We start from the raw sequence: 56,099 nt of genomic DNA, 5'->3' as shown, positions 1-56,099 counted from the left end.
TGAATAATAGCGCACGCCGATGCTGGTGGTTTCTTGTAGGATGATTGCCGCGAGTTCGTCGCGCTTCGCCGGTTCACAAATCACCGAGAGCAGTGTTGCCGGGCGGTTTTTTTTCATTTGCACCGGCGCGAGGAAAACATCGCGGGCGCCGGCGGCGAACAGGCGATCCATAATGTGATCGTAATACTGCGGGTTCATGTCGTCGATGTTGGTTTCCATGACCAACATCTCTTCGTGTTGCAACCTCGCATTGCTTGCGCCGACGCTGAGGCGAAACAGATTGGGCCGGTTGGAAAATTCTTTCTGGCCGGTGCCGTAGCCGATCTTCTCAATCGTCATGCTCGGCTGTGAGCCAAATTTTTCGCCCAGCGCGCAGATGATCGCCGCGCCTGTCGGCGTGACGGTTTCGCCTTCGATGTCGACGCCAAATGTAGGCAGTCCTTTGAGCAATTCCAGAGTCGCCGGGCCGGGAACGGGCAATGGGCCATGCTGTGAGCGCGTGACGCCGTGGCCCAGCGGAATGGGCGAGAAGTGGAGAGCATCGATGGTTAATTCCTTGATGCCAATCGCCACGGCCATGATGTCGACGATGGAATCGGTGGCGCCGACTTCGTGGAAGTGAACTTTATCGACGGCGACGCCGTGGATCTTCGCTTCGGCTTGGGCGAGTTTGGTAAAGATCGCGAGGCCGATGTCTTTGACTTCGCTGTTCAGCTTGCTGCGCAGGATCAATGCGCGAATCTGTTGCCAAGAACGGGGCGCTTCATGTTTCGGACAGATGACCTGGAACTGGGTTGCGCGTATGGAGTGAACGAGTTTCTTGGAAGCTTTGAGCTCGAACTTTAGGGTCGGGATTTTTTTCAGCTCTGCCCTGAGCTTGGCAAGGGGCAAGCCGAGATCGAGCAGCGCCGCGACAAACATGTCGCCGCTGACGCCGCCGATCAATTCTCCGTAGGCTATTCGCATGTCTTGCTCGTTGCTCATGCTCGTTGCTCATGCTCGTGGCCGGATTCTGGACGATCACGATTCACGAACGCGATCACGAAATTCACCAATCCCGATGGACTTCCTTGCCGCTGGTTTCGATGCGGATGATTTCCGGCTTGAACGGTTTGCCGAGCAGCGTGTCGATCAACCAGTTGATGACCAGCGGGCGCGCTTTGGGATTTCGGATCGAGTGGCGTTCGCCCTCGAAGACGTAGAGCAATTTCGGCGCGGGCGCCTCGCCCATCAACTTGTAAACGAACTTCATCTCGCAGTGCTCGTCGTCTTCGCCGGCGACGATCATATAAGGACAGGTAATTTTCGCCGTCACTCCTTCGAGGGAGAGGGTTTTGCAGAATTCGTCGAAGGCCGCTTCGTCGTCGTAACCGGCCATGTACATGTAGTTCAACTTAAACGTCGGCGACGACATATTAAAAATCGCGAACTGCCCCGGTTCCATGCAGACGCCGCTGACGGCGCAGGCTTTGAAACGTTTTTCCGCGGCGACCACGCGCGGCGCCCAGTACGATCCCATGCTCGATGCCATGACGCCGAGACGGTCCGCGTCGATCTCTGATCGCTTCACTAAATAATCAGCGGCAAGTTTGCCGGCAGCCTCGACGTTGGACGCGGTGCAGGTGACGCCACCTTCACGGGTCTCACCTTGGCCCGGACAATCAACCGACAGCAAGGCGAAGCCGCGCTCGATGAACGGATCGCCGGCGGCGGGATGATCTTCTTTGACGCCGTCCATGCCGGGGATGTACATGACGCAGGGAACTTTCTCGTCAGGTTTGCGGTTGGGCGGTAAATGCAAAAGCGCTTGGATTTTTTTTCCTTCGTAGGGCAGTTCGACGCGCTCAATCGGCCGGCCGGCATATTGAATAAATTTGTCGTAGCAAGCGCGTTTGCGCTCCTGCCATTGAATTCGCAGCGTGTTGCCGTCTTCGTAGATCGCCCACATGGCGTTGGTGTAGAAGCATGACGCAATATAATAATGATCCCGCGCTTCGGTCAATTTGCATGCGGCTTCCGCGTCGCGCCCTTGTTCTTCGCGGCGCGCGGCGGCGAGGGAAAATTCCCGCGGGATGTCGACGAACTTTTTTATCCTGCTGCAAAGATCGGTTAAGTTTTTTTCGACGCCGGGGCCACAGTTGCGGATAATCTTTCCCGTTCGGCCTTGATCCCAGTCGATGCCGCGAGTTTGAATCACTTGATCCAAGATCCAGCGCTGCTCGCGCCAGCGTTTCATTTTTCTTTCGGTTTCGCTGCGCATGGTTTGACCTTTCCTTATTCGGTCATTTGAGTTTGCTGTGAAAGAAAATATTCACCACGAAGGACACGAAGAGCACGAAGTTCGGAGTTTAAATTGTCCGAACCCTTCGTGTCCTCCGTGATCTTCGTGGTGAGATAGTATTTCTTCATTGTGCGCCGAAACTTAATTATTTGGCCCGGACGAAACGGTCGTCGATAAATTTTTTCAAGTCGACGTTCTTCAGCTGCGGCGTCGATTCGAGCAAACTGTCGCGCACCGCTTCGAGACCTTTCATGCCCGGATAGGGCGGGCTGGAGATCGCCGCTTCGTATTCTTTGTAGCCGCCTTCGAGGATGCGGTCGTCGGAGCGCAGGTATTTGCGCAGGATTCTCAGCGCCGCACGGCTGTCTTCCTTATATACTTTGGCGCCGTCGGTGAGCGAGGCCATGTAGGCGCGGACGATTTCCGGTTGGCTTTGCACGAACGAACGCTTCGCAGCGATGCCGGAGAACGTAAATTCTTTGCCGAGATCGGGAATATGCAGCAGCGGCCGGTAGCCCAAGTCGCGCGCCGCCGTCGAAGTAGGCGGAGAAAGAATTCCGCCGTGCACTGCGCCGGCGCGCATGGCGGCGAGGATTTCCGGAATGCCGCCCAAGGCGATCATCGTCACGTCCTTCGAGTTCAAACCAAATTGCTCCAGAGCAGTGCGCACGGCGAGATCGCTGGCGGAGCCGATGCGCGTGATGCCGATTTTTTTGCCCTTCAGGTCACCGCCCTTGGTAATGCTTGGTTCAACCAGCAAAGTAAAAACCATTTGATGCGTAGTCGTGCCGACCCAAACAAAGTCAGCGCCTTGCGCCCAAGCGGTCAGCATCGGCGCCGGCGACAAATGGCCAAACTGAATTTCGCCAGCCAAAATCGCCTGCACCGCCGTCGATCCGCCACGAATGTAAATCAGATTCGACTCCAAGCCGTGTTTTCTGAAATGACCGTCTTCGTGGGTGAGCCAGAGCGTGCCGATGCCGGCGGAAAGCGCGCTATAAGCGGTGCGCACCGGTATCGGTCGCGATTGACCATGCACTAGCGCATGGCTGATCGAGAACCAAACGAAGACGAATGACAAGACTACGCGGATTTGTTGCCGCGATGGCATCATTAGACTCTCGCACCGCAATAGCTCGGATTTAAATTATCTCGCATGGTTTATTTTAGGAGGGTCGCCGCCGACTCTAGTCAAAAAATCCCCCGAGCGCAAACTTTTGCCGCGCTTTGGGCGCGTAATACTGGTTGAATCTCTACAACATTTATGGTTATAAGAGACCGTTGCCTTTCTGCAATTGTAACTACGGAAACTTACGATGCTATTTGAATTCGCTAACGTCTTAGTGTTTACCGCATTAGGATTTGGGTTCGTCGGTGTCAATCTGCTGATCGGCAAATTGCTGCGGCCGAACAATCCGCAGGCGCGCAAATTGTCGACTTACGAGTGCGGCGAGCCGTCTACCGGCAGCGCCTGGGTCAATTTTAATATTCGCTTCTATCTAGTCGCGCTGATTTTTATCATATTCGAAGTCGAAATCGCCTTTATCTTTCCCGTCGCCGCGGTGTTTCGCCGCTGGGTTGAAGGCGGCGCCGGTTTGTTCGCGCTGGTCGAGGTGCTGATGTTTGTCGGGATTCTTTTTCTCGGCTTGATCTACGCTTGGACCAAGGGCGATTTAGACTGGGTAAAGAAAGTCAAAGCCTGATCGGAGTTTGGGAGAATTGCGTTGAAACCACTGATCAATTCACTGCCGGAAACGGTTTTTACCACCAAAGTTGACGAGCTGCTCAACTGGGGGCGCGCTTCTTCGCAGTGGTACATGCTGTTCGGCTTGGCTTGCTGCGCCATCGAATTGATGCAGACCGGTGGGCCGCGCGCCGATCTGGACCGCTTCGGCGCGGTGCCGCGGGCGACGCCGCGTCAGTCGGATCTGATGATCGTCGCCGGTACATTGACTTATAAAATGGCGAAACGGACGAAGTTGCTTTACGATCAGATGCCTGACCCAAAATACGTGATCTCGATGGGCAGTTGTTCGAACTGCGGCGGCTTATTTCAGCTCGCCTATTCGGTCTGCAAAGGCGTCGATAAAATTATTCCCGTCGATGTTTACGTTCCCGGCTGTCCGCCGCGCCCCGAGGCGCTAACTGAAGGGCTGTTACGAATCCAAGATAAAATGATGCGCGAACGCTGGTTGGTCAAGGCGCCGGCGGCCGGTTCGACCGAAGCTTAAGCAGTTTTTAGAAGATGGAAACCGCGGAAATTTATAGCTCCCTGGAAAAGTTTTTTCCTGGCAAGGTTAGCAACTTCAAAGGCGAGGCGATGGAGCCTTGCTTGAACGTCGAAGGTGCGGCGATCATCGAGATCTGCCGCTTTCTGCGCAACTCGCCGGGCTACCGTTTCGAAGTCTTGTCCGATCTGACGGCTCTCGATTGGCCCAAGGACGAAAAAATCCAGGTCGTTTACCATTTGTTTTCCTATGTGCAGAACCATCAGATCGTGCTCAAAGTCGATTTGCCCAGGGACAATCCCAAAGTCACCACCGTGGAAGAGGTTTGGAAGGTGGCCAACTGGTTCGAGCGTGAAGTTTACGATCTGTTCGGCGTGATCTTCGAAGGCCACACCGACTTGCGGCGCATCATGCTGCCGGACGATTGGGTCGGCCATCCGCTGCGTAAAGACTACGTCGAGCAAGAAGAATACGACGGCATCAGCACCCAGCGCGCGCCGCTGGTGGAAAAACTGCTGCGATAAGGCAAGCAAGGCAAGTAAATAAATGAGCGAGACCGCATCCACCGATACCGGCTTTTTTGCCGAAGAGATGACCCTGAGCGTCGGGCCGCAACATCCGTCGACCCACGGCGTTTTGCGTTTTGTCGTCAAGACTGACGGCGAAGTGATCAGCGAAGCGATCCCCGATGTCGGTTACCTGCACCGCTCCATCGAAAAAATTGGCGAGAAGGTGACTTATCACGGTTACGTTCCTTACACCGACCGAGCCGATTATCTCGCCGCCATGTTCGCCAACCAGGCGTTCTGCATGGCGGCGGAAAAATTGGCCGGCACGGAAGTGACCCGGCGCGGCGAGTTCTGCCGCACCATCGCCTGCGAGCTCAATAGACTGGCGAGCCATTTAATTTCCGTCGGAACTTTCGGCCAGGACCTCGGCGCCATGACACCCTTCGTCCATGCTTTGCGCGAACGCGAGACCATCAACAATTTGATGGAAGAGATCTGCGGCGCGCGGCTGACTTACAATTACATCCGCATCGGCGGCGTCGGTTACGATATCTTGCCCGAGACTTTGGCCAAGATCGCCGACTTCTTGTATCACTTCGGTCCGATCGTCGAAGAGTTCAATCGTTTGCTCTCGGGCAACAAGATTTTTATCGAGCGGCTGGCCGGCGTCGCCGTGGTCAGTAAAGAAGATGCGCTGTCTTACAATCTAGTCGGTCCCAATCTGCGCGCTTCCGGGGTCGACTGGGATATTCGGCGCGACATTCCTTATTCCATCTATCCTGAGTTGGACTACGAAGTGCCGGTGGGCACGGCGCAAGTCGGCTCGCTGGGCGATAGCTACGATCGTTTTTGGGTGCGCATCCGCGAGATGAAAGAGAGCGTTAAAATTATTTATCAATGTCTCGACAAGTTGCCCAAGGGGCCGGCGATCTCGAAGGTGCCGAAAAAATTTCGCCCGCCGGCGGGGGAAGTTTATGCCCGCGTCGAAGCGCCGCGCGGCGATATGGGTTTTTACGTCGTCAGCGACGGCAGCGAGTATCCCTATCGCGTGCGCATCCGCACCGGCTCGTACACCGCCATGAGCATTATCGATAAACTCGCCAAAGGCATCATGGTCGCGGACTTGGTGGCGTTGATCGGCAGCCTCGATGTCGACGCGCCGGAGATCGACCGCTAAACGGAATCAAATCTAACCATGCAAGCATTACTCGATCAAATGATGAAAGACGGCGCCTTCGCCGGCGTGCCGACGCAAGTGGTTTACGCTATCGGCATGGTGCTCACCGCGGTGGTGGTGCTCTCGGCCTTTGTCGCGCCGCTGGCGGGCATAACCAGTTGGCTCGAGCGGCGGGTGTGGGCGCGCATGCAATCGCGGGTCGGGCCGAACCGGGTTGGGCCGCAAGGCATTCTTCAGTGGCTCGCCGACGGCATCAAGAACATCATGAAGGAAGACATCATTCCCGCGGCGGCGGATCAGAAGCTCTTTCCGCTGGCGCCTTATATCGTCTTCATGGGTTTTCTCTGTTCCTTCGTGGTGATTCCCTTCGGTTCTAAGTTGATCGTCGCCGATCTCAACATCGGTATTCTTTATCTGCTTGCGGTGACATCGTTAGTGGTCGTCGGCATTCTCATGGCCGGTTGGGCGTCGAACAACAAGTGGTCGCTGCTCGGCGGCATGCGCTCGGCGGCGCAAATCGTCAGCTACGAAATCCCTGCGGGGCTGTCGGTGCTCACCATCGTGTTTCTCTCCGGCACTTTGAGCATGCAGGGCATTATCAAAGCCCAAGGCTGGGGACCTTGGGACTGGTTCATGTTCCACAATCCATTTACCTTCTGCACCTTCTTTTTATTTTTCACCGCGGCCTTGGCGGAAGGCAATCGCACACCCTTCGATATTCCCGAAGCCGAGTCCGAGCTGGTCGCCGGATATGTCACCGAGTACAGCGGCATGCGCTTTTTGTTTTTCTTCTTCGCCGAATGGGGCAATCTCTATGTTATCGGCTCGGTGGCGACGACGCTGTTTATGGGCGGCTGGCAAGTGCCGCCGGTGACCGACAACCCGGTGCTGCTGGGAATTCTCCAGTTCGTGACCTTTTTCGGCAAAGCTTACTTCTGGGTCTTCGTCGCCATGTGGATTCGCGCCACGCTGCCGCGCGTGCGCGTCGATCAGTTGATGGGGCTGTGCTGGAAATACATGGTGCCGCTGTCGTTCGTTTGCTTGCTCGGTACCATTGGCTTCATGTTCATGTCGGAGCAGGGACGAAGAATTTTTGGCGCGCTGACGCTTGGTTTCGCCATCGCCACGATCATCAATTTTTTCCGCCGGGTCGGCTTTCAGTTTCGCGCCGCCAAGCCGGAGTTTTACTGGAAGCCGCAGATTTAGTTTTTGAGGATTTATGGGTGTTCTCGCTAACTACGTAAAAGACATTCAAGACGCCGTGACTTCGACTTTCGAAGGGATGTCGATCACCTTTTCCCATTTGATGCGTAAGCCGATGACGATTCAGTATCCGGATAAGATTCCGGTGCCGATTCAAGAGACTCTGCCGCTCCGCTACCGCGGTATTCTCGAAGTCGATCTGGACATTTGCACCGGCTGCTTGGCCTGCGAGCGCGACTGTCCGATCACCTGCATCACGATCGGCATCGACATGAACAAGGAAACCAAGACGCGCTTCTTCACCCATTTCGATATCGATGTTTGTAAGTGCATGTACTGCGGCTTGTGTTCCGAAGCTTGTCCCACCGGTGCCATCCGCCATTCTCAAGAGTTCGAAGGGGCGAGCTACAATCCCGCCGGTCTGGTGCGCCACTTCGCGCCGGATACGCAGAATCTTTATAAGCCAAAGAAGGGCGGCGAAACCGAGCCCAAGCTTATCACCAAAGTCGATATCGGCATGAAGTATCTCGATGAGTTCGCTACGCCGGATGGGGGAGGGGCCGCGGAGGAGGGATAGTCATCTAAGTCGAAGCAGCCAACGGTTATTAAAATTGATGCGTTGCGCCCGCTGCTTGATCTAGAGCGGATCTTCCGATAGTTGACCGAGAAGGTTTTCTTCCCGCGCGATTCCACAAATTAGAGTAAGTTATGGAAGTTTCAACGGCGGTTTTTTATCTAATTTCTTTAGTCACGGTAGTCTCCGCCGGTATGGTGGCGCTGTCGCGCAATATTATTTACTCGGCGTTTTCACTGCTCGGCACCTTCATGGGCGTGGCCGGCATCTATGTTTTTCTCGGCGCCGACTTCGTCGCCGCGGTGCAGTTATTAATTTACGTCGGCGGCATACTCGTGCTGATACTTTTCGCCGTCATGCTGACGCATCGGATCACCGATGTGAAAATCACCAACCGCGCGGCGGGCCGGATTCCCGCCATGCTGGTAGTCACGGTGTTCGCGGTGATGTTGATTCAAACCGTCAAGGAGACCCATTGGGTGGCTGCCAAGCAGGTGATCTTTACCGCCACCACGGCGACCATCGGCGATGCTTTCTTGTACGATTATCTTTTGCCCTTCGAGTTGGCCTCGTTGGTTTTGCTCGGGGCGATGATCGGCGCGGTGGTGCTGTCGCGTAAGGAGATCAAAGAGTAGCCATGTCACCCAACGATCTCTCGTCTTATCTCGTCCTCGGCGCGATTCTGTTTTCCCTCGGCATGTTCACGGTGCTGACCCGGCGTAACGCGATCAGCGTGCTGATGGGCGTCGAGCTGATTCTCAACAGCGCCAATATCAATTACGTGGCGTTTTCCCATTTTAGCAGCGGCAATAGCGCCGGACAGATTTACGCGATCTTCGTCATCATGTTGGCGGCGGCGGAAGCCGCGGTGGGCCTGGCGATCGTTTTGGCGATCTTCCAGCTGTTCCATTCCATCGATGTCGAAGCGGCGCAGTCGTTGAAAGAGTAAGGACGTGCTCGTGGTTCGTGATCGTGTTCGTAATCAGGTCTTGTCCGTGATTTTCACGAGCACGAGTAACGAGCACGAGCGACGATTTTAAATATGGATCATCCGATACAAACAGACTTTATCCGTTGGATCGTGTTTCTGCCGTTACTGGGCGCGATGATCAACGGCTTGCTCGGCGCCAAGATTCAAAAGTCCATGGGCAAGGGCGCCATCGCCGTTATCGCCTGCACGCCGGTCATCATCGCCTTCGGTTTGGCGGTGCACGGCTTTTTGACGCTCAAAGGGCTGGAGCCAGAAAACCGTTTTCTCATCGACAATCTTTATCGCTGGATCGATCTCGGCAGCTTGAAGATCGATATGGCGTTCATGATCGATCCGTTGTCTTCGGTGATGATCTTGGTGGTCACTGGCATCGGCGGGTTGATCCATATCTACGCTACCGGCTACATGCACGACGACAAATCGTTCTGGCGCTTCTTCGCCTATTTAAACTTGTTCATGGCGGCGATGTTGACGCTGGTGCTAGGCGACAGCTTGATGCTCTTGTTCGTCGGTTGGGAAGGCGTCGGTTTATGCTCTTACGCCTTGATCGGTTTCTGGTATCACGATCATGCCAACGCCCGCGCCGGCAACAAAGCTTTCATCGTCAACCGGGTCGGCGATTTCGGTTTCGTTCTCGGCATGTTTTTGTTGTTCTGGTCGCTCGATGCCCAGGGGCATGGCTCTTTAACCGTGCGCGAGATGGTCAAGTGGGCGCCGTCGATCAAGGATTCGCTCATCTGGGGCTGGCCCGTGGCGACCGTCGCGACGATTTTTCTCTTCATCGGCGCCGCCGGTAAGTCGGCGCAGATTCCGTTGTTCGTCTGGCTCCCCGACGCCATGGCCGGACCGACGCCGGTGAGCGCGTTGATCCACGCGGCGACCATGGTTACCGCCGGTGTATATATGACCGCGCGCATGAACGTGTTTTTTTCCATGGCCCCGGCGACGATGCAGCTCATCGCCGGGATCGGCGTCGCCACCGCGTTGGTCGCGGCGACCATCGCGCTGACGCAAAACGATATCAAAAAAGTTCTTGCCTATTCCACCGTCAGCCAGTTGGGCTATATGTTCATCGGCGTCGGCGTCGGCGGCTATGCGGCGGCGGTATTCCATTTAATGACTCACGCTTTTTTCAAGGCTTGTCTGTTCCTCGGCGCCGGCAGCGTGATCCACGCCATGCATCACGAGCAGGACATGCGCAAAATGGGCGGCTTGAAAAAATGGATGCCGTTTACCTTCACCACATTCTTCATTTCCGTGCTCGCCATCGCCGGCTTTCCGCCCTTCGCGGGCTTCTTCTCCAAGGACGAAATTCTTTGGCTGGCGTTCACCAGCGAACATGGCAACAAACTGGTTTGGTTTTTAGCGCTGTGCGGCGCCGGCATGACGGCTTTCTATATGTTCCGCCAATTGTTCATGACTTTTTTCGGCGAGTGTCGCGCCGATCATCACACTCAAGAACATTTGCATGAATCCCCCTCTGTGATGACCTTGCCGCTGGTGCTTCTCGCCATCGGCGCGGTGTTCGCCGGCTTTCTCGGATTGCCCGGCGTGCTCGGCGGCAGTCAGTTCGCCCACTGGCTCGAACCGGTGATTCACGCTCATGAAGAAGGCCACGCTTCCCACGCTCTCGAATGGGGATTGATGGGCGTGTCGGTGGCGGTAGCGTCGTTCGGCGTGTTGATCGCCTATCTGATGTACCGCAAAGAATCCCTGTCGCCGGATACCTTTGTCAATCTCGCCGGCGGTGCGCCCTATCGTTTGTTCAACGGCAAATGGTTTTTCGACGAGATTTACCAAACGATTTTCGTCAACGCGACTTTGTTATTAGCGCGCTTCCTGTCCGCCTTCGACGCCTACATCGTCGACGGCATCGTCAATGGCGTGGCGTCGGTGACCCGCTTTGTTTCCTGGCTCAATGGTTTGTTCGATGCCTATATCATCGACGGCCTGGTCAACGCGGTGGCCAACGTTTCGTACTGGGCCGGCAACAAGTTGCGCCGCCTGCAGACGGGAAATATCAACGGCTATCTGTTTGTCATATTGATCGCGATGGCATTCGCCATCTATGTGAAGGTCCATTACTGGAGCTGATTTTGGGGAGATTGTAGAAGATGGATAACGTCCTTACTTACATGACCTTTATCCCGCTGGCGGGGGCGGTGGTGGTCTTGATCCTGCCGAACAATGCCAAGCTGGTCCGTTGGTTTGCCGCCGCGGTGACCGTGCCGCCATTGATCATGGCGGTGTGGCTGTTCAATCATTTCGATCGCACAACCTCCAGTTTTCAATTCGTCGAAGGCTACGAATGGATTCCCGCTTACAACATTAAATACATCATGGGCGTCGACGGCCTCAGCATCTCCATGGTGCTGTTGACCGCATTGCTAAGTTTTATTTGTATCTTCGCGTCCTTTGGCATCGACAAAGCGGTGAAGGGCTACTTCTCGCTGTTTCTTATGCTCGATGCCGGCATGATGGGCGTGTTTTGCGCCCTCGATTTTTTTCTTTTCTATGTTTTTTGGGAAATGATGCTGTTGCCGATGTATTTTCTCATCGGCATCTGGGGCGGGCCGCGCCGCGAATACGCCGCGATCAAATTTTTTCTCTACACTCTGTTCGGCAGCGTCTTGATGCTACTGGCGATTCTCGCGCTTTACTTCACCGTCGAGCCGCATACTTTCGACATGCGCATACTCATGTCCGAAGCGAGTAAGTACAGCAGTAAGCCGTTGGCGATGTGGCCCTTCAATCTCTGGGGCTGGGGCTTTCAACATGTCATTTGGATGGCGCTGTTTATCGGCTTCGCCATCAAGATTCCGGCCTTTCCGTTTCATACTTGGTTGCCCGACGCCCATGTCGAAGCGCCGACGGCGATCTCGGTCATTCTTGCCGGCGTGCTTTTGAAGATGGGCACCTACGGCATCCTGCGCGTCAACTTTCCGATGTTGCCGGTGGCGACGGCGGATTTGGCCTACTGGTTTCTCGGCGCCTTGGGCGCTTGGAACATCATTTACGGCGCGCTCTGCGCCATGGCGCAGAAGGATTTAAAAAAACTCGTCGCCTATTCCAGCGTCAGCCACATGGGCTACGTCATGCTCGGCATGGCGAGTTTCACCACCCAAGGTTTGAACGGCGCAGTGTTACAGATGTTCAACCACGGCACCATCACCGGCATGTTGTTCTTGCTGGTCGGCGTGGTCTACGACCGCGCGCATCATCGCGAGATCGAAGGCTTTGGCGGCTTGGCGGCGATCATGCCGGTCTACACCGGCGCCACCGCGTTGGCATTCTTCGCGTCTATGGGTTTGCCCGGCCTTTCCGGTTTTATCTCCGAAGTATTGATTCTACTCGGCGTCTGGCAAAAATATCCGGTGCTGACAATTCTCGGCGCCAGCGGCGTCGTGCTCACCGCTGGCTATTTGCTCTGGACGATTCAGCGCGTTTACCTGGGACCGCCCAACGAGAAGTATTTAAAAATGGCCGACATCAACGGCCGGGAGATTTTTACCTTAGTGCCGTTGGGGATCATCGTGATTATCGTCGGTATCTACCCCGGCGTGGTCTTGGATCTGTTGCGCGTATCCCTCGACCATATCAACGCCATTGTCTTGCCGCATTTGCATAGTTAACCATAAGCCATGGATCTGAAAAACGTCGCCAGCCTGACATTTTTTTTGCCCGAGATTATTATTTCGGTCGCGATTCTGCTTTTGATCGTGCTAGATCTGATCGCCCAGAACAAGCGCAGTCTGGCGTTGATCGCGGTGGCCGCCTGCGTCGGCGCGTTAGTCGCGACCTTCGATCTCTACAGCGCCCAGCCGGCTTTGCTGTTTCATCGCATGATGGTGCTCGACAACTTCAGTCTGTTCTTCAAAGTGTTCGCCTTGTCCGCGGCGATTCTGTGCATCTGGATGTCGCTCGGCAGCAACGAGATCAAAACCGTCCATCAAGGCGAGTATTACACTCTGCTGTTGACCTGCACCTTGGGCATGTTCTTCATGGCGTCGTCGAGCAATTTGCTGATGGCCTATCTGTCGTTGGAACTTGTCAGTCTCACATCCTACGTGCTCACCGGCTTCTTGCCCCATAACCGGCGCTCCAGCGAAGCGGCGTTGAAGTATTTGATTTACGGCGGCGTCGCCTCGGGCACGATGATCTACGGCATGAGCTGGATCTTCGGCATGACCGGCAGCTTGGACTACGGCGCGATTCAAACCGCGCTGGGCGAAAATACTTATAACAAAGCCGCGCTGTTCATGGCCTTTGTTTTCATCATGGCCGGCTTCGGTTACAAAATCGTCTTCGTGCCGTTTCATATGTGGTCGCCGGATATCTATCAGGGCGCGCCGACGCCGTTCACCGCCTTTTTGTCGGTGGCTTCCAACGCCGCCGGCATGGCGATCATGATCCGGTTTTTCTTTCCCGGCGTGTCGCGCATGCTGCCGGGCGGCGATTGGACGACGCTCGCCGGCGTCGAATGGCCCCAGGTGTTATTGTTCTTGAGCATGGTCACCATGACTGTGGGCAATTTCTGCGCCCTCAACCAACGCAACGTCAAACGCATGCTCGCCTACTCGGGTATCGCTCACGCCGGCTACATGATGATGGGCTTGGCGATCCTCAACAATGAAGGCTTGCAGGCGGTGTTGTTCTACATCGTGGTTTACATGATCATGAACGTCGGCGCATTTCTGGTCGTCGGCATGGTCGCCAACGTCACCGGCGACGAAGATTTAGAAAACTATCGCGGCCTGGCCTGGCGCGGCGCCGTCGTGCCGGCGGTTTGTTTGGCGATATTTCTCTTCTCGCTGACCGGCCTGCCGCCATTTGCCGGTTTCATCGGCAAGTTTTTTCTCTTCTCCGCCGTGGTGCGCCAGGGCGGCGCCTTCGCCGTGCTCGCCGTGGTCGCGGCGCTCAACAGCGTGGTGTCGCTTTATTACTACGCGAAAATCATCAAGACCATGTTTCTCGATCAGCCCGATCCCGAGGCTAAACCCTTCGCCGTCGCGCTCTATGATTATTCGTTGATGATTCCGCTCACCGTGCTGACGTTAGTCTTGGGTCTTTATTTCGCACCGTTGGCGCAGTACACCAGCCAATCCCTGCGCTTCTTCGTCAAATAGTTTTCCGCTGTTTCGTTTTCACTGTTCAAGTTTCACCCGTCGCCTCCCGGCCGCGGCCATCTCACTATCCCGTGCTGGGAGAATTGAGTAGTTTGGTGCATTCCGCTCTCAATCTGCGGCTATCGACGCTTGGCCCTGAGATTGCGCTTTAACGCGTTGTCTTAGGAGGCCGCCATGGGACATCTTTTAGTTCGCTATTTGCCGGTGTTTTTCTTAGCCATTAGTTTGGCGCCGGCATTTGCCAGCTCGCCCACCGAACAGATTCAGGAAACCATCCAGCAGGTGCTGACCGTGGTCAACGATTCCGGCCAGAGCGACGACACGAGCCGCAAACGGCAACTGCGCGAAACCCTCATGCCGCGCTTCGATTGGAGCGAGATGGCCAAGCAAACCTTGGGCAAACATTGGGACGCGGCTCATTCCCGACAAGGTGAATTCATCGCAGCGCTGGCCGAATTCCTCGGCAACTCCTACATCGGCAAGATCGGCGCCTTCAAGGATGAGAAGATTATTTATCTCAACGAAACGGTGGAGCGCGACGAGGCCCAAGTGAGAACCAGAATTGTCTCGAGCAAAGGCGGACCGACGGCGGTCACCTACCGGCTCCATCGGGTCGACGGCGAGTGGAAAATTTACGACGTGGCGGTGGAAGATATCAGCCTTGTCGCAAACTACCGCTCGCAGTTCAGCCGCATTCTCTCCAGGGGCGGCTTCGACGATCTGCTACGCCAGCTGAAAGAGAAAGAATTGACTAGCAAGTAATAAGCGCATTCTTTTTTCACCATTTTCCATTCGCCGCCGGTCCAACCTCATTGGGTCTAGTTCTCATTGCTTTCGTCAACGTGTTTCACTCACGCTAACCTCGTCGCTAACCTTGACAACTCGCGCCTGGACAAATAACTAGGAGCGAGATTGTTACCCGTTGTTGAATTACCATTCACGCGCATCACGGAGGTTCGATGTTGGATACGGCGAAACGCAAAGCGATGCTCAAGCAGATGATCTTGCTGCGCGCCTTCGAGGAAAAACTCGAAGATCTTTACCAGCGTAAAGCGATGTTCGGCAGTACGCATTCCTATCGCGGCCAGGAAGCGATTGCGGTGGGGGTTTGCTCGGCGGTGCAATCGAGCGATTTGATCGCCAGCTATCATCGCGGCACCGGCCATTTGATCGCCAAGGGCGCCGATTTGTACACGCTCTTGTGCGAATGCATGGGACGCGCCGACGGCTATTCCAAAGGGCGCGGCGGCAAGATGCATATGGGCGACATGGCTTTCGGCTTCATCGGCAACACCGGCACGGTGGGCGGCACGGTGCCGACCGCCACCGGCGCGGCGCTGTCGGCGAAAGTGCGCGGTTCGAAAGAAGTCGTTGTCAGTTTTTTCGGCGACGGCGCGGCCAACCAAGGCGTCGTGCATGAGGCGATGAATATGGCCGGCCTGTGGAAGCTGCCGGTGATTTACGTCTGCGAGAATAACCAGTACGCGATGACGGTGAGTTTTGAGAAAAGCACCGCGGTCAAACAATATTCCGTGCGCGGCGCCGCCTACGGTTTCAAAGGTAAAACCATCGACGGCAACGATGTTGAAGCGGTGTACGCAGCGACCGAGCAGGCGGCGGCGAAAGGGCGCAACGGCGACGCGCAACGTTTTTGGAATGCATGACCTACCGGTGGGACGGCCACTTCGGCGGCGATCCGGGAACCGCTTATCGCACCAAGGAAGAAATTGAATCGTGGAAGCTAAAGTGTCCGATCAAACGGCTCAAAGAAAAGTTGATCGCTGAAGGTCACTTGACCGAAGTTGAGTATCAACAAATGTCTGACGAAGTGTACGCCGATCTTGAGGCCATCGCCAAGCGCGCCGAGGCGGCGCCGCTGCCCAAGAAAGAAGTCGATCTCGCTTCGATCTACGCGCCGCTGGAGGTGAGTCATGGCTAATCCAACCGCGGCACCAGCGACCAAAGAGCTGCGCATGCAGGAAGCGCTGCGCGAGGCGCTTCGTTTCGAGATGGCGCGCGACGAGCGCGTGTTTGTCATGGGCGAAGATGTCGGACTGTTTGGCGGGGCCTACGGCGTGACCAAAGGTTTTGTCCAAGAGTTCGGTGAAAAGCGCGTGCTCGATACGCCGATCTCCGAATCGGCGATTGTCGGCCTCGCCATCGGCTCGGCGATCAACGGCATGCGCCCGGTGGTGGAAATTCAGTTCGCCGATTTGCTGCCGTTGGCGATGGATCAGTTGGCCTCCCACGGCGCGCGCTATCATTACATGACCGGTGGGCGCGTGAATGTCCCGATGGTGATCCGCACCAAGTTCGCTACCTGCGCCGGCGGCGGGCCGAGCCATTCGAGTTGTAATCATGGCGCCTTCATTCATTTCCCCGGTTTGAAAATCGCCATGCCGACCACGCCGGCGGACGCCAAAGGCATGATGCTATCGGCGATCCGCGATCCCAACCCGGTGCTGTTCTTCGAAAGTCATCATCTCTACGGCGTGCGCGGTCCGGTGCCCGAAGGCGACTACACCGTGCCGATCGGCAAAGCGGTGGTGCGGCGCGCCGGTAAAGATTTAACCATCGTCACTTGCGGCGGCATGGTGTTGAAAGCCGATGCGGCCGCTGAACAACTTAAAGCCAAAGGCATCGACATCGAGATCGTCGATCTGCGTTCTTTGGCGCCGTTGGACAAAGACGCGATTCTAACTTCCGTCGCCAAAACTAAACGCGCCTTGGTTCTCGACGAAGGGCCGCTGATCGGCGGCCTGTCCGCCGAGCTCGCCGCGCTGATCCAAGAAAACTTATTTTCCGATCTCAAAGGCCCGGTGGTGCGCATCGCCGCGCAACCGATTCCGCCGCCGCATAGCCCGCCGCTGGTCGACGCGATGATTCCCGATGTCGATCAAGTTGTCGATGCGGTGATGCGTTTGGCCGAGGGCGGAAAGATCGCGTAAAAAATATTCGCTCTTAATTGTTCTTCTAACGCGCAGCCGAGTTTAGCAAAAACTCGCTGCGCGTTGCTGTTTCTGGAGTCTTCGATACGCGCCGCGCTGGCTGATATGCCCGCTTCAATGTTAGAAATTTACTGAACCCCCTTTCCGCCACAAGTTTACGAAGCTGACCAAATCAAGTTTGCTCGCCCAGGAATCAGGTGTTAGCGTGATTGATAAGCCAAAAGTTCAGGACGTGCCCATGAAAATTGGTACATTCAATTTTACCTGGCCGCTTGCCAGCGCCAAGCTAACCACCCGTTTCGCGATCCAGAGCTTTCTTTGCATCGGCATCATGACCGTGGCGTTATGGTATATCGTGTCGAATTACATGATCAGCCAGATGTTGCGGCGGGAATGGGAAACCCTCGCCCAAGTGATCGCGGCGGATGTCAAAGAATATCTGACCGAAGAGGACTTTACGACCAAAGACCGCAAGTCAGTCGGACCAAAATTCGTCACGCTGCTCGATCACGTGAAATTGATTCCCGACATCGTTCGGTTCAAGGTTTTCAATACCAAGAGCGTGGTCATTTGGTCGGACGACAAACGCTTGGTGGGCAAGGCGTTTCCTGAAAACGAAGAACTGCGCAAGGCGTTGCGCGGCGAAGTCGTCGCGGATATGAGTTCGCTGGCAAAGAAGGAAAACCAGTTCGAACAGGGATCGTATGAGCGCCTGGTCGAAGTCTACATTCCGGTTTACAAAGACGATCAGAAAAAAGAATTGTTAGGGATCTTTGAAACCTACAAACGCGCCGACCGGATTTACGCGGACATTGGCAATGCGCGTATGGTGGTGTTGCTCGGTGCGTTGGGTGGCGGTTTGCTCTTGTATATTTCCTTGTTCGCGATCGTGCGCCAGGCCGGGCGTAAGATCGACGAGCAGCAGGAAAATTTGCTCAGGATGCAATCCGAGTTGGTGGCCTCTCAGCGCATGGCGGCGGTGGGCGAGATGGCGGCAGCAGTGGCGCACGGCATCGGCAACCCGCTGTCGTCGATCCGCGCCGCGGCGCAGGTGGCGATGCTGGATGCTACAGCCGAGTCCGATCCCGAACATACGCAAAAAACCAGCGCCAATCTGAAAAATATCATGGAGCAAGTCGATCGGGTGCAAAAGCGCATGCAAGGACTGCTCAACTTCGCCAAACCGATGGAGCCCAGATTGGCGCCGGTGGCGTTGAATGTTTTGCTTCGCGAAGTGGTTGAAACCTTGCGTCCAAGATTCACCGAGTTGACGGTGGAGGCGAAATTGGAATTGGCAACGAACATTCCCAAGGTGAATCTCGACGCCAATCAAGCGGAGCAGATTTTCATGGGACTGATCACCAATGCACTGGAAGCGACGCCGAAAAACGGCAGCGTCACGGTTCGCACTAAAGCGATCCCAGGCAACGGCTCATCGCCCAGCGTGGAAGTTTCAGTCGAAGACACCGGCGAAGGCATTCCGGTGGAGAATCGGCAGAAGGTTTTCGAGCCTTTTTTTACCACCAAATCCCACGGCACCGGCATCGGTTTGCCGCTGGCGAAAAAATTCGTTGAGCGCAATGGCGGCATGATCGTGATCTCCGATGGGCGGTCCGGCGGCGCCAAAATCGACGTGCAGTTTCCCTGGCAGCCGAGTAATTGATCCATGACTCATTCCATCTTGGTGGTTGACGACGAGTAGGTGCGAGCTGGCGCCATGGGCGATTACTTGGGGCACTAGGGCAAAGCCGTCAATGGCAAATCCAGCGGCGCAGAAGCGCCGGCGATTTTGATCACCGGTGAAACCGGCATCGGCAAAGAATTGGTCGCGCGCGCGATTCATGCGCGCAGCGCGCGGGCCAAGAAACCGTTCGTTGAAATCAATTGCGCGGCGATCCCGATCAACTTGCTCGAAGCCGAGCTGTTCGGCTAAGAGAAGGGCGCCTTCACCGACGCCAAGTCGGCGAAGATCGGCTTGTTCGAAGCGGCCGACGGCGGCACGCTGTTTCTCGACGAAATCGGCTCGTTGGATCTCGGCTTGCAAGCCAAATTGCTCAAGGCGATCGAAGAAAAATCGCTGCGCCGGTTGGGCAGCGTGCAAACCCGCCAGTTCGGAATCATGCTGATCGCCGCCGCCAATCAGCCGTTGGAGAAAGCGATTCAAGAAAAAACCTTTCGCGAAGATCTGTACTACCGGCTCAAGGTCCTGGAAATTCATTTGCCGCCGCTACGCGAGCGCGACGATCACTAGTTACAAGTGGCCGGGCAACGTGCGCGAGCTCAGCAACGTGATCGAACGCGCGGTGTTGCTCAAGGCGGGAACGCAAATCGAGCCCAGCGATCTGGCGCTCGGTCCGATGGCTTCGGCGGAAGCGCCGAACGCCGCCAGGGCGGGCGATCCGACGATAGCGATCAATCTCTCCAAAGGGATTGTCCTCGAAGAAATCGAGCGAAGGATTATTGAAACCGTGCTGACGCGCACTGGCTGGAACCGCACCCGCGCCGCGCAGTTGCTCGGTCTATCGCGCGAGACGCTGCGTTATCGCATCGAAAAGCACAAGCTTGCGGCGCCCAGCTATAGCCCAGATTGTTAACCGATATGATTTTGGTAGGCTGCCGATCAAGTGACCGGAATCATGATGTGAGTCTGATAAGGCTTGCGTTGCGTCAAACCCCCGTACCAATTCTCAAGCTTCGGCTGCTTGGGCCGTTCGATCGGCAGATTGAACCAGCGGTAGGCCCAGACGCCGAGCGGAATATCGCCCAAAGTAAACTCCTCAGCGCCGAGAAATCGAGTCTTGGCTAATTGATCTTCGACCATCTGCCAGGCATGGGCGGTTTTATCCGTGGCGCTTTTGATCACTTGGGGATCGCGCTTTTCCGGCGCTGTGCGCACGGTGGCGAAAAATAGCGGCACGATGGTCGGATTGAACACCGACAGTTGCCAATCCATCCAGCGATTGGCTTGCGCCATGCCTTCCGGCGTGCTCGGCAATAACTTGCCCTGGCCATATTTAGCGTTGAGATAGCGCATGATGCTGTTAGATTCCCAGAGCACGAAGTCGCCGTCTTTGATGGTTGGCACGAGCCCGTTGGGATTCATGGCGAGATATTCAGCGTCTTTGTTACCGCCGAATTTGCCACCCCAATCTTGGCGCTCGAATGGGATTCCCAGTTCGCCGCAGCACCATAATACCTTTTGCACGTTGGATGAATCGGTTCTGCCCCAGATCTTGATCATGATGCCTCCCCAAATTATTCGCCTTTGATAGCTGTATTTATCATTGTTTGCGTCTAAGCGGTAGGGTTTGTTGGCGCTCCGGGGCGCGTCTGTCGTTTCACTGTGGAATCTGCTAGGAAAGATCGATTATTACCATTCCGAAGGGTGATTTTAAGAATGCATCACGCGGCGCGCTTAGTCTTTGTAGCGATGTTCACGGCTCTTTTCCAACCCAGCCTGGCGGCGGCGCAGAGCCAAGCCGAAGGTAAGAACCTTTACAGCGCCTACTGCGTGATCTGCCACGGCGATCAAGGTAAGGGCGACGGCGCGGGGGCCAAAGCCTTGCCACAAAAGCCGGCCGATCACACCGACGGCGCGGTGATGAATCAGTTGAGCGATAAGTTTCTCTTCGACGTAATTTCCAAGGGCGGCGGTGCGGTCGGCAAGTCGACCTTCATGCCCTCATGGGGCGCGGCGCTCAACGAAAAACAGATCCGCGACATCGTCGCGTTCCTGCGAACCATCGCTGCGCCTGCCTATAAAGCCGAAATCCCGGTTAAGAAGTGATATATTCCTAATTTTCTTGCGCCAAGGCCTTGACGATTGGCGTTTCGAGAATTAGCTTTCCGCATCCAATAAATTCGTTGGGTTAATAAACTTACGTTCTATTTGAGGAGGGTGTTTTATGGCGACCAAGATTCGTCCCCTACATGATAGGGTGATCGTGAAGCGCATCGCGGAGGAGGAGAAGAGCAAAGGAGGGATCATCATCCCGGATACTGCCAAAGAGAAGCCGCAAGAAGGCAAAGTCGTGGCGGCGGGCCCGGGCCGATTCGATGACGGGAAGCTCATCCCTCTTGGGGTTAAAACGGGAGACAAGATCCTATTTGGCAAATACTCCGGTACGGAGATTAAACTGGACGGCGAGGAACATCTGATCATGCGTGAAGAAGATATCCTCGGCGTAATCGAATAAGGAGGCATAGAAAATCATGGCTGCAAAGGAAATTCGTTTCGGCGAAGATGCGCGCGGCAGGGTGCTGCGCGGGGTAAATTTATTGGCGGACGCGGTAACGGTCACCCTCGGACCTAAAGGACGCAATGTCGTTCTGGAAAAGTCCTGGGGCTCGCCGACGGTGACCAAGGACGGCGTGTCGGTTGCCAAGGAAATCCAGCTCGAAGATAAATTCGAAAACATGGGCGCGCAGATGGTCAAAGAGGTCGCCAGCAAGACCTCCGATTTAGCCGGCGACGGTACCACCACAGCGACGGTTTTGGCGCGGGCGATTTTTAGCGAAGGCTTGAAGCTGGTCGCCGCCGGACATGACCCGATGAGCATCAAGCGCGGCATAGATAAAGCCGTTGCCAAGATCGTCGAAGAGCTAAAATCGCTCTCCAAACCGACCCGCGATCGCGATGAGATCGCTCAAGTCGGAACCATCTCCGCCAACAATGATAAAGCGATCGGCGCGATTCTCGCCGAAGCGATGGACAAGGTCGGCAAAGAAGGCGTGATCACCGTCGAAGAAGCCAAGGGTTTGGAAACCACTCTCGACCTCGTCGAAGGCATGCGTTTCGACCGCGGTTATCTCTCGCCCTACATGGTAACCGATCCCGAGCGCATGGAGTGCGTCTACGAAGATTGCTACCTGCTGATCAACGAGAAGAAGATTTCCAGCATGAAAGACTTGCTGCCGGTGCTCGAGGCGGTGGCCAAGACCGGTAAGCCTTTGTTGATCATCGCCGAAGAAGTCGAAGGCGAAGCGTTGGCGACGTTGGTGGTCAACAAGATTCGCGGCACGATCAAGGTCGTCGCCGTCAAAGCGCCGGGCTTTGGCGATCGGCGCAAGGCGATGCTCGAAGACATCGCGATCCTCACCGAAGGCAAGATGATCGCCGAAGAGTTGGGCATTAAATTAGAAAACATCACCGCCAAGGATCTTGGTCGGGCCAAACGGGTGATTATCGACAAGGATAATACCACGATCGTTGAAGGCGCTGGCAAGAAGTCGGCGATCGAAGGGCGCATCACCCAGATCCGCGCGCAAATCGAAGAGACCACTTCCGATTACGACCGTGAGAAGCTGCAAGAGCGCCTGGCGAAACTCGCCGGCGGCGTTGCCGTGGTCAAGGTCGGCGCGGCCACTGAAATCGAAATGAAAGAGAAAAAGGCCCGCGTCGAAGACGCGCTGCACGCGACTCGCGCGGCGGTCGAAGAGGGCATCGTCCCTGGCGGCGGTGTGGCTCTAGTGCGCGCTTCCGGCGTGCTCGCCAACATGCGCGTTTCCGACGACGAAAAAGTCGGCGTGCGAATCATTCAAAAGGCGGTGCAAGAACCGCTGCGTTGGATCGCCGATAACGCCGGCGCCGACGGCTCGGTGGTGCTCGACAAAGTCAGAAGCGGCAAGAGTGCATTTGGCTTCAACGCGGCCACCGAAGAATACGAAGACCTGGTCAAGGCCGGCATCGTCGACCCGACCAAGGTTGTGCGCGTCGCGCTGCAGAATGCCGCGTCGGTTGCCGGCATGTTGCTGACCACCGAAGCGATGATCGCGGACAAACCGGAGAAGAAAAAAGACGGTCCGGCGATGGGCCACGATCACGAAGATTTCTAAATATCGTTGTGATTAGAGCAAAAAAGGCGCTTGGGAAACCAAGCGCCTTTTTTTATGCCGGCAGAGTCTGGATCGAGAATTCAATCGCAACGAGAAGGGGAAGCGAAGGCTTCCCCTTCTCACGGTTATGCCGCGACGACGGATCAGTGCACGCTGATGGCGATCTGTTTCGGTTTGGCATCCTCGGCTTTCGGCACCTGAATCTCCAGGATGCCGTCCTGGTAGCTCGCCTGGATGCCGTCCTGCTTCACGGTACGCGGCAGATAAAACGACCGCGCAAATTTGCCGTTGACACGTTCGTTGCGGTTGTAGGCAACGCCGTCGCTTCGCGCTTCGGCTTTGCGCTCGCCGCTTAAAGTTAAAGTGCCGTCGTTGACTTCCAGGTTGAAGTCTTCCTTCTTCATGCCGGGAAGCTCGGCGCGAATCAGATAAGCGTCCTTGCTTTCCAAAATATCAACCGGCGGTAACCAGTTTCCTGCAGTCTCCGACGGCAGCGCGCGGGCGCGGCCGAAGTTCACATCGAATAGATCGTTGATCCGACTGTGCAGCCGATTCATACCATCAAACGGTTCCCATCTTACTAGTTCCATAAAATACCCTCCTTTCAAGGGTGCGTGTTAAGATGTCTGAAATCTAAGAACGCGGTTGCCTGCTGTCAATCGGCTTGACAATCGCCGGGCGCATCCCTAACTTTAACCCATTTGCGTGCCGGCGGATGAGAGGAAACGATGACGGACAAAAATTCAGAGCCAAGCTCTCGTCTGAAAAAATATTTCTGGCCGGCGATGACGCTTGCGGTGGTCGCGATGTTTTTCGCTAAGGAGTCGTGGTTGGGCGGCGCTTCGCTCAACGATCCCAAGGCGGCGGCGCGGCCGGTGACGCCGCGCGGCGAACTGATGGCCGAGGAAAAATCGACCATCGCCATCTTCAAACAAGCGTCGCCCGCGGTGGTGAACATCACCGTGCTCGGCGTCGAACGCGACGTGTATTCGCTCAATCAATATCAGATTCCCCAGGGCAGCGGTTCGGGCTTCGTGTGGGACACCACCGGAAATATCATCACCAACTTTCATGTGATTCAAAACGCCGACGCGGCGCAGGTAACTTTAGCCGATCAGAGCAATTGGAAGGCGCGCGTGGTCGGCGCCGCGCCGGATAAAGATTTGGCGGTGCTCAAGATCGCCGCGCCGGCGAATAAACTTCATCCGATTCCCATCGGTACGTCAAAAGATTTACAAGTCGGCCAAAGCGTTTTCGCCATAGGCAATCCCTTCGGTCTCGATCAAACGCTCACCACCGGCGTGATCAGCGCGCTTAACCGCGAGATCGAATCGGTGACCCGCCGGCCGATTCAAGGCGTGATTCAATCCGACGCGGCGATCAATCCGGGCAATTCCGGCGGCCCGTTGCTCGACAGCGCCGGTCGTTTGATCGGCGTCAACACGGCAATTTACAGCCCCACGGGGACTTCCGCGGGAATCGGTTTCGCGATTCCCGTCGATACCGTCAACCGCATCGTGCCCGAGCTGATTCGCAGCGGTAAGCTCGTTCGGCCAGGTCTGGGCATTCAAATCGCCGACGAACAGATCGCCCAGCGCTTGGGCGTGATCGGTGTGTTGGTGGTCGATGTCGTGCGCGGCAGCGCGGCGGCGCGGGCGGGTTTTCAGCCGACCCGGCGCGAAGCCTCGGGCCGAGTGCGCTTGGGCGACGTGATCACCGCTATCGACGGCAAAAAAATCGAATCGCCCAACGAACTCTATCTCGTCTTGGAAAAATACAAAGTCGGCGATGCGGTGAGCGTCACTTCCTCCCGTGACGGACGAACGGTGCAGAGCAAAGTGACGCTGGAAGCAGTGCAGTAGTTGGCCTTGTCTTGTCGCGATTTCATTCTGTCACCACGATGCGTGCGGAGACGTAACCTGGAGATTCGAAATCGGAAGAATTAACCGCAAAAGGCGCAAAGAGCGCAAAACAATTTCGGATGGCAGGCGCGATACGCAAGCCGCAGATGACCGAGGTCGGGGCAAAAAATTTTTTGCCCCGACAATAACTCTACGCGCTGTCTTTAGCGTTAAATATTCTCAATCGTTGTTGCGATTATCGTCCCGTTCGTAGGCCATGATGATTTCTTGCACCAGGTGGTGGCGCGCGACATCTTTTTCGGTGAAAGTGATGAAGCTGATGCCGGGCACGCCTTTTAAAATTCGCGAAGCTTCTTTGAGTCCCGATGGTTTGCCCGCCGGCAAATCGATCTGCGTCGCGTCGCCCGTGATCACCGCTTTGGAGCCGTAGCCCAAGCGGGTCAAAAACATTTTCATCTGCTCTGGCGTGGTGTTTTGCGCTTCGTCGAGAATGACGAAGGAATCATTTAAGGTTCTGCCGCGCATGAACGCTAGGGGCGCGACTTCAATGGTCCCTCGTTCTAGCAGTTTGCGGGCGCGGTCGAAGTCGACCATGTCGTGCAGCGCGTCGTAGAGCGGGCGCAGGTATGGATTGACCTTCTCTGCCAAGTCGCCGGGCAGGAATCCGAGCTTCTCGCCGGCTTCGACGGCAGGCCGCGTCAAAATAATTCTCACATAATTATTCTTCATCAACTCAGCTACCGCCATGGCCATCGCCAAATAAGTCTTGCCAGTGCCCGCCGGGCCGATGCCGAAGACGATATCGTAGCGCCGGATGGCGTCGATGTAAGCTTTTTGGGCGATGCTTTTCGGCGTGATGGTGCGTTTGTGCGCTGAGATATAAATCGTGTCGAGAAAAATATCTTGCAGTTTGGCGCGGCTGTCGGCGCTCAAGATGCGGATCGCGTAATCGACGTCGCTGGCATAAACCGGATAACCTTTTTCCAACAGGCTGTAGAGCTGGCGCAGAATGTGGCTGGCAAGTTCGACTTGCAACGGATCGCCTTCGATTTCCAAAGTGACGCCGCGGGCGCGGACTTTGAGTTGCAACGTGTTTTGCAAAATTTTCAGGTGTTGGTCATGCTGCCCCAACAGATCGCGGAACAGGCGGGGATCGTGAAATTCGATTTGGTTGACGCCGATCTCAGTGACGGCGGCGGCGAGTTCGCTCGATTCGTCTTTCACGCTTTTTCTCCTATCAGTTGGACGATGATTTCGCGTCGGCGCGGCCGGTTGTCGAAGTCGAGCAGGTCGTCATGCTCGATGGTGGTGAGCGCCGCGGTGGAGCCGGAAACGAAAAGCGTCGCCGTGCCCGCGTCGATCTTTGCGTCGCGGATATGTTCTTTGAGCTTGGCGGTGAGGTCGACGATGGCGCAGAAGCCGGCGGTCTCTTCGATGATCTTTGTGGTTTCGATCGTGATCACGCTGGCGCTCGGCCCGCTCCTTCGGCTTAGTAATGTTAACTGGTTTGGCGGACTAAGTCTTCAGCGCGCTGCAACGCCGCGCCGATGTTAGCCGGCTCTTTGCCGCCGGCTTGAGCGAAATCGGGCCGGCCGCCGCCGCCGCCGCCGACCATGCCAGCTAATACTTTGATGATGTTGCCGGCGTGATACTTCTTGGTTAAATCCTTACTCACGGTTACGACCAAGTTCACCGCGCCCTCGCTGGCGCTGGCGAGCACGACCACGCCGGAGCCAAGCTTTTCTTTCAATTGATCTGTGATATCGCGCAGCTGTTTACCGTCGAGGCCGTCGACTTGGCTGATCAGCACGCTAGCGCCGTTGACCGCTTGCTTCTTGGCGAGCAGATCGGGGATTCGGTCTTTGTCGAATTGGCCGCGCAGTTTGTCGATTTCTTTTTCTAGCTCTTTTTGGCGGTCGAGTAGTTTTCTTACTTTCTCGACGCTGTCATCGCTGGTGCCGCGCACCAGCTCGGCGATTTCCTTCAGGCGCAGCTCGTAACCCTGAATCAAATCCAGCGCGCCTTCGCCGGTGAAAGCTTCGATGCGGCGCACACCGGCGGCGACGCCGCCTTCGAAGTTAAGTTTAAATAAACCGATCTCGCCGGAGGCGCGAATATGCGTGCCGCCGCACAGCTCGGTGGAGAAGTCGCCGATTTTCACCACGCGCACGCGGTCGCCGTACTTATCGCCGAAGAAGGCGAGAGCGCCGCGCCGGATGGCGTCGTCGTAACTCAGCTCTTCGATCGACACACCGGCGTCTTCGCGCACATGATGATTGACTTGGGCTTCTATGAAAGCCAGTTTCTCGTCCGCAATCGCGCCGGTATGGTTGAAGTCGAAGCGTAAACGGTCCGGCGTCACCGACGAACCGGCTTGGCGGACATGATCGCCTAGTTCTTTGCGCAGCACGGCGTGGAGAATATGGGTGGCCGAATGGTTTAGCATGGTTTTTTGCCGATGCTTGCGGTCGACATTCAAAGCCACTTTATCTCCCACTTGAACCCGGCCTTTGATGACTTTGCCGCGATGGGAGATTAATTGCGGCGTCGGATGTTGGGTGTCGTGAATTTCAATCAAGTCGCCGCGGCTGGTTTTGATTACGCCGCGGTCGCCGACTTGGCCGCCGGATTCACCGTAGAAAGGGGTCTCGGCGGTGAGTAAATCGATTTCGTCGCCTTGCACCGCTTCGTTTTTGCTTGCACCGCCGGCGAAAATTCCCAGCACCGATGATTCGCCTTCGAGGCGATCGTAGCCGATGAAGCAGACTTGGCCGTCGAGTTGGATTTTCGATTCCATGCTGACGGTTTCGCGCGCTTCGCGGCCGCGGCTGCGTTGCGCCGCCATGAGCTTTTCGAAGCCGGCTTGATCGACGTCGATATTTTCACCGCGCAAAATGTCCTCGGTCAAATCGAGAGGGAAGCCGTAAGTATCGTAGAGACGAAAGGCGATGTCGCCGGCGAGGGTTGGTTTCTTTTCGGCTTTGAGCTTCGCCGTGGCGTCTTCGAGCAAGACCAGACCGCGGTCAAGGGTTTCGCCAAAACGTTCTTCTTCGATGCGGATGACTTCGCGGATGCGCGGCTCTTCATTTCGCAACTGCGGATAGGCTTCACCCATGACCGCCGCGACGCTTTTGGCAACTTCATGTAAGAACGGTTCTTTCAAACCGATCAAGCGGCCATGGCGGGCGGCGCGGCGCAGCAAACGGCGCAGCACGTAGCCGCGTCCTTCGTTGCTCGGTGTGACGCCGTCGGCGATCAAGAAACTCACCGCCCGGGCATGATCGTCGATGACGCGGTACGAAATATCCGCGGTCGGATCGACGCCGTAACTTTTGCCGGTGAGTTTTTCCGTGGTCGCGGTCAGCGCGCGCATGGAATCGATATCGTAGTTGGACAACACTTGCTGCATTACCGCGGTGATGCGCTCCAAGCCCATGCCAGTGTCGACATGTTTCGACGGCAGGTCGGACAAGCTGCGATCGTCAGCACGGTTGAATTGAATAAATACTAAATTCCACAGCTCGATGTAGCGGGCGCAATCGCCGTTGACGCGGCATTCATGACCCGCCACGCCGGGCCGGTCGCAAGCCGCCGGGCCGCGGTCGAGATGGATTTCGCTGCAAGGGCCGCAAGGGCCGGTTTCGCCCATCTCCCAGAAATTTTCTTTTTCGCCGAAGCGGCTCACCCGCTCCCGCGGCAGACCGCTGATCTTGAACCAGAGCTGCTCGGCGTCATCGTCATTTTTGTAAACCGTGGCGTAGAGTTTGTCTTTGGGCAGGCCCCATTCCTTGGTCAACAGTTCCCAGGCCCATTCGATGGCTTCGGCTTTATAATAATCGCCGAAGGACCAGTTGCCAAGCATTTCAAAAAGCGTGTGATGATAAGTATCGCGCCCCACCGCTTCGAGGTCGTTGTGCTTGCCGCTGATGCGCAGACATTTTTGCGAGCTGGCGGCGCGCACGTAAGGCAAACGTTCCTGGCCCAGGAAGACGTTTTTGAACTGCACCATGCCGGCGTTGGTAAACAGCAGCGTCGGGTCCTTGTCGGGCACCAGCGATGAGCTTTTTACTACGGTGTGACCTTGTTTGACGAAGTAGTCTAAAAAGGATTTGCGAATGTCGTTACTCGTGACCATAAGCTCAACAGTTGTCGTCCATGGGGCAGCGCAGAAGCGTAAAGATCACTTTACTGCTGTAGCCGCGGCGTTGGAGAAAGGCGAGCGCCCGGCGCAGCGTGTGCGGTTCTTTGAGATCTTTGCTGCCGAATCTTTTTTTTAAAATAACTCTCGCTCGTTTTTCTTCGTCTTGGCGATCGAACAACTCTCTTATCACCGTGCGGATAATCGAATCGACGACGCCTTTGATTTTCAGTTCCTGTTCGATGCGCCGCGGGCCGTAGCCTTGGCTCTGCGCCCGCGAGAGCGCCCAGTTGCGGGCAAAGGTTTCGTCGTCGATAAAATTGAAGCCGCTGAGCTTGGCGATGGTCGCGTCGATCACCGCATCGGCGGCACCGCGCTGGCGCAAGTAGCGCTCGACTTCGGCGACACTGCGCGCGCGATAACCGAGATAGCGCAGCGCCCGGGCGAAGGCGTCGTCGGCTGATTCGATCGGCCGAGCGCCGGTTCTTTGCTTCAGCGTGGGACCGAGCCTCGCTTACCGGCCTTTGCCTTTTTTCTCCACCGCGACCATTTCCGCCGGCGCTTCGCCGTCGTGATGTTTCAAACCCATTTTATCCATGACCAAGTTCATGATGGTCTGGCCGGTTTCCGGATGATCTTTTAAAAACTGTTTGGCGGCTTCGCGGCCTTGGCCGATGCGTTCGCCGTGGAAAGAATACCAGGCGCCGCTCTTTTCGACCACGCCGATCTCACTGCCGATATCGACGATCTCACCGTCGCGCGAGATGCCGGTGCCGTAGAGAATATCGAACTCGGCTTCCTTAAACGGCGGCGCCATTTTATTCTTGACGACTTTAACCCGGGTGCGCCCGCCGACGATGTTGTCACCATCTTTGAGCGCGCCGATGCGGCGGATGTCCATGCGCACCGAAGCGTAGAATTTTAGCGCGTTGCCGCCGGTGGTGGTTTCCGGATTGCCGAACATGACACCAATCTTCATGCGGATCTGATTGATGAAAATGACCACGGTATGAGAGCGGGCAATTGTCGCTGTGAGCTTACGCAGCGCCTGCGACATAAGACGAGCTTGCAGGCCCATGTGCGAATCGCCCATCTCGCCTTCGATTTCCGCCTTCGGCACCAGCGCCGCCACCGAGTCGATGACCACGACATCGATGGCACCGCTGCGCACCAGCGTCTCGGTAATTTCCAGCGCCTGTTCGCCGTGGTCCGGCTGGGAGACTAGCAGATCGTCGGTTTTGACGCCGAGTTTCTGCGCGTAGGACAAGTCGAGCGCATGCTCAGCGTCAATATAGGCGGCCATGCCGCCGAGCTTCTGGGCTTCGGCGACGATCTGTAGCGCCAAAGTTGTTTTGCCAGAAGATTCCGGTCCATAGATTTCCATCACTCGGCCGCGCGGCACGCCGCCGATGCCCAGCGCGATATCGAGTCCCAGCGATCCGGTCGAGATCACCTGCACGTCCTTGACGATGCCGCCCTCGCCAAGCTTCATGATCGCGCCCTTGCCGAATTGCTTTTCGATCTGGCTGACGGCGAGATCGATGGCTTTCTCTCGATTAGCGTCCATTGCTGTCTCCTTCACGACACCCGGTCGGTTTTGAGCGTGACAACTTTTAGCCGGTGATAAATCGCACCAGCCGGTTGGAGCACACTCTCAAATAAAATTACTTCGTTCACTAAAGTTGCGCCGAATTCATAGTGGCGCCAATTTCTCAGTTCCTGTTCGAACTCGGCATCGAAACGCTCCGTTTGGCGCCAGCGTCCCACCGTCAAGTGCGGCGTGAAAATTTTTTCGTCTCGGGAAAACCCGAGGGGCGCTAACGCGGAGTCCACTGCCGCCGCCAATGTTGTTAGTTCGTTCCCGTCTAATCCGACCCATAGTACGCGTGGCTTTTTTATGCTCGGAAAGACCCCTAATCCTTTAGCATTTATGGTAAAGCGCTGAAAGGGGTGGAGCGTGTCGGCGAGGGCTTCGCCGATGGCACTAATTTTTTTCTCATCGACGTTGCCGAGGAATTTTAGCGTGAGATGAATGTTGCTTGGCGTTACCCAGCGCAGGCCATTGAGCCGAGACTTTAGCGGTTCGAGGGCGGTGGAGATTTTATCGATGGTGGCGGGAGTGATATCGACGGCGATGAAGGCGCGCATCACGGACTTCTACAGTTCCAAAAGCGTTAGTCTGAGCCAATTGAGCGCGGCTTGGGCTGTGCCCTGGACGATCCGCTCGCGATCGGTGAGGACCAAGAGGTTGAGCAACTTCGCTTCATGAAATTTCGCGCTCGAGATACTGACCCAAACCGTGCCTACCGGCTTCTCCGCCGTGCCGCCGCTCGGTCCGGCGATGCCAGTGACGCTGAGGGCGATGCTCGCGCCGGTGCGTTCTCTAATGCCCTGAGACATTTCCAGCGCGGTATCGCGGCTGACCGCGCCGAATTTCTCCAAGGTTGCGGGCTGGACGCCTAGGGCGCGGATTTTTTCTTCGTTCGAGTAAGTCACCGCGCCGCCAAGAAAGTAGGCTGAGCTGCCGGCAACCCGGGTGATGCGGTGCGCTATCAGCCCGCCAGTGCACGACTCCGCCAACGCTAAGCTCTGGTGCTTCTCGACCAACAAGCGGCCGACGATCTCTTCCATCGTCGCATCGCTTTCGGCGTAAACGTAGGCGCCGAGAATCCTGCGCAGCTGCTCACGTAGCGATTCGAAATTTTTCTCTTGCGCCGCGCCGCTGACCGTTAGACGTAATGTCAGCTCGGGAAAGTGCGCGCGAAATGACAGCTTTGCCGAGTCGCCAAGCTCCACTGGCTTGACGAGATCGTCGAGCTTCGATTCGCTGATGCCGTGAATTTTAAAGACGGTTTGGTGGATCGTCGACTGGCTGCCTTGTTGCGCCGCGATCCAGGGTAGGACCGTCGCGTTGAGCATCGCGGTCATCTCGTGCGGCACGCCGGAAAGCCAGAGCAGTTTTTTACCTTGGCCGATGTCGACGTTGAAACCCGGCGCGGTGCCGACTGGGTTGGGAATGATCGTCGCGCCGGCTGGGAAAAGCGCTTGCTTGAGATTGTTCGCCGTCCAGGCCACGCCGCGCCGCTCGAAGCGGGCTTTGAGATTTTTGGCGACCTCGGGGTCTTCGATTGTTTTCACGCCTAAAAAGCGCGCGACCATTTCCGTGGTCAGATCGTCAGCGGTGGGGCCGAGTCCGCCGGTGCCGATGACGATGTCGCCGAGTTCGCGCGCTTGGTGAAACGCCCAGAGCAGTTTTTCCGGGTCGTCGCCGACTTTGAGCACCGCGGCGACTTTGATCCCCAGTGCGAACAGGCGGTCGGCGATGTGGGCGGAGTTAGTGTCGACGACTTTGCCGGTGGTCAGTTCGTCGCCGGTGCTTAAGATGACGGCTTTTTCAATCACGCTATTTCCAATCCTGGTCGCGTACTAAAAAATCATAGCACGCAAAACGCGCCACGGCCAAAGCCGCGAACGCAGATCAATTAGCCCCGGGACGAACTGAATGACTAGGATTGAGGCGTGGAACTAAGCTCGACCAGAAACGTGCGCTTCTGGTTCTCAAAGACACGCTGGAGCGCCGGCTCGATGAATTCATCCGCCGGAACATCGACGCTCAGTGGGTTGATATACTGCTGGTCTTTATAAAACTCGAAATGGAGGTGGGGACCGGTGGAGCGGCCGGTGGAACCGACGTAGCCGATAACCTGGCCCTTGGTGACCGCCACGCCATTTTGAATACCCTCGGCGAAACTATCGAGATGGGCATACCGGCTCATATACGTGGTGTCGTGCTTGAGGTCGATGGCTTTGCCGTAGCCACCGTTCCAACCAGCTTCGGCGATGATGCCGTCGCCCACCGCACGCACCGGCGTGCCCCGCTGGGCGGCGAAATCTACGCCGGTATGTGGCGCATTGATTTTAAGGATCGGGTGGAAGCGCGATTCGGTAAACAGCGACGTGATGCTGGTAAATTCTAGAGGGAAGCGCAGGAACGAGCGGGCCAGGCTGCGGCCTTCACTATTGAAATAGTTGCCATGGCCTTTTTGCTTCTCGAAGTAGATCGCCGTGAACTTTTGCCCAGCGTTCAACAGCTCGGCGGCCAAAATGCGCAGCGAAGGCTTGCCTTCTTGGCCCTTGCGGCTGCGTTGCTCGTAGAGAATCTTAAAGGTGTCGCCGGCGCGGATCTCTTTTTCGAGATCGATGTCCCAAGTGAAGATATCGGCTAGCTGGGAAAGCAGAGCGGGATGCAAACCGGCTTTGCGGCCATCTTCAAAAAAAGATGAGGCGACTGAACCGCTGACGGTTTTGATCTCGACGTCGTAGGGTTTCTCGCGTTTTTGTACGAGAATACCGCGGATGCCCCGTTCCATGGTCAATGTGTAGGCGTCGCTTTGGTCGACTTCCAACGCTTTCAACTGGCCGGAATATTGTCCCCGGCTAGAAAACTTCGCCTTGGCGAAGTACAGCGCCAACTCTCGCCCCGCGGGCAATGTCTCACTGCCAAAATTTCGCTTCATCGTCCGTGACCACAGCAGTCTATCTGCCTGAGGCACATCATAACGGGTGAGAATATCTGAAAGGGTCTCGCCGCTGCGTATCCGGTAAATGGCCTGCTGACGATTTTCAGTACTATCGCTGGTTGGCGGTGACGGTTGTCGGCGCAGGGCGGTGCGCGCCTGATTGTTGGCTAGTCGTTGAATCGGGATTGTAACCGAATTAACCGTTTTGCCTTTAGCCGGTTCCTTGCGTGGGGTCTTCTGTTTGGCAGCCGCGGCCTCCATGGGAGCCAGCGTGAGCATTGCCAACAAACAGGCAACCATCCCAAAGGGTTCGGCAACTCGCAGGATCTTTAGTCCCGCCACTAACCAACGGCAAGGACTCCCCGTCGGTCGTGTTAATGTCAACGCGGCACGCATAGTAAACAAAGATTACAAAAGTTAGCCCGTTTGGGTGCCTCTGTCAACCAGAAAATCGAGACTTTTCGGTTAGCGGTTGGGCTGGATCGGAAGTGGTTTGGGCTCGTCAATCAGGCTCGGCAAAGGCGAACTTTCTTATCGCGACCTCAAATAAAAACAGACAAAAGACCAGCATAATGAGTTCCTGGCGGGTCTCGCGGTAGCTTTTCGACAGCGTGGTTTTAGTTATCTTATCCAGGGACTTAGGGTTGATCTCACCACCTGTTGCCTGGGCCATGCGGGACAACAGCTGGGTGTTAAACTCGGGCCTTGGCAGCTCGCTGGTCTGATCGTAGGAAAGGGTGTAGCCCACCGGCGGAAAGGCGACGCGCCGGCCGGCGCGATCTTCGGTTAGGTCGATGCGATAGTCGCCAAGGGCGGTCAATGGCAGGGTCGCTTGGTAATGGCCCGGCGCTAGCTTGGTGAGTACGCCCTCCGACTTGCCGCCCTTGCCGGTGGCGGTGAAACGATATTGGCTGTTGGCGCCGCTGTCATCGTAGATCGACAGATCGATTACCGAGAGGTTTTCGGTAAAGCTTACGCGCGCTTCGTGGCTCGGCACGAGATTCTCTTCGCTGGGACTCAACCAGTCGAACAGGCGCGCCCAAAAGCCTTGCAAGCCGGCCCACTGAATCCAGTTTCTGCTCCAGCGCCCTTCCAGATCGGTGGTCAGAGCGACGGACTTCCCTTTACCGTAGCTCCACGAAGCCAGCAGCGGCGCGCGCCGGTCGGGTCGCTGGAGCGACAAGTCCATGATCGCTCCCCGTTTCAATTCCGTATCCATATAGCCCAATACCGCTGGAAAGTTTCTGTTCGCCAAGCCGTTAAGCAGTTCGGAGCCCCGCTCGACGATCGGCACCATCGGGCCGTCGTCCTGGGGCTCCTCTTTGGGTTTGTCCTGAAGCTGTTCCAGGACGATTTGCGGTAAGGAGGATGGATCGATGGTGTGATGGAACAAGCCGCCGCCGTATTGGGCTATCCGTTTCATGATTCTGACATCGGCCTCGGCGCTGATGGCGATGGCGGAAACCGTGATCTTGAGTTCGTTGCGCATTAACGTTACCAGATCGATTAAGGTACCGTCGCTACCTCTGGTGACGCCGTCGCTCAGCAGGATGATATGTTTGCGCGAGGCGTTAACCCGCTCGAGTTGGCGTCGGGCTTCGTTGAGTGCCGGAAGAAAGTAAGTCTGGCCACCCGGTTTGAGCCGGTCGATCTGGTTGTCGACCACGCCCCGCAAGCGTGCCATGGTTTCCAGATAGACCACGACAAAGGGGCTATCGTCGAAACCGACCACGCCGAGCAGGTCGATATCTTTCAATTGCCGCGCCACCGCCTTGGCGGCTTCTTTAGCGTAAAGAATCCGGTTGTCGTCGCGCATGCTGCCGGATTTGTCGATCACTAAGACTACGGCGCGGTTTTTTTCTTCGCGCTTGGGCGGTTCCTTGGGTTCCACCGGCAGCAGTTTTTCAATCGCCGTCTGGCGATAACTGGCAGGGGCGAAACTGTTGTCGGCGCCGAGCATGATGAAGTGATTACCTTCGGCGACATGGCGTTCCAGCGTCGCCAAATAGCCAGCGGGGAACTTGTCCCGTTCGGCGTTGTTAAAGATGACGATCTTATGGCCCGCCGGTGGCGGCGCGCTTTCTGGGCTCCGCACGGTCAAATCAAAACCTTGCCGTTTGATGATTTCTTCCAAATAGCGGCCGGCGCCGTTACGGCCGTTGATCAATAATACTTTCGCCTTGGAGCGAATCGTTACCCAAGCGATGGCGTGGTTATCGGCCGGGTTGATGTCGGCCGCTTTATCGCGAGCGCTGAAGGTCGCTTGGAAAGAAGTTAGCACGCCTTCGGTGGGCGTGGTTTGATAGGTGAACGAATGGCTGCCTGGCGGCAATTTCACGTTGTCGGTTTTGAACACTTGGCCATTACGAGAGATCGCCAAGCTGCCGTCAACCGGAAAGTCGTTCTGGTTGTCGAGGACGACTTTGAGATTCAAACTCTCGCCGCTGTTGCCCTGGGTGGGCGCGAGTATTTTCGTCACCGCGACGTTGGCGATGGCTGGCCGCTCCGCCGGCAGCATTGGATAGATTTTAATCCCCGCGGCCGCCGCCGCGGGTAGTAAGCGTTCGACGCTGCCCTGGGTTTCCCAGCCGTCGGTGAATAAAAACAAGCTGCGCGGTGCGCTCGGCAATTCCAATAGTTTGGCTAGGAGACTCTCGATATTGGTCTTTTGTCCGTCGACATCGCCTTGGGCGAAGCCATCGGACTTTTTGACAGTCGCGCCGAAAACGAACTGGCGATCGCGCCGACTGGGGGCCAGTTCCTTGGTCGCCCGGGCCATCCACTGACGCATGGCGGCGGGAATACTCTGCGAGACGTCATAGGCGAAGATTCTCTCTTCGCTCCGTGCCTGCTCGCTGACTCTCTGGGGATCCGCCAGGGCGAGGATCAGCAGGGCGACGATCAACGTCCGGGCAATTACAATCGCAAGACGCCGGTCGCCAAAACGGAGCCAGAGTAGCGGCAACCCCAACAGCAGCCAGAGAAAGTAGCTCTTGGCAAATTCGATATCAGCCAAAAGTGTGGTCATGATCCCAAGCTCACATTGGTCCCGCGGCGGAAATTGAGTTGGCTCATCCGCGGCGTGACGAACCATTCGATCAACAACAATAGGATGACCGCGATCAGTAGATAGGGCCAGAAAGAAAATAGCACCGAAGTGCTGCCAGTGACGACGCTGTTAGCGTTCAGATCGATAGGCGCCGGAGCGCGCAGGTCGGATTCGCTCTGATCTTGGAAATTGCGCGCTGACAACTCTTTCTCGCCGCCACGCCGGCGCTCATAGAGGCCCTGATAGAAGGTGGCGGCGAAATAATCATAGCCCGGCGTCAGCGCAATCGATTCACCCTTGGGGCTGATCAGCAGATCGCCAGGGACGATCTTGCCGAGGGCCAGGGGCTCGCCGGTGGCACGGCTTTTCATGCCGGCGTCAAAAAACCAGTCGAGAAGATTGAGCGTGAAGATCGACATGGGCAAATTTTCGCGTCCTAAGTACGGCAGCGGATCGAAGCCTAGGGTGAGATAGCGCACGCCGTTGCGTTCGTTGGTGAAAGCCAGCGCGCCGTTGGGACTTTCGATCACCACGTCGCCGGCGCTTTCCGGTTTGAGCGGGCGCGCGTAGGCCGGGCGAAACAAACTGAAGTTGACGTAGCGCGTCAGCGTGTGCGGTTCGCGCCAGTTGGAGACGTTGACGTTCGCCACCGGCGCGCCGAGATCGACCAGCGAGTTATTTTGCGGCGGTAAAATGAACAGAGTTGGATTGCGCGGCAGCGCCGCCGGCGTGGCGAAATGAAAAATCTCCAAACCATAGGCGCTGCTGTCGGTCTCGCCATAGGCGCTCGGCGCGATGACATCGATGTCGACGCCGGGAATCGATTTTAGGCTGGCGATCTCTTTGGCCCGCGGGCTGATAGCCAAAATGCGCAAGTTCCGTCCCGCCGGTAATACCGCGAAGCGGCGGTTGTCGAGCATGAGCGCGTCGCGGTTTTCGATCTCGGCTTGATAAAACGGTTGCTCGGCAATGCCGTCGAAAGTCGTCGCCAGGGTCTTGCCCGAGGCGACGGTGAGTTCGCGGTGGGTCAGGGCGCGGTCGCCGCCTTTAACGACAATTCTAATTTTCTCGTCGCGGTTGGAGAAATTAGCGACTTCCACGCTCGCTTCGAGCCGGCCGTTGATGAGCGAAGAACGATGCACGTCGAAAGCGGTGACGGCGAAATTTGCTTGGGGCTGGCCGACGCTGATAATTCGCGCCGTGGCGCTTTGGCCGCGCGCTGGATGATCGGTGATTAAATAAACGCGCTGGTATTTATGCTCGCGGGCGAGCTGTTCGAGGGTTTGATTGTAGTCTGTCGGCGGATCGCCGAGATCGTAGGCTTCAATTGCACCGATGGCGCTGAGCGCTTGCGTGGCGCTTAACGGTGCGCCGTTGAGCTTGGCTATGCGCGGCGTGGTTAGATAGAGATCGATTTTGCCGGCGACGCCGATCGCGTCGATGATCGATATTGCCTTCGCTTTGGCCAAATTCAATCGGGTTTGGCCGGCTTCCATTGTCTGCATGGTTGCTGAGTTATCGAGGAGAATCGCCACGTTGGTCGGATGGATGGAAAAGACCGGCTCGCTCAGGGCGAAAATCAGTAAGGCCAACAACAGCAACTGCAAGAAAAAAATCCACGGCAAATTGATTCTGCCCCAAGCTCGGCTGCTGGCGATTTCGCCGCTTTCCATCAGTAAGAGCAAGCTGGAAAACATCACCCGGCGCGGTTTGCGCCGGATCAAGTAGGGCAAGAGCAGCAGCGGAAGCGCCAACAGGCCGAACAGCGCGGTGGGATTCAAAAACTCCATGGGTTTATTTGAATAGGCCGATGGCCGGCAGAGTGGCGAAAACAAAGTCGCTCAAATCCCGGTCGTTCACATAGAGCGAATAATGAATGCCGCTCTGGTGGCAAAAACTTTTGAGTTCCAAGTTATGATGGGCTAGCCGGCTCTGATATTCGCGCCGCGCCTTGTCGTTCCACTGATATTTTATTTCTTTTTCGCTCTCGCTATCGACCAGGGAGAGACTGCCGTGGGGGAATTGCGGGTCGACTTCCTGGCGCGTTAGCACTTGAATCGCGGCGATGTCGAGATTGAAGGCGCGCAATAAATTTAGCCCTTGCTGATAGGCCGCGCTGGGCATCAAGAAATCGGAAATCAAAATTGCTTTGCCCGGCCGGCGCAGCCGCTGCAAGTGGCCGTTTAGCGAAGCGGCGAGGTCGACGGCGCCGTTGGGCGTTGCCGCGGCGAGAAAATTATAACAGTCGGTCATGCGCCTCCGGCGCCGATAAAATGGTGAGGCAGCGCCTTTTTCCTGCAACAGGTGGAGCTTGACGTGATCGTGGTTGGCCAGAATCACATAGGAAAGCGCCAGAGCGACATGGCTCGCCGGCGCGAATTTTTCTTCGCGGGCGGGAAACCCCATGGACGCGCTGGCGTCGACGAAAACATAGGCGAATAGGTCGACTTCTTCACGGAACAGTTTGACGTAAAGCCGGTCGGTGCGCGCGTAAATGCCCCAGTCGAGATAACGCAAATCATCGCCCGGCGTGTAACGGCGATAGTCGGCGAATTCTAAACTCGTGCCCCGGCGCGGCGACGAGTAGCTGCCCGGATGGCTGCCGAGAAATTCCTTGCGCGTACGGAGCCTGAGCGCTTCCAACTGGGACAGAAATGCCGGCGTAAACGGTTGAGGTAGCATGCTTGATAGTGATTTTAGCGCGCGTAAGCGATCGGGTCGAGCGCGCCGGCATCTTTAAAACCCTTGAGCCGGAGCAGGCAGCTGTCGCAACCGCCGCAGGCGCGGCCATCGCTTTGCGGATCGTAGCAACTCCAGGTCAGGCTGTAGTCGAGATTGAGCGCCATGCCCTGTTTGACGATCTCCGCTTTGGTCATATGCAGGAGCGGCGCATGAATTTTCATCCGACTTTTACCTTCGACGCCGGCCTGGGTCGCCAGGTTGGCCATGGCCTCGAATGCTTGAATATATTCTTCCCGGCAGTCGGGATAGCCGCTGTAGTCGAGTTGGTTGGCGCCAAAGAAAATGTCGGCGCATTCGAGCCGCTCCGCGAGAGCGAGGGCGAAGGATAAAAATATCGTGTTGCGCGCCGGCACGTAGGTGATCGGAATGCCTTGGCCGATGGCCGCTTCGCTTCTTTCTTTGGGAACTTCGATCTGATCGGTGAGCGCCGAACCGCCGATGGCGCGCAAATCGAAGCGAATGACTCGATGCGATTTAACAGCCAAGAATTTCGCTACTTGCGCCGCCGATTCGAGTTCTCTGGCGTGGCGTTGACCGTAGTCAAAGCTCAGGGCGTGCAGTTGGAAGCCCTGCTGTTTGGCGATCGCCGCGGCGGTGGCGGAGTCGATGCCGCCGCTTAGTAAAATGACAGCGTCGGTGCCGATCATTGGGTCCGGCTACTTGAACATCGAGCCTTCCATCGGATAGCGCTTTTCATACCAACCGATGATGCCTTCGTTGAGCACTTTCATATTGCGGTAACCGTTTTCGTAGAGAATGCCATAGGCCAGACTGGCCAGGTGGTGGGGGCAAGCTCAATAGAGCACTATCGGCCGGTCGCGCGGGATGGTTTTGATGAACTCTTTGAACTCCGCCAAGGGAGCCGATACCGAGCCGAGGATATGCGCTTCATTGAATTCGGCCAAGGTACGCACGTCGATGATTAGTGGTTTGGCGCCAGCCTTTACGACTTCGATCAGTTCGTCGACGTTGACAAACGCGGGAACGATGTCGGGTGGCAAATTTTGCTGGGCAAATTCAGGATACTTCGACGGATCGGCCTGGACCGCAGGTGGGGCGATTAAATAACTAGCGCAGAAAATATTGGCGGCGAGAAAAAGTTTGGTTGCAGTTAATCGCATTAGGGTTTGCCTTCCTGGTAGTCGAATTTGGTAATCTGCGCCAGGGTGTCCAGTTCCAGAATTCCGGTGCGCCGCTGGCCGTCGATGATCCAGGTCGGATAACTCTCGATGTTCTTGTCTTTGCACTCTTTCGCTTGGGGCGCTTGGGGCCCGCCGGGGCTGCATTCGATATATGGAATGCGTTTGACCGAGGCGCCAAATTTTTTCTTCTGTTCTTGGCAGTGCGGACACCAAGAGGCGCTGTAGAATTTAGCCCCGGCCTTAGTCAAATGATCGGCCAGCCCTCTGACCCAAGGATCTTCCGGGCCGGGGGCTGAGCCCCAATAGCCGGCAAAATATAAATGCAACGCGACGATCACCGCGGCGGCGACGCTGACGGTTTTGCCGAGCCATGGTCCCCAAGCAAACTTGGGCAAATTCTCCGGCCGTTGAAAATTCGTCAGGAGAAAAATCGCCGTCATCAATCCGAGCGAGGTCAGACAATAAGGGCAGGCGGCTTTGAGTTCGAGAAACGAAATTGAAGTTAAGTAGACGCTGAAGAGTACGCCGAACAGCGATATGAACCAGGCCCATCGCCATTGGCTGTCGGCGTAACGGTTCCAAGCCACGGCGGCGAGCAGCGCGTAGGTAAGCAATCCCCAGAACGAAGTTGGCATGCCGAACAGCGTCGACCAACGGCTGTTGAGCACCAAATCGCAGCCGGCACCGGCGCTGCAGAAGGCGACCAGTCGTCCTTGCCAGGCGGTGAAGGTAAGATACCCGGACAACGCGACACCGAGGACGGCAAGAACAAATAGTGGCCAATTGGGGCCGTCGCGCAGAAACATTTTAGCCGCCGGTTGTTTCCCTTTGGGATTTTTATTGTCGCTCGCCATCGCTTATCCTTTCAAAAGGGTGTCCACATCGTTTTTGAGCCGGACGAAAGCTGTCAGTTCGCGGCTGTCGTAGTAGCCGCGAATTTGCCCATTGCCATCGATCAACACGAAGCGCGGGCTGTGGGCGATCATGCCGCTCTCTTCGCCGCTGCCGGGCAGCGGTGCAACGCTCAGATGAAAGCCGTCATGAATCAAGCTGATAATACGATCGCGCTGGCCGGTCAAAAAGAACCAGCGCTTGGCATCGGCGTTATGCTTCGCCGCGTACGCCGACAGCGCTTGGGGTGTATCGCGCTCGGGTTCGACGGTGACTGAGACCAACTGGAAGTTGGGCTTGCCGGCGTATTCTTCTTGGAGCCGCGCCATCATCGCGGTTTGGAGCGGACAGGTGTCGGTGCAGCTGGTGTAAATAAAATCAGCGATCCAAATTCGCCCGCGCAGGTGAGCGAGCGTGACGGCGTCGCCGTTGCGTTCGGTTAAATGGAAATCCGGCACCGCGCCGTACTGTTTCAACCCGTCATCGCTGGCGCTGCTGTTTTTCATGCCGGCGAGCTGCGGGTAGGGCCCGAGTCTCAGCCACAGCGCCGTGCCCAAGCCGATAGCCAAACAGATGACTACGCCGCCGAGAATTATAAATTGATTTTTTGAGCCGTTCATCGAAAGTTAACGACTCGGATTCTATCGGTTATTCTATCGTTTGTGTAGAGATGGCCGTCGTTTCACGGATGAAACGAGCGAGAGCGCATGCTGACGTTAGAAAAAATCAACGTACGGCCGAACGCGAGCGATGTGCGCCGGGCCGTACGTTTCAATTCACAGCCGGATTTAGGAACTAGAATCGCAAGCTGAAGGAGTGGTCACGCAACTGGTGACTTTGCTCCAGCCGCTGCCGAGTTGGCTACCGATATTGGTCTCTTTGATCGCCACCCAAAACACTAAGGCGACCAACACGACGATCAAGGTGTACTCGACTAAGCCTTGGCCGTCCTCTTCAACTAGCAAACGTTTGATGAGATTCACAGTGTACCCCTTTTTTTTGCGATCCATTTTTTCATTCTAAGTTTAGCAGCCACAAAGCCTTCGGCAAACATTAAACGCAGGATGCATGCCAGTCCCGCAGTCAATAATCAGGTCTAATGCAATGCAGTGCTTTGGGGTAGATTTTGGAGTGCCAGCGAACCAACGCGAACGATTTGTCAGATGAGTTTTTTTAGCTGGCCGGCGCTGGCCATCGCTTCGACGTAGATTGGAGAACAAAATTGGACGAGGGCGGTCGGTTTTGATTTCGCGGGATTTCGCCGCCAGTTCGTAGCGTTTTAGAGCGAATCTATTCAGTGGGTGACCCCACGCGAATTTATATGTCTTCAGATATCTAAGTCTGGTAAAATCCTCAAACGTGAGTGGCGCAGGAAGATTCTACGGACGAGCGTGACCTGCACTTAAAATTCCATGATTTCTATCAGACGAGTCTTGATGGTCGGATATGCCAGCTTGTTGTTAGCGACGACGATTGTCACAGCGATCAGATACCCTTGGAGTGTCGACCCGCAGGGCGATGAATCGTTTCAAGCGGCCAATCGTCGTTTCTATGAACAGGCGTATTCGAGCGCATCCAAGGACAACAAAGCGGCTACGTCTCCGACCGTTGCGGTACCGATATCGGCAAAGGATAAATTTTACATCGACTTCGCGCGAAACGCCGCAGTGAAAGCTAAGATCCCGCAAACCGTTGCCGACTTTGTCAAACAGCAGGGTTTGAGCGATAGAAAAGTACTTGAGGTTGGTGCTGGCAGCGGCATGTTGCAGGACATCGTCGAAGATTACACAGCCTTGGACATTTCCCCGACCACGCGGCAATTTTTTCATAAGCCATTTGTCGAAGCGTCGGCGACCCAGATGCCGTTCCCCGATAATTCATTTGACGGCCTTTGGTCGATTTGGGTGTTGGAGCATATTCCGAATCCGGAAAAAGCGTTGTTGGAGATGCGCCGCGTGGTCAAGCCCGGCGGATATATTTTGCTCAATGTCGCCAATGACGTGGACCGTTACGCGGCGCAAGGACATCGCGTGCGGCCGTACGGCGATTTTGATTTGTTCGGTCGGCTCAAGAAAGCGACGATCCCGTTTGCGGATTCGCTCATATTTCAAAATCTCCAAGCGCGCCAAGTGCGGTTATTGCGCTCATTGGGTTCTCGCATCGGTGCCGGGCCCTCGCGCCTGCACTTTATCAAGTTAGACGCGAACTATGAGGACTACTGGGTGGCTGACAGCGATGCTTGTACGTCGGTTTCGTATCATGAAGTGTTTCGCTGGTTTACTTCCCGGGGGGATGATTGCGTCAATTGCCCGAGTGAGTGGAATTTGATTTTTAACTACGACTACTACAATACCAACATGATTATTCGTGTAGTGAAGAATTAGCGCGGCTTCCATTCGGTCCGCTGCGCTTTAACCCGGCGGGATTCTTGCCGTTAGTTTTCCATTGGTAAAAACTTCATAGCCTTGCAAGCTGAGCTCGTAACCGCGCGGCGGGTGGTCGGTGAAATCGCCTACCGTCAGATCGATGATCAGTAGGGTTTCGCCGTCGGGGCGGACTTCAAAGGGTAGTTTTACGGTGCCGATCCGGTTTTTGATCGCGGCGCGGCGCTGATCTTTATTGAGAATCCCATCTATCCGTTTGATCTTGAGGTGAAAGCCTTCGAAGCTGCCGGCTTCGATGGGGCCGCGATAGACTCGCGCGCGGTTTATTCCGATGTATTGGGTCAGATCGACGGTGTCGGGATTGGCCGGGAGGTCGCGCCAGCCGGTTTGCCAGAACTTGAGCCCGGCTTTTGGACTGAGTGAAAATTTATCGATGACGATGTTTAGTTTAGCGAAGTCGCCGATGGCGTCGCGGTGATCTTTGATGTGGATTTCCAATACGCCGGACTTGTTCTGTGCGGCCAAGCTGCTCGCAATGAAAAGCAAAACGCCGATGGCAAAGGTCAGCGCACCGCTGATTACTTTTGCGCGCTGAGCCACTGAAAATCCTTGAGCACTTCGGGCTCGAGCCATTTGTCGCCGTAGTAGTCGACTCGGCGCAGCCCTTGACGGTCGATGAGCGTGGTCAGCGCAGTGTGAAAAACTTGTCCGGAATCGGGTTTGGTAACGTTGACGCCGAACGCTTTCCAAACCTTTACCAAATCTGCGCGCGCGCCGGTTAGGAACGACCAGTGGTTCAGATCGGCTTTGAAGCGTCCGGCGTAATCTTTCATGACGGCTGCGCTGTCGCGTTCCGGATCGGTGGTGATGCTGAGCAGCCAATAGTTCTTAATTTTCTTCTCATCCAAAGCGCGTTGGATGGCGGCGACTTTGGCGCTCAGCAGCGGACAAACATCGGGGCAGGTGGTGAAGATGAAATTGACTAAAACGACCTTGCCGCGGCTCGTTGCCATCTGAAACGGATTGCCATTCTGATCGATCAATTTGAAATCGGCGACGACGCTCTTGACCAGACGGCGGCCGATTTCACTCGGTTGTTTCGGCGGAATCGGGATATGCGCCTGGGCGTAGGAGGTGATCAGACCGATGCCAAAACAAGCTATGAGCCAGAAGTTAATTTTCGATCTTGAATTCATAGGTGACGTTGAGCAGTTTAGTGCCATCGGGTAAATCGCCGCGGACCGAGTAGGTACTGCGATAAATCTGCTCCTCGCCGGGCTGAATCCGCACCGGCAGCAAAAGCGCGCACTCGACGAGATCCAAATATTGCGCGAACTCTTGCGGCTCGACCCGGTGCGCGATGCGTGTGACGATCTCCTTGGCTGACCGGTTGACCACTTTGAAACCGACGGTAAATAGATCGCCGGAGCGCGCTACTGTGCTTTTGCTGAGCGCCGTGGCGCTGATTGCGTTGCCCGGCACGGTGGCGCTGAACTGTACTTGGACGCCGGCGGCCCAGTCGAGAAAGACTTTCCACTTGGAGCCTTCTTTGCTCAGGACGAATTTTTCTTCGCCTTCGATCATCGGTAGTTTGCCGGCGCCGATCATTTTATCGATGGTCGACAGCAGGTTTCTGCGTGCCGGCGCGGATAGAGCATTCAATTTTTTGTCATCCCAGTCGTGCAATAGCGGCGCGATGCTGTTGGCGTCCGGCAGTTTCATGGCGACGGTGACGCGCTGGCGCGGTCCCTCGGCGACGCTGGCGAGCTGATTGACTTCGATCAAACCGGCGAGCCTGGCCGCCAGCGCCAACGTGAAGCCGCTGAACGATCCCCGTTCGCGGACATAGTCGTTGACATTTTTTAATCCTTGGTCGTCGGCGGAAATGAAACGGTAGGCTTGGCGAAAATCCCGGGCGTAGAGAAATCGCAGATATTGGCTCAGCGCTTGTACCGGTTCTTGGCGCGGGCTCGCATCGCTGTTGACTAACCAAGCGAGCGCCGGCAACGCCAGCAGTAAACCGGCGCAGAGCGGGAGAAGAAATTTTTTCATCATAGATAATAGAATTCGTCACGTGGCAAGATTACTTCGCCCGGATGGTCCAAACATAAATGTTACGGCCGAGAACTTGTTCGTGCTTGTCGGGCGGCCAATCGCCCATGTCGAAAGCATGGGAAACGACTCGTGCGCCGGGTTTGAGTTGGGCGAGCAGCTTGGGCCTGAGTTGCAGATTGACCTCCGGGAACAAATACATCGTCACCACGGTGGCGGCCGAGAAGTCCACGGTGAGTAGATCCTGGTTGCGAATTTCAGCGCGCGCTTGAACCCCGGCTTTTTGAATATTCGCCCGGGAGTCTTTGATCAGATCGCCGTCGATTTCAAACCCGATGGCTTGAGCGCCTCTTTGCGCGGCGGCGATGACGATGCGGCCGTCACCCGAGCCGAGGTCGTACACCAGGTCGCCGGATTTAATTCCACCCATGTCGAGCATTTTCTCGACCACTTGCGGCGGCGAGGGCACGAAGGGAACGATTTTTTTGTGCTCAAAAGGCGAGTCCTGCGCCAGCGCCGTGGCGGCCGCAATTAAATAAACCAGCGCGCCAAGTAGGAATATCAGCGGTGAGATTTTTCGATTCATTGAGTGAGCCATTCGATGGCAGCAAATTAAACACAAATTGCCACGCACTGCTAGATTCCCCACGTCGGCCGCGCCGATTACTTTAGTAGGCGAAAGTCGTAAGTGAGCTTGAGTTGGCGCACACCTTCGGGCAGCGTGCCGCGCAATAGGTAGGTACCGGAAAATTCCTGTTGCTTGGCCGGCGCAATCGTCACCGGCAAAAGAAAGCCACACTGGACGAAGTCCAAGAAATCGGCGCTGGCGTCGGGCTCGACCACGTGGACGATGCGCGCGGTGACAGGTTGGTTAGTCCGGTTGGTGATTTTCGGAACGACTTCAAAGATCTCCCCCGGCTGCGCGACGATGTCGGTCTTTGACAAGCTGACATCGAGATCGGTTGCCTGCGATAGATCGACGCGCAACGGGATTTTGACTCCAGCGGCCCAATTCAAAAAAATCCGCCAACCGTCGGCTTCTTTGACCAACTCGAAGTTTTCTTCGCCTTCGCTCATGTCGAGCGAGCCGCCGTGTTTTTTCTTGTCGATGGCGTCGAGAATTTGTTTGCGCTCCGCTGGCGCTAAAGAGTTCAACCGGTAGGCGTCCCAATTGAGCAGCAGGGCTGAAATCTTATTCGGGTCGGGAACTTTGTAGTTGATAACCGTCTGGATGCGCGTCGGCGTGTCTCTGCGCTGTTTGAAATAGATTTCCATTGACTCGCTGAGCTTTTTCGCCACCTCCAAAGTAAAGCCGGCGAAGGGGCCGCGCTGTTGGAGATAACGGTTGAGATCGCGCGCTTTGCGGTCGGCGCTCGAAATAAAGAGGTAGGCTTCGATGAAATCGCGCGCGTAGGTGGCGCGCAGGTAAGTTTGCAAAACTTGCTCAGGATCGCTGGGAGATTGCTTCAGTTCCGCCGCGCTGAGCTTGACGCTAGTTAATAGCAGCGCCAATAAAAGTAGCGCGATGGATCTCCAGGGTTTTAACGACGACGCGATCATTGTTTGCCGACCAAGCCAGTTTTCTTTAACGCCTTGCGCGCCCGTTCCGTTGTCGCCGGGCCGAGGACGATGTCGCGAACGATGCCTTGCCCGTCGATGAAAAAAGTCGCTGGTGGACCGAAGATACGATAGGCTCGTTTGACGGTGCTGTTCAGGTCCAGGGCGATCGGAAAAATTAGTTTCGCTTCCTTAGCGAATTCGCTCACCGCGGCGCGGGTATCTTCGACGGCGACGCCGAGCACGCTGAAACCTTCTTTGCTTCCTTGTGATGCCAGCTCGTTGATGAGCGGCATTTCATCGCGGTAGGGATCGCACCAACTGGCGAAAAAAATTAACACCAGCGGTTTGCCATGAAAAGTTTCTAACGTGAGCGTTTTTCCTTCCATCGATTTCAGTTCGAAAGGGACTGCCGCGGCGCCGACGGTTGGCGCTGTGCCCGGATTCGCTGGATGAACATGCTGTGCGCTGGCGGTCGATGTGGTTAACGCAGTCGCCAGCAGCCAGAGCAAGGCTACGGTTAAGCTCATTCTTACGTTTACCGATTTCATCGCTGCACCGTCGCGCTTTTCATCACCACCCGGGAATCTTCGCCGTCGATTTCAGTTCAGGCGATGTGGAGTTGGTTATGGCGCAGGGCCAAGCTTGGCCGGCTGGCGTTACCTTTGGCGTTGCTCACTTGTTGGATCGGACTCCAGCTTTGCTCGTCGGCGTTGAGCAGGCGCAGATATATTTGCGCGCGGTTGTTGCTATCGAGATTGCTCCAAGCCGAGTAGACCGTATCGTCGTCACCGACCACCAGATTGTTGTAGAGAATCTCGGGCGCGCTGTTGGCCTGCACCAACTGACGCAGCGCAAAACTTTTGCCGCTGTCTTTCGACTTGCTGTAATAAATACCGGCTTCCTGTTCGGTGCGGCCAAGGGTGAACCAACTGACGTGCAGTCGGCCGCGACTGTCGCGGCCGATGCTCGGACCGGAGTGCGGGCATGACGGAACCTGCCAGCCGTCGTCGCTGATTTGCACCGGCGCGGCGAAGGTCGCGCCGCCGTTGGACGACTTGCGCAGCACGTGATTACGAATTTGTTTGTCATTGACCTCGCGGTCGACCATGTAAATCGTTTTCCCGCCATCGGCAAATGCGATGCCGAGCTTGCAGCATTCGCAGAGACCCTGGCCCACCTGATAATTTTTCGTCGCCGCCTGGCCGTTTGAATTCATGCGCATGAGATAGAGCTGGCGCAGCTGGGGTCCGTCGACGCGCCGGTCGATCCAGGCAATTAGAAAGTTGCCATCGGGCGCGAGCTCGATGATCGGAAAGCGCGCAGCATCTTTGACTTCGTTCAAAGTCCGCGCCGATGTGAAGCCGCCTTTGCCGTCATCCATGGCGAAGCGAATGTTGGCGCGGGTTTTGTCGCCTATCGCGCTGGGGATTGACCAAGCTACGTAAGCTCGGTTGTCGGCGCCGAAGGCAACCTTGGGACCATTTTCCTCGCCCTGAATTTCTTCCGAATCGCTATTCACTTGGGCGGACGCCGCGAGCAGCGCTACGCGCAGCGGCGAGGGTGCCATCTTGCCGGCGACATGTTCGTGCGCTTGAGTCGGTTTCGTCGTGGCGCTCATGCCGGCGTTGTCTTCGGTCCAGATCGCGAATAGCCGGCCATCGGCACGGTAACGGAGAAACGGCGTCGAGGGATTGCGCGTGCCATCGCCGAGATGGATTTCTGCGCCGAATTCTATTCTCGCCGAGCGAGCTCCCATGCCGCGTTCGATCAGTTCCGCGCTGCAACCGAAAACCAGCAGCGATAATAGGAACGGAAGTAATCCGCTAAGTCTATCAGTCATCGTCTTCCCTCTATCTGACTTCGCATCGCAGCCGATGCGTTGGAAGAACTTCTTCTCAGGCAATTCCCAATCGGTTGGAAGATGCACTCGATGGGTTTGCCACTAGAAGTAAATAAAATGCCAATGAAAATTTAGATCAGAGGCGGCGCGCGCTGTGAGCAGGGTGAGGGATTGAACGATCTCGGGGAATGGCTCGACTCTACTGTCTGGAGTCGCACCGCGACGGTGACAGTAGGCAATTCGAATGACGCTGCGGTCAATGCTTGGGCGTTTTGGATCGCCGTTAGAGTGACGCAATCGCTCTGCTGCGAAACCGGCGGCGGTGCGGGTGAATGCTCGTGTTGGTGCGCGTCGTGATTGTCGAACTGTACGCTCGCCTGCGGCGCTTTGAAGCGATCGAAGAAATGGTGCACTCGATGAGGCGCCGAGAGTACGGCAAACAGCAGCAAGGACAGGGCAGCGCTGAGACAGAGGCCGCGCTTTGCGTTCGCTATTTGTCTATCGGTGTTCATCGCGTGGTGGGTGCAATGTTAGTCGGTCGCGCCAGGCGCTGCAAGCTCGACGGCGTGGGCCAAATGTTTACTTGACGGTGAACTCGACTTTGTCGCGGGCATCCAGTTCGGTTGTGTGATCGTTGGCGACGACACGCAGCTCCAAGACATGTTTTCCGGGTTTGACGCCGTTGAGCGTGCCTTTGGCGCTTTCGAACATGCCCATCATTTCGCCGTCGATGTAAGCGTGGGCGTGGTGGCCGCGTTTGCCTTTGACGAGTTTGTAGTGAATTTCCACCTTGTCGCCCTTGATGCTTTGCCCCTTAGTTGGGACGAGGATTTTTATGCTGGCGCCCTCGGCGGGTTTGAGCGCTGGTGGGGTTGTCTTATCCGTGGTGGTTTTTGCGGCGGGTGCCGCGTGATCGCTATGTTCGTGCTGAGCCGCGGCGCCAAACGGTAGCGCGATCGTCAAGACGGCGGCGAAAATAAATGCTCCAAGCTTCATGCGTCAATCTCCCTGACGGTTATTTGAACATAAATTCATCGCGGTCGAAAGCGTCGACCCTTGCGGCAAATCTTAGCTGGTGAAAAATCGCTTGGGCCGCGACTCAACGCTGCAAACGGAAACGGTAGACGAAAGTAAATTCGGCGGCAACGTTTTGGCCGTCTTTCTGCGCCGGCTCGAAGCGCGATTGCTTGACGGCTTTGAGCGCTTCGTCATCGAAGCCGGCGCCGCCGCTCTTGAGGATTTCGGCTTTCGTGACATTGCCTTGAGTATCGACTTCGATTCTCAAAGTGACGTCGCTTTCGACGCCGTTACGTAGCGCCATCGCCGGATAGCTTGCCCGGGCGGTTTGCAGCGCTTTGGCTTCGCGATTGGTTCTAAAAATTGGTTGTTGGGCCGGCAGTCCAGGCGCGCCGGCGCCGCGGCCGAGCCCCGCTACGGATGTGCCGCCACCGGCACTTCCCGTTCCCGGCAACACACCATTTTCGCTTTTGCCGAAAAGATTACTCGCGCTGGCTTCGCTGCCGCCGTCTTCGACGCGAGGAGCGCTGGCGATCACGGTCGCGTCAGTTTTTGTAGGTAGGATAGGTTTTATCTCCGTCGGTTTGTTTTCTGGCGGTTTCGCGAGTGGCGCGGGCTTTTTTTCTTCGCTAACCGCTGGCAGTTCGATCAAACTGACCCGTAGAAAATCTGGAAGCGGTCGATTGCTATGAACGATCGACGAGGCAACCAACAGCACTAGGCCGTGAATCGTCAGCGACGTGAACAAAGGAATGCCGAAGGATTCCTCCTTCATGGAAGAATCTCCTGGGACATTTTCGCGGCGAAGATCGATCGGCTCTTGATCATCATTTCAATTCGCTGAAACATTTTTCGGCATCTTTAACTATTACGACCGTGGCGCCCAAAAGGATTGCCTTACCGCGCGCTCGCTTCAGCCTTCGCCGGCATGCGCAGCAGCAGGAGCAGGCTCATCGCCACCAGATAGGAAATCGAAATCACACTAAACGCCAGACCGAAGCCGTACTTGCTCATGACGCCGCCGGTGATTAACGTCCAAAAGGGAATCGAAATGAAACCGATAAAATAGTAGAGACTGAAAGCGGCATCGAAGAGTTCCTCGCCGACGAGATCGGCGAGCAACGCCTGAGTGAGCGTCTGGCGCGAGGTCACCGCCGCGCCGTAGACAATCAGATTGATAAACAGCCCGGCGGAAACCGTTTGCTGCCATGCGAGCCAGATCGTGCAGACTCCCGACATTAACAGCGACGCCTGAATCACCAGCTTGCGATTGTAGCGATCGGAGATCCAACCCCAAACGAACGGGCCGACCAGGCTGCCGACTTGGATCAAACTAAAAAGCAGCGCGGCGCGGGTGAGATCGAGATTAAAGTCGTGGACAAAATGGGGAATGATGTAAACCTCATTGATGTCTTGGCCGCGGCCGGCGGCGCCGGCCATAAACACCAGCGAGACCAGCAAGATGTTTTTATTTTTTAGACAAGCCTTGTATGCCTGCCAACCGCCGGGGGCGAGACGGGATTTTGGTTTGTCCTCGGCGTTGTGCAGACGGTCTTGGAAAACTAGGCAAAGCAGGCCGATGACAATCGTCAGAGCGCCGATAACCCAAAATACGCCGCGCCAACCGAGCCAACTTACCAACAGCGCCGCCGAGATCGGTGCCAGCAATCCGCCGATCTGTCCAGCCGTCGAGTGAAACGCTAAGATGCGGCCGCGCCCTTCGGTAAAATGGCTGGCGAGCATGCTCGACCCCACCGGATGTTGCGGGCTGGAGCCGATGCCGCCGATTAAGCGGGCGATGAAAAAATGATTGAAGGTCGACGCGAAGCCGTTGGCAAAGACCGAAACTCCCAGCAGGCAGTTGCCGATGGCTAAGATCACGCCGCGGCGTAGATAGGGCACGACGAAACCATAGGAGGCCTGCAAGATGCTGCCGAGCGTATTGTAGACCGAAGCGAGCGACGCGATGGCGAGATAGCTCATGCCGAGCTCTTTCATCATCAATGGATAGATCACGCCCAGCATGGCCGACTGAAAATGGTTGATGAAATGGGCGCTGCAGACGATCGAAAAAATTGTCCTGCGGCTCACTGAAGCCTGGGCGCTTTGTTGCTGTATGTTTTCTGCCATCGTTTGTTCTTCTGCCTCAGGCATATAAAAAAATCGTCACCATAGATGCACCGTGATGCCGGCTTTGACAGTCAGCGGCTCGCCGGGGGAAAAGTGAATGTCGTTGACCGGCGTGCTTTCCGATTTCAATTGCGAGCTATGAAAAAATTGCGCCGAGCGCCATTTTTTATTGGCGAGGTTGACGATCGAAAACAAAAATTCGCAGCGCTCCCATTTATATTTGGCGAGCAGATCGAAAATCGTATAACCGTGAATCGTCGCCGTGCGCTCTTTGTCGCCCCAACGGGCACCGATGGAGCGCATTTGCAGGCGACCTTCCAGTCCGGTCAAATGGCGCGCAGTCAAACCGCCGGCGGCGAGAAATCGCGGCGCCAACGGAACCGCGTCGCCGGTTTTGACAAATTTCGCCCAGGTGTACGACGTGTCGAGATCGGCGCTCAGCCAGTCGACGAGCTGAAATCGCAACTCGCCTTCGATACCCTGTCGTTGGGTTTTGCCCTTGGCTTCGGTACTACCAGCGTCGCCGGCCCAAACCAATTCACTATCGAGATGCAGGCGCCAATAATCGATACCAACATCGAAACGATCGAAGAGCTTGGTTTTGTATCCGAGCTCGCCGCCGAGGGCGCGCGGCAGCACCGCTTTGCTGCTTGAGCTGGTCACCACGTCGCGGGCGTCGTTGCTGTGATAGCCGCCGCCGAAATTGACGTAGAGCTCCGAGCGTTTGGCGACGGCGTTGTCGACAAACGGTGAGACAATCAAATTGACTTTGGGATTGGCGATGACAGCTTCTTTGGTACCGTTGATGGAATTGGCCGCGCTGCCGTCGGCGCGCACGTCGTAGAAGAATTTATCCAAGCGGACGCCGAGCTGGGCTCGCAGCCATTCGGTGGGGCGCAGCTCTTGTTGGGCATACCAGGCCAGATTGTGCTGCTGGATCAACGAATCGCTGGTGTTCGCCAGTCGTTGGCGGCGGGTGTCACGAAATTGGCCGACGTTGGCGCGATCGCTGCGGCTGGAAAAACCGACGAGCGTCTCGTTAGGAATATTCAGCAACGAATAATTGCGCCGGTAGTTGAGATACGTGCCGCCGAGGATGCGCTTGTCGGTTTGCTCGATCTCATCGCCATTGACCGAATCGTCCTGGAAGAAGGTAAAATTTGAAAACAATTGAAATCGGTAATAGGAAAACCAAGCTTGGGCGTTGAGCGATTGCTCGGCATCGGCCCAATTGTATTGCACATTGACGTTGTGCCGTTCGGTCTTGCCGCCTTCGCTGTTGTCGACGGCGTCGAATCGGCCGAGTTCCCTAGCTCGTACCGCGCGCGCCGGAATTTCGCCTGACGCATTCCAATCGCTTTTGAAAAAACTGCCGAGCAGGTGGAGATTGGCACTCGCCGTCGACAACAGTGTGAACTTCGACATGACGTTGAGTCGGTTAAAGTTCTCAGGATTTTTGAACGGTCCGAGATCGTGAAATGCTTCGACGCCGATGTAAGGTGAGAACGGCGTGCCCTCGGGCGGGGAAAGCACGCCGAGATAACGTTGCTGATTGTAACTGCCCCCGGTAATCGTCAGAGTTGTGTCTTTGTCGCGCTTCTTAGTAATGATGTTGACTGCGCCAGCGGTATTGAAGTCGCCGAACTGCACAAAGTAGGGACCTTTATAGACTTCCACGCGATCGACCATCTCTGGGATTAGCCAATGAAGGTCGGCGTATCCTTGGCCGTGGCCGTGGCTCGGCAAGTTGACTGGAATGCCGTCGATAAAGATCGCCACGTCGGAGCCATGGTCGGCGTCGAAACCGCGCAGAAAAATTTGCTCGGCTTTGCCGCCGCCCTGATGTTGGGCGACGAATAGTCCGGGGACCAAGCGCAGAATGTCTCCCGGCGTGGTGCTCGGTCGGAGTTCGAATTCTTTTTGGCGAATGGTTTGCTCGCTTGCGGTCGAAGTCGGTTGTTGACCGATGACGTAGACTTCCACCGGGTCGGCTGCGAAAGCTGGCGCGAAGCGCAAAAATATCCCTAGGAGCAGACCAGCAGAATTTCGTCGCCAAGCGTTCATGGGAGTCTTTGGTAGTACCTTATTCAAATTCGTGCTATTTGACGCAAAAAAATTTAGTGCTTCATCTCCGCGGTTGTGGTTACCAACTTACCGTTCTGCACGCCCTTGGTGGCGATCAATTTGCTGGCGATCTCGTGAACTTTATCGGCGCGGCCGCGGATGACGATGGCTTCGAGACAATTATGCTCATCCAAATGGATATGCAGACTGGCGCTCACCGCGACTTCGGCTTTGTGCTGCATGTCCGCGAGTAAATCGCTCAGTCGGTGCACCCGATGGTCATAGACCAAGGTAACCACGCCGATCACCGGCGTAGCGCCGCGACCGACTTTCTGCTGGATCAAGTGATCGCGAATCAGATCGCGAATCGCCTCGGAGCGGTTTTGGTAGCCCAACTCGCCGATGCTCAGATCGAAAGCGGCTAACAGATCATCTTCCAGCGATACGCCAAAGCGCGATAGGTGGTGTGTGGCCATAATCTAAGTGGATAAATAATACGAAAATTAATTTCGTGTCAACAATTGGTCCTTGCTGGCGCTCGGCTTGGCAGGCCGGATCGGCTGTGTTACCTGTTGGAGCAGTGATGCGATCAGCCATTTTTTGCTGCTTTGCGCTGTTGCTTCTTGCGGTAGGCTGCGGCCGCAACAGCCGCATGGACACGGTTTATTCCCAGCGCTGTTTCAACTGCCACGGCGCCAACGGTCGCGGCGATGGACCCATGGCGGCGGCGCTGCCAGCGTTGCCACCGGATTTCCGTGATACAGTCCAACATAAGAGCAATCCGCAGATCAAAAGAGCTATAGCCGACGGCAAAGGCGTGATGCCTGCCTTCTCACCCGCGCTTAGCCAGTCCGAGCTTAACGACATGCTGCAAATGGTGCGACTCATTAGCCGAGAAGGGCGTAACATTAGCTGGTGGGAGAATTTCGATACGCTAGTCGCCGCCCATTGCAGTATCCCTTGGGAAGCGGTGCTCGGTTATGACGACCCACCAGCGGAGAAAAAACCGTGACAATTCGCAGTTGGTTACCCTTTTGTGCGGTTGTCTTGCTAATAAATTCGCCAATCTTCGTGCTTGCCGCGACCGCGCCTCAAAGTTCGACCCAGCGCCGTGAAGTTAAACTGGCGATTGGCGATTTCATCCTCACCGATCAAAGCGGCCAAACATTTCGATTCAGTCAACTCGGAGGCAAGGTGGTTCTCGTCAGTTTCGCTTACACCACTTGTCCCGATGTTTGTCCGCTGCTGACGGCATCCATGCGCCAAGTGCAAATCGGCTTATCCGCTACTGAGCGCAAGGATATTCAGCTACTAACGATCACCACCGATCCGGAAATCGACGCGCCGAAGGTGTTGGCCGGTTACGCCCAACGTTATGGCGCGGAGTTGGACAACTGGGCGTTTCTCACCGGCGAAGAAAGTAAGCTCAGAGCGGTTTGGAAAAACTTCGGTGTTGGGGTCAAGCGGAAAGGTCGCGGCCTAATCGACCACACGCCGTTGACGGCTATCGTCGATCGCCATGGCACGTTGCGCGTCGTCTACATCGGTCCGAATCCGGTCGTGACGACGATGCTGAGTGATTTGCGTGCGCTGCTCGCCGATCGTTAGTCGGTTTTTCGATACCGTCGCTAAATTTGTTTGTCGCACTTTTGACAAACAAATTGTCCTGTAACGTCGGCGTAATCCCTGCTGTCGTGGCAACGTCAATATGTCATGTTAACAGCAACGCGATTATGTCAGGGTAGTGCGTTGGGTTGAGGTCGTAAGTTAGAAACCTGGCCATAGCGGAACCCCACCTTGTTGGAGTTGGTTCGATATAGGCCAAGTGTGTGCGTC

Annotated in this window: 60 protein-coding genes (1 of these 60 running past the window's edge); 27 read left to right on the top strand and 33 right to left on the bottom strand. The window is 56.0% G+C overall.

From position 1 onward, the window contains the following. The 3 genes from larC to EXR70_03695 form a co-directional block, all read right to left on the bottom strand. Nucleotides 1-984, bottom strand: partial view of a nickel pincer cofactor biosynthesis protein LarC gene (gene larC, locus EXR70_03705; protein ID MSP37578.1) — the 5' portion only. Its footprint begins 198 nt before the window's first position; only the first 984 of its 1,182 coding nucleotides appear in the window; it begins with the start codon at nt 982-984; the stop codon falls past the left edge of the window. A gap of 64 nt (nt 985-1,048) precedes the next feature. Further along, nucleotides 1,049-2,260, bottom strand: a complete 1,212-nt coding sequence (locus EXR70_03700; protein MSP37577.1) for an alpha/beta hydrolase — start codon at nt 2,258-2,260, stop codon at nt 1,049-1,051. 166 nt (nt 2,261-2,426) lie between these two features. Continuing rightward, entirely contained in the window at nt 2,427-3,395 is a 969-nt protein-coding gene (locus tag EXR70_03695; protein MSP37576.1) for an ABC transporter substrate-binding protein, read from the bottom strand. A 202-nt stretch (nt 3,396-3,597) separates the two neighbouring features. Here EXR70_03695 and EXR70_03690 point away from each other — a divergent pair, with 202 nt between their 5' ends. The 19 genes from EXR70_03690 (at nt 3,598) to EXR70_03600 (ending at nt 19,631) form a co-directional block, all read left to right on the top strand. Continuing rightward, a complete protein-coding gene (locus EXR70_03690; protein MSP37575.1) occupies nt 3,598-3,984 on the top strand; it encodes an NADH-quinone oxidoreductase subunit A in 387 nt (128 codons plus the stop codon). Nucleotides 3,985-3,999: 15 nt separating this feature from the next. Further along, entirely contained in the window at nt 4,000-4,512 is a 513-nt protein-coding gene (locus EXR70_03685; protein MSP37574.1) for an NADH-quinone oxidoreductase subunit B, read from the top strand. Nucleotides 4,513-4,526: 14 nt separating this feature from the next. Then, nucleotides 4,527-5,033: an NADH-quinone oxidoreductase subunit C gene (locus EXR70_03680; GenBank protein MSP37573.1), complete on the top strand. Its 507-nt coding sequence runs from the start codon at nt 4,527-4,529 to the stop codon at nt 5,031-5,033. A 22-nt stretch (nt 5,034-5,055) separates the two neighbouring features. Then, entirely contained in the window at nt 5,056-6,195 is a 1,140-nt protein-coding gene (locus EXR70_03675; GenBank protein MSP37572.1) for an NADH-quinone oxidoreductase subunit D, read from the top strand. Between the two features lie 18 nt (nt 6,196-6,213). Beyond that, nucleotides 6,214-7,401: an NADH-quinone oxidoreductase subunit NuoH gene (gene nuoH, locus EXR70_03670; GenBank protein ID MSP37571.1), complete on the top strand. Its 1,188-nt coding sequence runs from the start codon at nt 6,214-6,216 to the stop codon at nt 7,399-7,401. A 13-nt stretch (nt 7,402-7,414) separates the two neighbouring features. Beyond that, the gene (locus EXR70_03665; GenBank protein MSP37570.1) at nt 7,415-7,975 is read left to right on the top strand and encodes a 4Fe-4S dicluster domain-containing protein; all 561 of its coding nucleotides are present in this window, start codon (nt 7,415-7,417) and stop codon (nt 7,973-7,975) included. Between the two features lie 131 nt (nt 7,976-8,106). Next, nucleotides 8,107-8,607 carry an NADH-quinone oxidoreductase subunit J gene (locus tag EXR70_03660; GenBank protein ID MSP37569.1) on the top strand — a complete coding sequence of 167 codons (501 nt, stop codon included), beginning with the start codon at nt 8,107-8,109 and terminating at the stop codon, nt 8,605-8,607. Between the two features lie 2 nt (nt 8,608-8,609). After that, nucleotides 8,610-8,921, top strand: a complete 312-nt coding sequence (nuoK, locus tag EXR70_03655) for an NADH-quinone oxidoreductase subunit NuoK (GenBank protein ID MSP37568.1) — start codon at nt 8,610-8,612, stop codon at nt 8,919-8,921. Nucleotides 8,922-9,014: 93 nt separating this feature from the next. Next, entirely contained in the window at nt 9,015-11,057 is a 2,043-nt protein-coding gene (locus EXR70_03650) for an NADH-quinone oxidoreductase subunit L (GenBank protein ID MSP37567.1), read from the top strand. A gap of 20 nt (nt 11,058-11,077) precedes the next feature. Further along, on the top strand, nt 11,078-12,595 hold the full coding sequence (locus EXR70_03645; GenBank protein ID MSP37566.1) for an NADH-quinone oxidoreductase subunit M: 1,518 nt from the start codon (nt 11,078-11,080) through the stop codon (nt 12,593-12,595). 9 nt (nt 12,596-12,604) lie between these two features. Next, on the top strand, nt 12,605-14,089 hold the full coding sequence (locus tag EXR70_03640; protein ID MSP37565.1) for an NADH-quinone oxidoreductase subunit N: 1,485 nt from the start codon (nt 12,605-12,607) through the stop codon (nt 14,087-14,089). 174 nt (nt 14,090-14,263) lie between these two features. Continuing rightward, entirely contained in the window at nt 14,264-14,851 is a 588-nt protein-coding gene (locus EXR70_03635) for an ABC transporter substrate-binding protein (protein ID MSP37564.1), read from the top strand. A 197-nt stretch (nt 14,852-15,048) separates the two neighbouring features. Then, nucleotides 15,049-15,753, top strand: a complete 705-nt coding sequence (locus EXR70_03630) for a thiamine pyrophosphate-dependent dehydrogenase E1 component subunit alpha (protein ID MSP37563.1) — start codon at nt 15,049-15,051, stop codon at nt 15,751-15,753. Then, the gene (locus tag EXR70_03625) at nt 15,750-16,028 is read left to right on the top strand and encodes a hypothetical protein (GenBank protein ID MSP37562.1); all 279 of its coding nucleotides are present in this window, start codon (nt 15,750-15,752) and stop codon (nt 16,026-16,028) included. Before EXR70_03630 ends, EXR70_03625 begins: the two co-directional genes overlap by 4 nt. A gap of 34 nt (nt 16,029-16,062) precedes the next feature. Beyond that, on the top strand, nt 16,063-17,037 hold the full coding sequence (locus tag EXR70_03620; GenBank protein ID MSP37561.1) for an alpha-ketoacid dehydrogenase subunit beta: 975 nt from the start codon (nt 16,063-16,065) through the stop codon (nt 17,035-17,037). A gap of 238 nt (nt 17,038-17,275) precedes the next feature. Continuing rightward, nucleotides 17,276-18,700, top strand: a complete 1,425-nt coding sequence (locus EXR70_03615) for a hypothetical protein (GenBank protein MSP37560.1) — start codon at nt 17,276-17,278, stop codon at nt 18,698-18,700. 123 nt (nt 18,701-18,823) lie between these two features. Next, entirely contained in the window at nt 18,824-18,970 is a 147-nt protein-coding gene (locus tag EXR70_03610) for a hypothetical protein (protein MSP37559.1), read from the top strand. A gap of 36 nt (nt 18,971-19,006) precedes the next feature. Further along, entirely contained in the window at nt 19,007-19,288 is a 282-nt protein-coding gene (locus EXR70_03605; protein MSP37558.1) for a hypothetical protein, read from the top strand. Between the two features lie 19 nt (nt 19,289-19,307). After that, a complete protein-coding gene (locus tag EXR70_03600) occupies nt 19,308-19,631 on the top strand; it encodes a hypothetical protein (GenBank protein ID MSP37557.1) in 324 nt (107 codons plus the stop codon). 26 nt (nt 19,632-19,657) lie between these two features. Here the strand turns inward: EXR70_03600 and EXR70_03595 are convergent, their stop codons facing one another. Beyond that, on the bottom strand, nt 19,658-20,278 hold the full coding sequence (locus EXR70_03595; GenBank protein ID MSP37556.1) for a glutathione S-transferase family protein: 621 nt from the start codon (nt 20,276-20,278) through the stop codon (nt 19,658-19,660). Nucleotides 20,279-20,434: 156 nt separating this feature from the next. Between EXR70_03595 and EXR70_03590 the strand changes: the two genes are divergently transcribed. From EXR70_03590 to groL, 3 genes are all read left to right on the top strand, one after another. Then, entirely contained in the window at nt 20,435-20,824 is a 390-nt protein-coding gene (locus EXR70_03590; GenBank protein ID MSP37555.1) for a cytochrome c, read from the top strand. A 118-nt stretch (nt 20,825-20,942) separates the two neighbouring features. Continuing rightward, nucleotides 20,943-21,233: a co-chaperone GroES gene (locus EXR70_03585; protein ID MSP37554.1), complete on the top strand. Its 291-nt coding sequence runs from the start codon at nt 20,943-20,945 to the stop codon at nt 21,231-21,233. A 16-nt stretch (nt 21,234-21,249) separates the two neighbouring features. Beyond that, the gene (gene groL / locus EXR70_03580) at nt 21,250-22,872 is read left to right on the top strand and encodes a chaperonin GroEL (GenBank protein MSP37553.1); all 1,623 of its coding nucleotides are present in this window, start codon (nt 21,250-21,252) and stop codon (nt 22,870-22,872) included. Nucleotides 22,873-23,015: 143 nt separating this feature from the next. Here the strand turns inward: groL and EXR70_03575 are convergent, their stop codons facing one another. Beyond that, nucleotides 23,016-23,462, bottom strand: coding sequence for an Hsp20/alpha crystallin family protein (locus EXR70_03575; protein ID MSP37552.1), 447 nt, complete (start codon nt 23,460-23,462; stop codon nt 23,016-23,018). 138 nt (nt 23,463-23,600) lie between these two features. Between EXR70_03575 and EXR70_03570 the strand changes: the two genes are divergently transcribed. Continuing rightward, nucleotides 23,601-24,734, top strand: coding sequence for a trypsin-like serine protease (locus EXR70_03570; GenBank protein MSP37551.1), 1,134 nt, complete (start codon nt 23,601-23,603; stop codon nt 24,732-24,734). 219 nt (nt 24,735-24,953) lie between these two features. Here EXR70_03570 and EXR70_03565 read toward each other — a convergent pair whose 3' ends face one another. The 16 genes from EXR70_03565 to EXR70_03490 form a co-directional block, all read right to left on the bottom strand. Then, nucleotides 24,954-25,958, bottom strand: a complete 1,005-nt coding sequence (locus EXR70_03565) for a PhoH family protein (protein ID MSP37550.1) — start codon at nt 25,956-25,958, stop codon at nt 24,954-24,956. After that, nucleotides 25,955-26,170: a hypothetical protein gene (locus EXR70_03560; GenBank protein MSP37549.1), complete on the bottom strand. Its 216-nt coding sequence runs from the start codon at nt 26,168-26,170 to the stop codon at nt 25,955-25,957. Before EXR70_03560 ends, EXR70_03565 begins: the two co-directional genes overlap by 4 nt. Before the next feature lie 62 nt (nt 26,171-26,232). Then, nucleotides 26,233-28,869, bottom strand: a complete 2,637-nt coding sequence (alaS, locus tag EXR70_03555; protein MSP37548.1) for an alanine--tRNA ligase — start codon at nt 28,867-28,869, stop codon at nt 26,233-26,235. A 4-nt stretch (nt 28,870-28,873) separates the two neighbouring features. Then, on the bottom strand, nt 28,874-29,368 hold the full coding sequence (locus tag EXR70_03550) for a regulatory protein RecX (GenBank protein MSP37547.1): 495 nt from the start codon (nt 29,366-29,368) through the stop codon (nt 28,874-28,876). A gap of 18 nt (nt 29,369-29,386) precedes the next feature. Continuing rightward, entirely contained in the window at nt 29,387-30,439 is a 1,053-nt protein-coding gene (gene recA, locus EXR70_03545) for a recombinase RecA (GenBank protein ID MSP37546.1), read from the bottom strand. An 11-nt stretch (nt 30,440-30,450) separates the two neighbouring features. After that, nucleotides 30,451-31,023 carry an RNA 2',3'-cyclic phosphodiesterase gene (gene thpR, locus EXR70_03540; GenBank protein ID MSP37545.1) on the bottom strand — a complete coding sequence of 191 codons (573 nt, stop codon included), beginning with the start codon at nt 31,021-31,023 and terminating at the stop codon, nt 30,451-30,453. Nucleotides 31,024-31,029: 6 nt separating this feature from the next. Next, a complete protein-coding gene (locus tag EXR70_03535) occupies nt 31,030-32,286 on the bottom strand; it encodes a competence/damage-inducible protein A (protein ID MSP37544.1) in 1,257 nt (418 codons plus the stop codon). Nucleotides 32,287-32,378: 92 nt separating this feature from the next. Then, nucleotides 32,379-33,788, bottom strand: a complete 1,410-nt coding sequence (locus EXR70_03530) for a hypothetical protein (protein ID MSP37543.1) — start codon at nt 33,786-33,788, stop codon at nt 32,379-32,381. Nucleotides 33,789-33,894: 106 nt separating this feature from the next. Next, nucleotides 33,895-36,486, bottom strand: a complete 2,592-nt coding sequence (locus EXR70_03525; protein ID MSP37542.1) for a VWA domain-containing protein — start codon at nt 36,484-36,486, stop codon at nt 33,895-33,897. Then, nucleotides 36,417-38,231: a hypothetical protein gene (locus EXR70_03520; protein ID MSP37541.1), complete on the bottom strand. Its 1,815-nt coding sequence runs from the start codon at nt 38,229-38,231 to the stop codon at nt 36,417-36,419. The genes EXR70_03525 and EXR70_03520 overlap by 70 nt, the downstream gene beginning before the upstream one ends. A 4-nt stretch (nt 38,232-38,235) precedes the next feature. After that, nucleotides 38,236-39,123: a DUF58 domain-containing protein gene (locus EXR70_03515; protein MSP37540.1), complete on the bottom strand. Its 888-nt coding sequence runs from the start codon at nt 39,121-39,123 to the stop codon at nt 38,236-38,238. Between the two features lie 14 nt (nt 39,124-39,137). Beyond that, nucleotides 39,138-39,830: a 7-cyano-7-deazaguanine synthase QueC gene (gene queC / locus EXR70_03510; protein MSP37539.1), complete on the bottom strand. Its 693-nt coding sequence runs from the start codon at nt 39,828-39,830 to the stop codon at nt 39,138-39,140. 147 nt (nt 39,831-39,977) lie between these two features. Then, entirely contained in the window at nt 39,978-40,304 is a 327-nt protein-coding gene (locus tag EXR70_03505; GenBank protein MSP37538.1) for a rhodanese-like domain-containing protein, read from the bottom strand. Beyond that, complete coding sequence (locus EXR70_03500) at nt 40,304-41,179, bottom strand: Vitamin K epoxide reductase (GenBank protein ID MSP37537.1); 876 nt, start codon at nt 41,177-41,179, stop codon at nt 40,304-40,306. The genes EXR70_03505 and EXR70_03500 overlap by 1 nt, the downstream gene beginning before the upstream one ends. Before the next feature lie 3 nt (nt 41,180-41,182). Then, entirely contained in the window at nt 41,183-41,836 is a 654-nt protein-coding gene (locus tag EXR70_03495; protein ID MSP37536.1) for a redoxin domain-containing protein, read from the bottom strand. A 168-nt stretch (nt 41,837-42,004) separates the two neighbouring features. Next, a complete protein-coding gene (locus EXR70_03490; protein ID MSP37535.1) occupies nt 42,005-42,226 on the bottom strand; it encodes a Flp family type IVb pilin in 222 nt (73 codons plus the stop codon). A 402-nt stretch (nt 42,227-42,628) separates the two neighbouring features. Between EXR70_03490 and EXR70_03485 the strand changes: the two genes are divergently transcribed. Next, on the top strand, nt 42,629-43,600 hold the full coding sequence (locus tag EXR70_03485) for a class I SAM-dependent methyltransferase (GenBank protein ID MSP37534.1): 972 nt from the start codon (nt 42,629-42,631) through the stop codon (nt 43,598-43,600). Nucleotides 43,601-43,627: 27 nt separating this feature from the next. Here the strand turns inward: EXR70_03485 and EXR70_03480 are convergent, their stop codons facing one another. From EXR70_03480 to EXR70_03450, 7 genes are all read right to left on the bottom strand, one after another. Further along, on the bottom strand, nt 43,628-44,233 hold the full coding sequence (locus EXR70_03480; protein ID MSP37533.1) for a DUF4382 domain-containing protein: 606 nt from the start codon (nt 44,231-44,233) through the stop codon (nt 43,628-43,630). Further along, complete coding sequence (locus tag EXR70_03475) at nt 44,179-44,823, bottom strand: SCO family protein (GenBank protein ID MSP37532.1); 645 nt, start codon at nt 44,821-44,823, stop codon at nt 44,179-44,181. Before EXR70_03475 ends, EXR70_03480 begins: the two co-directional genes overlap by 55 nt. Then, entirely contained in the window at nt 44,774-45,655 is an 882-nt protein-coding gene (locus EXR70_03470; protein MSP37531.1) for a hypothetical protein, read from the bottom strand. Before EXR70_03470 ends, EXR70_03475 begins: the two co-directional genes overlap by 50 nt. Before the next feature lie 28 nt (nt 45,656-45,683). Further along, nucleotides 45,684-46,250, bottom strand: a complete 567-nt coding sequence (locus tag EXR70_03465; GenBank protein ID MSP37530.1) for a class I SAM-dependent methyltransferase — start codon at nt 46,248-46,250, stop codon at nt 45,684-45,686. Between the two features lie 65 nt (nt 46,251-46,315). After that, a complete protein-coding gene (locus EXR70_03460) occupies nt 46,316-47,212 on the bottom strand; it encodes a hypothetical protein (protein ID MSP37529.1) in 897 nt (298 codons plus the stop codon). After that, complete coding sequence (locus EXR70_03455) at nt 47,209-47,760, bottom strand: TlpA family protein disulfide reductase (protein MSP37528.1); 552 nt, start codon at nt 47,758-47,760, stop codon at nt 47,209-47,211. Before EXR70_03455 ends, EXR70_03460 begins: the two co-directional genes overlap by 4 nt. Nucleotides 47,761-47,816: 56 nt before the next feature. Continuing rightward, nucleotides 47,817-49,052, bottom strand: a complete 1,236-nt coding sequence (locus EXR70_03450; protein ID MSP37527.1) for an exo-alpha-sialidase — start codon at nt 49,050-49,052, stop codon at nt 47,817-47,819. A gap of 332 nt (nt 49,053-49,384) precedes the next feature. Between EXR70_03450 and EXR70_03445 the strand changes: the two genes are divergently transcribed. Next, nucleotides 49,385-49,639: a hypothetical protein gene (locus tag EXR70_03445; GenBank protein ID MSP37526.1), complete on the top strand. Its 255-nt coding sequence runs from the start codon at nt 49,385-49,387 to the stop codon at nt 49,637-49,639. On the opposite strand, the gene EXR70_03440 is transcribed toward EXR70_03445, so the two are convergent. The 5 genes from EXR70_03440 to nikR form a co-directional block, all read right to left on the bottom strand. Continuing rightward, complete coding sequence (locus EXR70_03440; GenBank protein ID MSP37525.1) at nt 49,632-50,048, bottom strand: hypothetical protein; 417 nt, start codon at nt 50,046-50,048, stop codon at nt 49,632-49,634. The two genes, EXR70_03445 and EXR70_03440, sit on opposite strands and share 8 nt — an antisense overlap. A gap of 103 nt (nt 50,049-50,151) precedes the next feature. Then, complete coding sequence (locus EXR70_03435; GenBank protein ID MSP37524.1) at nt 50,152-50,844, bottom strand: energy transducer TonB; 693 nt, start codon at nt 50,842-50,844, stop codon at nt 50,152-50,154. 122 nt (nt 50,845-50,966) lie between these two features. Next, on the bottom strand, nt 50,967-52,223 hold the full coding sequence (locus EXR70_03430) for an MFS transporter (GenBank protein MSP37523.1): 1,257 nt from the start codon (nt 52,221-52,223) through the stop codon (nt 50,967-50,969). A gap of 12 nt (nt 52,224-52,235) precedes the next feature. Next, complete coding sequence (locus EXR70_03425) at nt 52,236-54,263, bottom strand: TonB-dependent receptor (GenBank protein ID MSP37522.1); 2,028 nt, start codon at nt 54,261-54,263, stop codon at nt 52,236-52,238. A gap of 53 nt (nt 54,264-54,316) precedes the next feature. Then, on the bottom strand, nt 54,317-54,739 hold the full coding sequence (gene nikR, locus EXR70_03420; GenBank protein ID MSP37521.1) for a nickel-responsive transcriptional regulator NikR: 423 nt from the start codon (nt 54,737-54,739) through the stop codon (nt 54,317-54,319). 107 nt (nt 54,740-54,846) lie between these two features. Between nikR and EXR70_03415 the strand changes: the two genes are divergently transcribed. Then, nucleotides 54,847-55,275, top strand: a complete 429-nt coding sequence (locus EXR70_03415; GenBank protein MSP37520.1) for a cytochrome c — start codon at nt 54,847-54,849, stop codon at nt 55,273-55,275. Then, the gene (locus EXR70_03410; protein ID MSP37519.1) at nt 55,272-55,871 is read left to right on the top strand and encodes an SCO family protein; all 600 of its coding nucleotides are present in this window, start codon (nt 55,272-55,274) and stop codon (nt 55,869-55,871) included. The genes EXR70_03415 and EXR70_03410 overlap by 4 nt, the downstream gene beginning before the upstream one ends. Nucleotides 55,872-56,099: the final 228 nt, after the last annotated feature.

This window comes from Deltaproteobacteria bacterium (genome assembly GCA_009692615.1).
Lineage (GTDB): Bacteria > Desulfobacterota > Binatia > UBA9968 > UBA9968 > DP-20.
This window is presented reverse-complemented; position numbering and strand designations above follow the sequence as displayed.

Excerpts from the sequence above, each read along its gene's own strand:
- EXR70_03700 (MSP37577.1), bottom strand. The coding sequence starts at position 2,260 with ATGCGCAGCGAAACCGAAAGAAAAATGAAACGCTGGCGCGAGCAGCGC.
- EXR70_03485 (MSP37534.1), top strand. The coding sequence starts at position 42,629 with ATGATTTCTATCAGACGAGTCTTGATGGTCGGATATGCCAGCTTGTTG.
- EXR70_03480 (MSP37533.1), bottom strand. The coding sequence starts at position 44,233 with ATGGCTCGAGCCCGAAGTGCTCAAGGATTTTCAGTGGCTCAGCGCGCA.
- EXR70_03635 (MSP37564.1), top strand. The coding sequence starts at position 14,264 with ATGGGACATCTTTTAGTTCGCTATTTGCCGGTGTTTTTCTTAGCCATT.
- EXR70_03675 (MSP37572.1), top strand. The coding sequence starts at position 5,056 with ATGAGCGAGACCGCATCCACCGATACCGGCTTTTTTGCCGAAGAGATG.
- EXR70_03575 (MSP37552.1), bottom strand. The coding sequence starts at position 23,462 with ATGGAACTAGTAAGATGGGAACCGTTTGATGGTATGAATCGGCTGCAC.
- EXR70_03630 (MSP37563.1), top strand. The coding sequence starts at position 15,049 with ATGTTGGATACGGCGAAACGCAAAGCGATGCTCAAGCAGATGATCTTG.
- EXR70_03615 (MSP37560.1), top strand. The coding sequence starts at position 17,276 with ATGAAAATTGGTACATTCAATTTTACCTGGCCGCTTGCCAGCGCCAAG.
- EXR70_03665 (MSP37570.1), top strand. The coding sequence starts at position 7,415 with ATGGGTGTTCTCGCTAACTACGTAAAAGACATTCAAGACGCCGTGACT.
- queC (MSP37539.1), bottom strand. The coding sequence starts at position 39,830 with ATGATCGGCACCGACGCTGTCATTTTACTAAGCGGCGGCATCGACTCC.
- EXR70_03430 (MSP37523.1), bottom strand. The coding sequence starts at position 52,223 with ATGCCTGAGGCAGAAGAACAAACGATGGCAGAAAACATACAGCAACAA.
- EXR70_03505 (MSP37538.1), bottom strand. The coding sequence starts at position 40,304 with ATGCGATTAACTGCAACCAAACTTTTTCTCGCCGCCAATATTTTCTGC.
- EXR70_03695 (MSP37576.1), bottom strand. The coding sequence starts at position 3,395 with ATGATGCCATCGCGGCAACAAATCCGCGTAGTCTTGTCATTCGTCTTC.
- EXR70_03650 (MSP37567.1), top strand. The coding sequence starts at position 9,015 with ATGGATCATCCGATACAAACAGACTTTATCCGTTGGATCGTGTTTCTG.
- nuoH (MSP37571.1), top strand. The coding sequence starts at position 6,214 with ATGCAAGCATTACTCGATCAAATGATGAAAGACGGCGCCTTCGCCGGC.
- EXR70_03465 (MSP37530.1), bottom strand. The coding sequence starts at position 46,250 with ATGGCTCACTCAATGAATCGAAAAATCTCACCGCTGATATTCCTACTT.
- EXR70_03585 (MSP37554.1), top strand. The coding sequence starts at position 20,943 with ATGGCGACCAAGATTCGTCCCCTACATGATAGGGTGATCGTGAAGCGC.
- recA (MSP37546.1), bottom strand. The coding sequence starts at position 30,439 with ATGGACGCTAATCGAGAGAAAGCCATCGATCTCGCCGTCAGCCAGATC.
- EXR70_03530 (MSP37543.1), bottom strand. The coding sequence starts at position 33,788 with ATGCGTGCCGCGTTGACATTAACACGACCGACGGGGAGTCCTTGCCGT.
- nikR (MSP37521.1), bottom strand. The coding sequence starts at position 54,739 with ATGGCCACACACCACCTATCGCGCTTTGGCGTATCGCTGGAAGATGAT.
- EXR70_03475 (MSP37532.1), bottom strand. The coding sequence starts at position 44,823 with ATGGCACTAAACTGCTCAACGTCACCTATGAATTCAAGATCGAAAATT.
- EXR70_03470 (MSP37531.1), bottom strand. The coding sequence starts at position 45,655 with ATGATGAAAAAATTTCTTCTCCCGCTCTGCGCCGGTTTACTGCTGGCG.
- EXR70_03440 (MSP37525.1), bottom strand. The coding sequence starts at position 50,048 with ATGAAGCTTGGAGCATTTATTTTCGCCGCCGTCTTGACGATCGCGCTA.
- EXR70_03590 (MSP37555.1), top strand. The coding sequence starts at position 20,435 with ATGCATCACGCGGCGCGCTTAGTCTTTGTAGCGATGTTCACGGCTCTT.
- EXR70_03515 (MSP37540.1), bottom strand. The coding sequence starts at position 39,123 with ATGCTACCTCAACCGTTTACGCCGGCATTTCTGTCCCAGTTGGAAGCG.
- EXR70_03690 (MSP37575.1), top strand. The coding sequence starts at position 3,598 with ATGCTATTTGAATTCGCTAACGTCTTAGTGTTTACCGCATTAGGATTT.
- groL (MSP37553.1), top strand. The coding sequence starts at position 21,250 with ATGGCTGCAAAGGAAATTCGTTTCGGCGAAGATGCGCGCGGCAGGGTG.
- EXR70_03625 (MSP37562.1), top strand. The coding sequence starts at position 15,750 with ATGACCTACCGGTGGGACGGCCACTTCGGCGGCGATCCGGGAACCGCT.
- EXR70_03490 (MSP37535.1), bottom strand. The coding sequence starts at position 42,226 with ATGGATCGCAAAAAAAAGGGGTACACTGTGAATCTCATCAAACGTTTG.
- nuoK (MSP37568.1), top strand. The coding sequence starts at position 8,610 with ATGTCACCCAACGATCTCTCGTCTTATCTCGTCCTCGGCGCGATTCTG.
- EXR70_03455 (MSP37528.1), bottom strand. The coding sequence starts at position 47,760 with ATGAAATCGGTAAACGTAAGAATGAGCTTAACCGTAGCCTTGCTCTGG.
- EXR70_03500 (MSP37537.1), bottom strand. The coding sequence starts at position 41,179 with ATGGCGAGCGACAATAAAAATCCCAAAGGGAAACAACCGGCGGCTAAA.
- EXR70_03415 (MSP37520.1), top strand. The coding sequence starts at position 54,847 with ATGCGATCAGCCATTTTTTGCTGCTTTGCGCTGTTGCTTCTTGCGGTA.
- EXR70_03570 (MSP37551.1), top strand. The coding sequence starts at position 23,601 with ATGACGGACAAAAATTCAGAGCCAAGCTCTCGTCTGAAAAAATATTTC.
- EXR70_03645 (MSP37566.1), top strand. The coding sequence starts at position 11,078 with ATGGATAACGTCCTTACTTACATGACCTTTATCCCGCTGGCGGGGGCG.
- EXR70_03660 (MSP37569.1), top strand. The coding sequence starts at position 8,107 with ATGGAAGTTTCAACGGCGGTTTTTTATCTAATTTCTTTAGTCACGGTA.
- EXR70_03425 (MSP37522.1), bottom strand. The coding sequence starts at position 54,263 with ATGAACGCTTGGCGACGAAATTCTGCTGGTCTGCTCCTAGGGATATTT.
- EXR70_03680 (MSP37573.1), top strand. The coding sequence starts at position 4,527 with ATGGAAACCGCGGAAATTTATAGCTCCCTGGAAAAGTTTTTTCCTGGC.
- alaS (MSP37548.1), bottom strand. The coding sequence starts at position 28,869 with ATGGTCACGAGTAACGACATTCGCAAATCCTTTTTAGACTACTTCGTC.
- EXR70_03620 (MSP37561.1), top strand. The coding sequence starts at position 16,063 with ATGCAGGAAGCGCTGCGCGAGGCGCTTCGTTTCGAGATGGCGCGCGAC.
- EXR70_03520 (MSP37541.1), bottom strand. The coding sequence starts at position 38,231 with ATGGAGTTTTTGAATCCCACCGCGCTGTTCGGCCTGTTGGCGCTTCCG.
- EXR70_03460 (MSP37529.1), bottom strand. The coding sequence starts at position 47,212 with ATGATCGCGTCGTCGTTAAAACCCTGGAGATCCATCGCGCTACTTTTA.
- EXR70_03450 (MSP37527.1), bottom strand. The coding sequence starts at position 49,052 with ATGACTGATAGACTTAGCGGATTACTTCCGTTCCTATTATCGCTGCTG.
- EXR70_03435 (MSP37524.1), bottom strand. The coding sequence starts at position 50,844 with ATGAAGGAGGAATCCTTCGGCATTCCTTTGTTCACGTCGCTGACGATT.
- EXR70_03445 (MSP37526.1), top strand. The coding sequence starts at position 49,385 with ATGCTCGTGTTGGTGCGCGTCGTGATTGTCGAACTGTACGCTCGCCTG.
- EXR70_03640 (MSP37565.1), top strand. The coding sequence starts at position 12,605 with ATGGATCTGAAAAACGTCGCCAGCCTGACATTTTTTTTGCCCGAGATT.
- EXR70_03495 (MSP37536.1), bottom strand. The coding sequence starts at position 41,836 with ATGAACGGCTCAAAAAATCAATTTATAATTCTCGGCGGCGTAGTCATC.
- EXR70_03595 (MSP37556.1), bottom strand. The coding sequence starts at position 20,278 with ATGATCAAGATCTGGGGCAGAACCGATTCATCCAACGTGCAAAAGGTA.
- EXR70_03525 (MSP37542.1), bottom strand. The coding sequence starts at position 36,486 with ATGGTTCGTCACGCCGCGGATGAGCCAACTCAATTTCCGCCGCGGGAC.